Source organism: Saccharibacillus sacchari (assembly GCF_037722395.1).
Classification (GTDB): domain Bacteria; phylum Bacillota; class Bacilli; order Paenibacillales; family Paenibacillaceae; genus Saccharibacillus; species Saccharibacillus sacchari_A.
Genome location: NZ_JBBKAR010000033.1, coordinates 1 through 57671, shown reverse-complemented (window position 1 = coordinate 57671; position 57671 = coordinate 1). Strand labels below are relative to the sequence as shown.

Annotated in this window: 43 protein-coding genes, 6 tRNA genes and 1 rRNA gene (1 of these 50 running past the window's edge); 4 read left to right on the top strand and 46 right to left on the bottom strand. The window is 53.7% G+C overall.

Annotated features, from left to right (window positions below):
- On the bottom strand, positions 1 to 572 hold the 5' portion of the coding sequence (locus WKI47_RS09210; protein ID WP_425355448.1) for a replication-associated recombination protein A. The gene continues 745 nt to the left of window position 1, outside the view; the window shows 572 of its 1317 coding nt (coding positions 1–572); the start codon lies at positions 570 to 572; its stop codon lies beyond the left edge, outside the window.
- A 149-nt stretch (positions 573 to 721) separates the two neighbouring features.
- Positions 722 to 2449: a ubiquinone-dependent pyruvate dehydrogenase gene (gene poxB, locus WKI47_RS09205; protein ID WP_340226851.1), complete on the bottom strand. Its 1728-nt coding sequence runs from the start codon at positions 2447 to 2449 to the stop codon at positions 722 to 724.
- A 314-nt stretch (positions 2450 to 2763) separates the two neighbouring features.
- Between poxB and WKI47_RS09200 the strand changes: the two genes are divergently transcribed.
- A complete protein-coding gene (locus tag WKI47_RS09200; protein ID WP_340226850.1) occupies positions 2764 to 4575 on the top strand; it encodes a diguanylate cyclase in 1812 nt (603 codons plus the stop codon).
- Between the two features lie 167 nt (positions 4576 to 4742).
- On the opposite strand, the gene WKI47_RS09195 is transcribed toward WKI47_RS09200, so the two are convergent.
- The 8 genes from WKI47_RS09195 to WKI47_RS09160 form a co-directional block, all read right to left on the bottom strand.
- On the bottom strand, positions 4743 to 6923 hold the full coding sequence (locus tag WKI47_RS09195) for a HelD family protein (RefSeq protein ID WP_340226849.1): 2181 nt from the start codon (positions 6921 to 6923) through the stop codon (positions 4743 to 4745).
- A gap of 298 nt (positions 6924 to 7221) precedes the next feature.
- A complete protein-coding gene (locus WKI47_RS09190; RefSeq protein WP_340226848.1) occupies positions 7222 to 7992 on the bottom strand; it encodes a tRNA threonylcarbamoyladenosine dehydratase in 771 nt (256 codons plus the stop codon).
- Between the two features lie 95 nt (positions 7993 to 8087).
- Positions 8088 to 9893 carry an aspartate--tRNA ligase gene (gene aspS, locus WKI47_RS09185; RefSeq protein WP_340227495.1) on the bottom strand — a complete coding sequence of 602 codons (1806 nt, stop codon included), beginning with the start codon at positions 9891 to 9893 and terminating at the stop codon, positions 8088 to 8090.
- A 58-nt stretch (positions 9894 to 9951) separates the two neighbouring features.
- The gene (gene hisS / locus WKI47_RS09180) at positions 9952 to 11199 is read right to left on the bottom strand and encodes a histidine--tRNA ligase (protein ID WP_340226847.1); all 1248 of its coding nucleotides are present in this window, start codon (positions 11197 to 11199) and stop codon (positions 9952 to 9954) included.
- A gap of 724 nt (positions 11200 to 11923) precedes the next feature.
- The gene (locus tag WKI47_RS09175) at positions 11924 to 12376 is read right to left on the bottom strand and encodes a hypothetical protein (RefSeq protein ID WP_340226846.1); all 453 of its coding nucleotides are present in this window, start codon (positions 12374 to 12376) and stop codon (positions 11924 to 11926) included.
- Positions 12377 to 12486: 110 nt separating this feature from the next.
- On the bottom strand, positions 12487 to 12993 hold the full coding sequence (locus WKI47_RS09170) for a type 1 glutamine amidotransferase domain-containing protein (protein WP_340226845.1): 507 nt from the start codon (positions 12991 to 12993) through the stop codon (positions 12487 to 12489).
- A gap of 151 nt (positions 12994 to 13144) precedes the next feature.
- On the bottom strand, positions 13145 to 13588 hold the full coding sequence (gene dtd / locus WKI47_RS09165; protein WP_340226844.1) for a D-aminoacyl-tRNA deacylase: 444 nt from the start codon (positions 13586 to 13588) through the stop codon (positions 13145 to 13147).
- 51 nt (positions 13589 to 13639) lie between these two features.
- Entirely contained in the window at positions 13640 to 15829 is a 2190-nt protein-coding gene (locus WKI47_RS09160) for a RelA/SpoT family protein (protein WP_037290307.1), read from the bottom strand.
- A 477-nt stretch (positions 15830 to 16306) separates the two neighbouring features.
- Here WKI47_RS09160 and uraA point away from each other — a divergent pair, with 477 nt between their 5' ends.
- The gene (gene uraA, locus WKI47_RS09155) at positions 16307 to 17629 is read left to right on the top strand and encodes a uracil permease (protein ID WP_340226843.1); all 1323 of its coding nucleotides are present in this window, start codon (positions 16307 to 16309) and stop codon (positions 17627 to 17629) included.
- Positions 17630 to 18005: 376 nt separating this feature from the next.
- On the opposite strand, the gene WKI47_RS09150 is transcribed toward uraA, so the two are convergent.
- The 16 genes from WKI47_RS09150 to ruvC all read right to left on the bottom strand — a co-directional run bounded on the left by WKI47_RS09150 (position 18006) and on the right by ruvC (position 35754).
- A complete protein-coding gene (locus WKI47_RS09150; protein ID WP_340226842.1) occupies positions 18006 to 19232 on the bottom strand; it encodes a cation:proton antiporter in 1227 nt (408 codons plus the stop codon).
- Entirely contained in the window at positions 19232 to 19729 is a 498-nt protein-coding gene (locus WKI47_RS09145; protein WP_340226841.1) for a cation:proton antiporter regulatory subunit, read from the bottom strand. The genes WKI47_RS09150 and WKI47_RS09145 overlap by 1 nt, the downstream gene beginning before the upstream one ends.
- 263 nt (positions 19730 to 19992) lie before the next feature.
- The gene (locus tag WKI47_RS09140) at positions 19993 to 20505 is read right to left on the bottom strand and encodes an adenine phosphoribosyltransferase (protein WP_037290317.1); all 513 of its coding nucleotides are present in this window, start codon (positions 20503 to 20505) and stop codon (positions 19993 to 19995) included.
- Positions 20506 to 20597: 92 nt separating this feature from the next.
- A complete protein-coding gene (gene recJ, locus WKI47_RS09135) occupies positions 20598 to 23051 on the bottom strand; it encodes a single-stranded-DNA-specific exonuclease RecJ (RefSeq protein ID WP_340226840.1) in 2454 nt (817 codons plus the stop codon).
- Between the two features lie 28 nt (positions 23052 to 23079).
- Positions 23080 to 23994, bottom strand: a complete 915-nt coding sequence (locus tag WKI47_RS09130; RefSeq protein WP_340226839.1) for a cation diffusion facilitator family transporter — start codon at positions 23992 to 23994, stop codon at positions 23080 to 23082.
- A gap of 140 nt (positions 23995 to 24134) precedes the next feature.
- Positions 24135 to 25076: a protein translocase subunit SecF gene (gene secF, locus WKI47_RS09125; protein ID WP_425355447.1), complete on the bottom strand. Its 942-nt coding sequence runs from the start codon at positions 25074 to 25076 to the stop codon at positions 24135 to 24137.
- A complete protein-coding gene (gene secD, locus WKI47_RS09120) occupies positions 25057 to 26538 on the bottom strand; it encodes a protein translocase subunit SecD (RefSeq protein ID WP_340226837.1) in 1482 nt (493 codons plus the stop codon). Before secD ends, secF begins: the two co-directional genes overlap by 20 nt.
- 89 nt (positions 26539 to 26627) lie before the next feature.
- Positions 26628 to 26918, bottom strand: coding sequence for a post-transcriptional regulator (locus WKI47_RS09115; protein WP_340226836.1), 291 nt, complete (start codon positions 26916 to 26918; stop codon positions 26628 to 26630).
- 125 nt (positions 26919 to 27043) lie between these two features.
- The gene (locus tag WKI47_RS09110; protein WP_340226835.1) at positions 27044 to 28360 is read right to left on the bottom strand and encodes an SLC13 family permease; all 1317 of its coding nucleotides are present in this window, start codon (positions 28358 to 28360) and stop codon (positions 27044 to 27046) included.
- Positions 28361 to 28570: 210 nt separating this feature from the next.
- Positions 28571 to 28903: a preprotein translocase subunit YajC gene (gene yajC, locus WKI47_RS09105; RefSeq protein WP_340226834.1), complete on the bottom strand. Its 333-nt coding sequence runs from the start codon at positions 28901 to 28903 to the stop codon at positions 28571 to 28573.
- Between the two features lie 64 nt (positions 28904 to 28967).
- The gene (tgt, locus tag WKI47_RS09100; RefSeq protein WP_340226833.1) at positions 28968 to 30107 is read right to left on the bottom strand and encodes a tRNA guanosine(34) transglycosylase Tgt; all 1140 of its coding nucleotides are present in this window, start codon (positions 30105 to 30107) and stop codon (positions 28968 to 28970) included.
- 287 nt (positions 30108 to 30394) lie between these two features.
- Positions 30395 to 31429, bottom strand: coding sequence for a tRNA preQ1(34) S-adenosylmethionine ribosyltransferase-isomerase QueA (gene queA / locus WKI47_RS09095; protein ID WP_340226832.1), 1035 nt, complete (start codon positions 31427 to 31429; stop codon positions 30395 to 30397).
- A gap of 7 nt (positions 31430 to 31436) precedes the next feature.
- Positions 31437 to 33554, bottom strand: coding sequence for a SpoIID/LytB domain-containing protein (locus tag WKI47_RS09090; protein ID WP_340226831.1), 2118 nt, complete (start codon positions 33552 to 33554; stop codon positions 31437 to 31439).
- A gap of 24 nt (positions 33555 to 33578) precedes the next feature.
- A complete protein-coding gene (gene ruvB / locus WKI47_RS09085) occupies positions 33579 to 34589 on the bottom strand; it encodes a Holliday junction branch migration DNA helicase RuvB (protein ID WP_340226830.1) in 1011 nt (336 codons plus the stop codon).
- Positions 34590 to 34630: 41 nt separating this feature from the next.
- Positions 34631 to 35254 carry a Holliday junction branch migration protein RuvA gene (gene ruvA / locus WKI47_RS09080; protein WP_340226829.1) on the bottom strand — a complete coding sequence of 208 codons (624 nt, stop codon included), beginning with the start codon at positions 35252 to 35254 and terminating at the stop codon, positions 34631 to 34633.
- Positions 35251 to 35754, bottom strand: a complete 504-nt coding sequence (gene ruvC / locus WKI47_RS09075) for a crossover junction endodeoxyribonuclease RuvC (RefSeq protein WP_037293509.1) — start codon at positions 35752 to 35754, stop codon at positions 35251 to 35253. The genes ruvA and ruvC overlap by 4 nt, the downstream gene beginning before the upstream one ends.
- A gap of 282 nt (positions 35755 to 36036) precedes the next feature.
- Between ruvC and fabV the strand changes: the two genes are divergently transcribed.
- Positions 36037 to 37224 carry an enoyl-ACP reductase FabV gene (fabV, locus tag WKI47_RS09070; RefSeq protein ID WP_340226828.1) on the top strand — a complete coding sequence of 396 codons (1188 nt, stop codon included), beginning with the start codon at positions 36037 to 36039 and terminating at the stop codon, positions 37222 to 37224.
- A gap of 126 nt (positions 37225 to 37350) precedes the next feature.
- Here the strand turns inward: fabV and WKI47_RS09065 are convergent, their stop codons facing one another.
- The 19 genes from WKI47_RS09065 to WKI47_RS08975 form a co-directional block, all read right to left on the bottom strand.
- Positions 37351 to 37983, bottom strand: coding sequence for an AAA family ATPase (locus WKI47_RS09065; protein WP_340226827.1), 633 nt, complete (start codon positions 37981 to 37983; stop codon positions 37351 to 37353).
- Positions 37984 to 37985: 2 nt separating this feature from the next.
- A complete protein-coding gene (locus WKI47_RS09060; RefSeq protein ID WP_340226826.1) occupies positions 37986 to 38852 on the bottom strand; it encodes a class II fructose-bisphosphate aldolase in 867 nt (288 codons plus the stop codon).
- A 48-nt stretch (positions 38853 to 38900) separates the two neighbouring features.
- Positions 38901 to 39308: a tetratricopeptide repeat protein gene (locus WKI47_RS09055; RefSeq protein WP_340226825.1), complete on the bottom strand. Its 408-nt coding sequence runs from the start codon at positions 39306 to 39308 to the stop codon at positions 38901 to 38903.
- Between the two features lie 23 nt (positions 39309 to 39331).
- Positions 39332 to 40621 (bottom strand): PTS sugar transporter subunit IIC, encoded by a 1290-nt coding sequence (locus tag WKI47_RS09050; RefSeq protein ID WP_340226824.1) that lies wholly within the window; start codon positions 40619 to 40621, stop codon positions 39332 to 39334.
- A gap of 25 nt (positions 40622 to 40646) precedes the next feature.
- Entirely contained in the window at positions 40647 to 40958 is a 312-nt protein-coding gene (locus WKI47_RS09045) for a PTS sugar transporter subunit IIB (RefSeq protein ID WP_340226823.1), read from the bottom strand.
- Between the two features lie 57 nt (positions 40959 to 41015).
- A complete protein-coding gene (locus WKI47_RS09040; RefSeq protein ID WP_340226822.1) occupies positions 41016 to 43118 on the bottom strand; it encodes a BglG family transcription antiterminator in 2103 nt (700 codons plus the stop codon).
- 243 nt (positions 43119 to 43361) lie between these two features.
- Positions 43362 to 43438, bottom strand: a tRNA-Arg gene (locus WKI47_RS09035).
- A gap of 7 nt (positions 43439 to 43445) precedes the next feature.
- A tRNA-Gly gene (locus tag WKI47_RS09030) sits at positions 43446 to 43520 on the bottom strand.
- A 21-nt stretch (positions 43521 to 43541) separates the two neighbouring features.
- Positions 43542 to 43617 (bottom strand) — tRNA-Asp (locus WKI47_RS09025).
- Positions 43618 to 43636: 19 nt separating this feature from the next.
- A tRNA-Met gene (locus WKI47_RS09020) sits at positions 43637 to 43710 on the bottom strand.
- A 55-nt stretch (positions 43711 to 43765) separates the two neighbouring features.
- Positions 43766 to 43841: transfer RNA gene (locus WKI47_RS09015), tRNA-Val, on the bottom strand.
- A gap of 7 nt (positions 43842 to 43848) precedes the next feature.
- Positions 43849 to 43920 (bottom strand) — tRNA-Glu (locus WKI47_RS09010).
- 593 nt (positions 43921 to 44513) lie between these two features.
- Entirely contained in the window at positions 44514 to 45395 is an 882-nt protein-coding gene (locus WKI47_RS09005; protein WP_340226821.1) for an NAD(P)-dependent oxidoreductase, read from the bottom strand.
- 83 nt (positions 45396 to 45478) lie between these two features.
- Positions 45479 to 47803, bottom strand: a complete 2325-nt coding sequence (locus tag WKI47_RS09000) for a helix-turn-helix domain-containing protein (RefSeq protein ID WP_340226820.1) — start codon at positions 47801 to 47803, stop codon at positions 45479 to 45481.
- A gap of 84 nt (positions 47804 to 47887) precedes the next feature.
- Positions 47888 to 49954 carry an alpha-amylase family protein gene (locus WKI47_RS08995; protein WP_340226819.1) on the bottom strand — a complete coding sequence of 689 codons (2067 nt, stop codon included), beginning with the start codon at positions 49952 to 49954 and terminating at the stop codon, positions 47888 to 47890.
- 32 nt (positions 49955 to 49986) lie between these two features.
- A complete protein-coding gene (locus tag WKI47_RS08990) occupies positions 49987 to 51501 on the bottom strand; it encodes an extracellular solute-binding protein (RefSeq protein ID WP_340226818.1) in 1515 nt (504 codons plus the stop codon).
- A 40-nt stretch (positions 51502 to 51541) separates the two neighbouring features.
- Positions 51542 to 52420 carry a carbohydrate ABC transporter permease gene (locus WKI47_RS08985; protein ID WP_340226817.1) on the bottom strand — a complete coding sequence of 293 codons (879 nt, stop codon included), beginning with the start codon at positions 52418 to 52420 and terminating at the stop codon, positions 51542 to 51544.
- Between the two features lie 45 nt (positions 52421 to 52465).
- The gene (locus tag WKI47_RS08980; RefSeq protein WP_340226816.1) at positions 52466 to 53416 is read right to left on the bottom strand and encodes a sugar ABC transporter permease; all 951 of its coding nucleotides are present in this window, start codon (positions 53414 to 53416) and stop codon (positions 52466 to 52468) included.
- Between the two features lie 121 nt (positions 53417 to 53537).
- Positions 53538 to 55580, bottom strand: a complete 2043-nt coding sequence (locus WKI47_RS08975) for a hypothetical protein (RefSeq protein WP_340226815.1) — start codon at positions 55578 to 55580, stop codon at positions 53538 to 53540.
- A 344-nt stretch (positions 55581 to 55924) separates the two neighbouring features.
- Between WKI47_RS08975 and WKI47_RS08970 the strand changes: the two genes are divergently transcribed.
- Positions 55925 to 56905 carry a ketoacyl-ACP synthase III gene (locus WKI47_RS08970; protein WP_340226814.1) on the top strand — a complete coding sequence of 327 codons (981 nt, stop codon included), beginning with the start codon at positions 55925 to 55927 and terminating at the stop codon, positions 56903 to 56905.
- Positions 56906 to 57398: 493 nt separating this feature from the next.
- Here the strand turns inward: WKI47_RS08970 and rrf are convergent.
- Positions 57399 to 57515: ribosomal RNA gene (gene rrf / locus WKI47_RS08965) — 5S ribosomal RNA — on the bottom strand.
- Positions 57516 to 57671: the final 156 nt, after the last annotated feature.

Below are 57671 nucleotides of genomic sequence, written 5' to 3'. Positions count from 1 at the left end.
AAGCCAAGGCCGCGATTGTCATCGGACAGTGCGCGGCGCATCGCAATCAGAGCGTGTTCTGCCGTAAGCGGATGAAGCTGGAATAAGGTTGATCGGCTCATAAGCGCTCCATTCACGTAGTGAAACGGATTCTCGGTCGTCGCGCCGATAAAAACGATCGTGCCCTTCTCCACGGCCGGAAGCAGCGCATCCTGACGAGAACTGTTAAACCGATGCACTTCATCGAGGAAAAGAATCGTTTTGGTTCCGTATAAGGCTTTATCGTCCCCTGCCTGCTGAATAACCTCGCGCACATCCTTAACCGTAGCGTCTACGGCATTCAAGCGGACAAACTTTCCTTGCGTATGATTGGAAATAATATGGGCCAATGTCGTCTTGCCGCAGCCCGGAGGCCCGTATAAAATAACCGACCCTACTTTATCGGCTTCGATCGCCCGGCGCAATAGTCGACCCGGCCCGACGATATCGTCCTGTCCGATATATTCGTCCAGCGTTAGCGGCCGCATTCGGTCAGCCAATAAGCCGCCAGTCTCCTGCCTGCCCGGTTCTCCGCCGTAATTGAACAAATCCAAACTTGTCACGTCCTTTCATGCCTTTATTCAATATAGTTTGCATCGGTCCGGAACGCAAATCCAAAGCACAGGAAAAACCTGTCATACAGCACTTTTAGCCAAAAAATAAAAGACCGCGAACACGCCGCGGCCTACATTTATTGAAAAGCTCAACGAAGCAAATTGCTTTTAGCCAGGTCGATCAACTCATCGCCATGCCCGCTCAACACGGCTTTGACTGCCCAAAGCGAGAATCCTCCCGCCTGCTGCGCACTGATCTTCGGCGGCATCGACAGCTCCTGTCGATTGACGACGACGTCGATCAGAGCCGGGCCGTCATGGTTCAGCGCATTCTGCACCGCTTCTTCCAGCTTATCCGGGTCCTCCACGCGAACGCCGTAAATCCCCATCGCGTTAGCTACGGCCGCGAAGTCCGTACGGCTCAGGTCGGTCCCGGTTTCCAGATAGCCCGTGGCTTTCATCTCCAATTCCACGAAACCAAGCGCCTCGTTATTGAACACGACGACTTTGACCGGCAAATTATGCTGTTTAAGCGTGAGCAGGTCGCCGAGCAGCATCGACAAACCGCCGTCGCCGGACAACGCGATCGTTTGCCGCCCTGGCTCGGTCGCTTGGGCGCCGATAGCTTGCGGCAGCGCATTGGCCATCGTGCCGTGATTGAATGAACCGATCAAACGGCGCTTGCCGTTCATTTGCAGATAGCGCGCAGCCCATACAGTTGGCGTTCCGACGTCAGCCGAGAAGACTGCGTTTTCCGACGCGAGGTCGCTGACGGTCTTCGCCAACTGCTGCGGATGGATCGGACGGCGGCCCGATTCTCCGGAAGCCAGCTCATCCAGCTCTTTGCGCACTTTGACATAACGATCGACCGATTTGCGCAGATGGCCGGAGTCGCGATCTTCTTTTAACAAAGGCAGCAGCGCTTGGATCGTATCCCGAACGTCGCCGCAGACACCGAGTTCAAGGTTCGTCCGGCGCCCCAGACGGGCAGGCTCGATATCGACTTGAAGGATCTTGGCATGCTCCGGGTAAAATTGACGGTAAGGAAAGTCGGTACCGAGCATCAGCAGCACGTCGCAATCCATCATGGCATGATACCCGGAAGCGTAGCCGATCAAGCCGGTCAAACCGACGAAATACGGGTTGTCGTACTCCAGATGCTCCTTGCCCCGCAGCGCGACGACCATCGGCGACTGAAGGCGTTCCGCCAATGCCAGCACCTCGGCGTGTGCGCTTTTGCAGCCCGCCCCCGCAAGCAGCGTCACCTTTTTGCCTTCGTTCAAGTATCCTGCAAGCTGCTCCAGTTCGTCGGGCGAAGGATGCACAACCGGCTTCGAGACATGGATGACCCGCTCGGGCACTTTATGCTTACCGGCGTCTTTTGCAGCGACATCGCCGGGCAGAACCACTACAGACACGCTTGAATGAGCCAAAGCCGCCTGAAGCGCCATCGTGATCGTTCTCGGCACCTGTCCTTCGGACATGATCGTTTCGCAAAACACGCTGCATTCCTGAAAGATCTGTTCCGGATGCGTAGCTTGAAAATAACCGCTGCCGATCTCGTCGCTCGGGATATGTGCCGCGATCGCAAGTACCGGAACCCGGCTGCGATAGCATTCATACAAGCCGTTGATCAGATGCAAGTTGCCCGGTCCGCTGCTTCCCGCGCAAACGGCGATCGAATCGCTCAAGTCCGCATCGGCTCCGGCTGCAAATGCCGCAACTTCTTCGTGCCGAACATGAATCCACTCGATCTGACCTGAACGGCGAACCGCATCGATCACCGCATTCAGCGAATCTCCCGTAATTCCGTAGATTCGTTTCACGCCAGCGTGAATAAGTACCTCCACCAGCGAATCCGCAATCGTTTTGCTCATCTGATCCATCTCCCGTTTCTTTTTTATACCGGATACATCAGTTTCAATACACGCTTTAAGCAACGTACCGGCCTCCTTCTCTATTTACCCGACTTCCTCCTCTCCTAACGCCGGTCGCACCCGACAATTCTTATAACCGGCTCTGTAATCCCTTACAACTCAGCCCCCATTTGCCGATATAAACCCTGCCTGTACAAATACGCCTACTTACGGATATCGACGCACGATTACGTTGTCTCGCTCGGCAAACCAAGCAAAGCTTTGTTTGAGATAACGCGCCAACCGTCCGCTCCGACAACAAGGGAGTGATGAAGATGAGTTTTCGCAGCCTATTCCGCAATAACAACGAAACGAAGTTGGGCTCGCTGCTGATCCGATTCAGCCTGGCTTTTTTGGTGACGTTTGCTTTGCTGCTCAGCGGCGGTTACCTATTCCAAAACCATTTTATCAAAAGCAGCTACATACACGTCCGCGATCTTGCCCTCCTGACCGAAAACCTGGATATGCTTGAAAAGTCGCTGGTCGAGCAGGAAAGCGGACAACGCGGCTTCGGCATAACCAGCGAATATTCTTTTCTTAGCTATTACGATCGCGGACTTGCCGACTATCGCAGATTATCCAAAACCTTGCTCAATCGCAGCACGCTGACTCCTGACTTTTCCGGCGAAATCAATGCTCTGGTCGCGAATACGGAAGCGTGGCAAAATCAACACAGCCGCTCCATGATGGAACGTTCGCTGCTTGGCAAAACCATTGACCGTCAAACCCTGCAAAAAGGCGAAGCGGCATTTCGTGCATTGAACGCGGAATTCGACGGTCTACTGGCTCGAATAACGGTCAAGCGCGACTTGGAACGGTCCCGTCTGCTTGATCGGATCAGCATGACGCTTGCCCTGACCGGGGCAGCTGCACTGCTGACCATCGGACTGTATGTCTTTTTTATCATCAAACATATCCGGCGCCTTATCCAACCGCTTACCGAACTGGATCAAGCCATATCCGCGTACGAAGGCAGTTTGGACGACTCGATGAAGACCAGCTATACGACCTCGGGCGAACTCGGCAGACTGGTCCAAGCGTTCCACCGAATGGGGGAAGACTTGCGCCGGGAAAGCGGACAGCTTGAAGATACCTACAAAATGATCAATGCACTCAACCAGGCCGGCTCGGTGCAAGATGTCTACCGGGAAACGCTGCTTCATATGCGAAATCTCGTGCAGTGCGACAAAGTCAGCATCGTGATGCAAAACGCGGATCGCCGATTTTTCTCCAAAGCGGTTTCTCAAGGAGAACGGCTCAGTTTGAAAGAAACTCTGCTCGACAGCGAACGGGAAGAACTGAGGGCGATGATTCAAGGCGGCCAATCTTTGCTGTACGCGAATTGGGAAATCGAGCATCCAGCAAGCAGTCTAAGCGAACGGGTGTATCGGGACGGAATGCGTTCTTCCGTGCATCTTTTGTTGAAAAAGGACAACCGGGTTATCGGCATTCTGAATCTCTATTCCTCGCGGCCTTATTTCTTCACCACGCTTAAAAAGCAACGGCTTGAAAAATTGGTTCCGCTTATTGCGACGGCTATCGATAACGCGCTGCAAACCAGCCGGATTCAGTCGCTGGCGATGCGTGACGGATTGACCGGACTTTGGAACCGTCGGCATTTCGATGAAGCTTTCGCTCGCTTGACCGAGGAAGCTTGCGTCAACGAAGGCATAGTGAGTCCTCTCAGCCTGATCCTGCTCGACGTAGACCGCTTCAAGCGGTTCAACGATACGCGCGGCCATCAGGAAGGAGACGCCGTGCTGCGCCATATTGCACTGCTGCTTCAGGCGTACTGCCGGTTCGGCGATCTTCCGGTACGTTTTGGCGGAGAGGAATTCGCGGTCTTGCTGCCAAATACGCCGTTGGAGGAAGCTGCCGAAGTCGCCAACCGCTTGCGCAAACTGATCGAATTTGATTCGCCGTCTTCGGATTACCGAGTCACAGCCAGCTTCGGCGTCGCTCAATTGCACGAAGGACAAGACAGACAAGAGTTGATCCGGGTAGCCGATTCTGCGCTGTATCGAGCTAAAGCCGCCGGGCGCAACCGGGTATGTACCGAAGAAGAAGGGCTTAATGATTCGGCTTGACAGAGATTCATAAAATGAATGCAACAAAAAGAGGACAAAGCGGTAAGGCTTGTCCTCTTTTTTGCATATCCGTATATGAATCGCGATAAATCGACTTCCAATACCTTGACCGCATCAAATCCAAGGTTTCCGATGAACGTAACCTAACATCTTAAGCGGTCATGGTACTAGGTTTCCGGCCAGCCGGCGTCGCTCCAGTCCGTAACGTTTTGCAGGAAGCTTGGTGTCTCGCCGCCATGCAGCACCCATAGCTCGTGCAGCGCACGCGTGCAGCCTACGTACAGCATTTTGGCATCCCACTCCGAATCCCCGTAATTCCGACGCCCCGCATCCGCGATGATGACGGCATCGAACTCCAATCCTTTTGACAGATGCAAAGGAAGCACGGACAGCCCGCCTTCGTACTGCGTCATGCTGCCGTCGATCAGATTCAGCTCCGGGAATTCCGGTTGCAAGGCCGCATGCAGCGCAGAGGCTTGCTCTTGCGTGCGCGTGAGCAACGATACCGTCTTATGCTCGCGTCCCCATAACGCTGTAATCGCCTTGGCCGCTGCTTGCACATCGGCCGCTTCCCGTTCGGCGTCCGTGCCGAAATCGATCATGCGAACCCGGTTTCCGCTCCGGAACACCGGCACTGCTTCGATCGCATTCGATACGCCCCCCGACAAGATCACGTTGGCAAAACCGATGATTTCCATCGTCGAACGATAGCTTCGGGTAAGGGCATGGTACGACGTCTCTTCGGCATCGAACAGATCGCTCATTTCTTCCCAGGCATGTACGCCCTTATAAGCATGAATGCCCTGGGACAGATCGCCGAGGATGGTAAACGAATGTCCGCGGACAAATCGATCCAACACGGAGACTTGCAACGGCGAGAAATCCTGGGCTTCGTCGATGACGATATGGTCGAACCGTTCGATGCCTTCAATACCGTTCAGCAGCTGATGCAGATACAGCAGCGCAGGCAGATCTTCTTCCCGAATCCGGCCTTCTTTGAGATCTTTGCGGGTAGATTTCAGTACGGAGGCGGGAATAGCTGCAAATTCGTTTTGAGGCAAAATTCCCCGCGCATCTTTGACTGCACCGAAGATTTGCTTGTATAGCGTCAGCGGACTGAAGTCCGGCCATTTTTTCGCATACGCTTTTTCGCGCAACGTCGCTTTTTTCTTGTACTCTTTGCGTAATGACTCCGGCTTGACCGGCTTCAATTCCATCTCGATCCAACGGTGAATCCGCGCCAATACGCGTTCTTTCCGTCCGCCTGCCGAATAATGCTTATACTCTTCGGCATACCAGTGCAGGATCGTCTCGTAAGGCATCACTTTTCCGTCCCAAGGCGAAAATTCCAGCTCCGGCGCGCCGGATACTTCCAGTGCGGAGGCTGCGGCATCAAGCATCGAACGGAACAGATCGGAGCCTTTGAATCGACCCGGCGCATCGTCTCCGGGTGCCGCTCCTCCGGCTTCTCCAAACCAAAAGTCCAAGGTCTCCGCCGGATTGGCCAACATCGACTCCACATCAAGCAGCTTGGCTGCCCAATCGGTGAAGGTCCGCTGTTGAATGTCTCCGACGCCCAGTTCGGGCAGAACGCCCGAGATATAATCGAGGAACATGCCGTTGGGCGCGAAAATGATCATTTTCTCTGCCGACACCTGCTCTTGATACTGATACAGCAGGAAAGCCAGACGGTGCAGGGCGACGGTTGTTTTTCCGCTGCCCGCAACGCCTTGAATGATCAACGCTTTATTTTTCTCGGCCCGGATAATCTTATCCTGCTCGGCCTGAATCGTGGAGACGATATCCCGCAGCCGGTTGTCTTTGTTTTCGCCCAAACGGTAAAGCAGGAACTCATCCGATACCGCCGGTTCTTCAGCGCCGCGCGTATACGTATCGACTACGCGTTCCAGCTCGGATTTACGCACCATGATATTGCGTTTGAGATGTACCTCGCCGCCGATGATGCCTTCGGGCGCTTCGTATTCGACCCTGTCTTCGCCACCGGTAAACGAATAAAACAGGCTCGCCACGGGAGCGCGCCAATCGATCACGATCGGCAGGCTGCCGGGATCGCGTCCGTCCAGGCCGGTCTTGCCGATATAGAGCGGGGCGATAGACGATTTTCCTTCCTCTTCGAAGTCCATGCGTCCGAAATAAGGCTCCGGTTCCGACTTCGCTAATCGTTGACGGCGCTCTTCGCGTCCGGCTTCCAGCACTTGCTCGGTAAAATCGTGTCCGGTATAGACCGGAATCGCCCGCAGGCGACCAAGCTGCGTTCCGATCTCTTCCAGAACGGACGACAGTTTGTTTTGCTCTTCCCGATAGGCACTTTGAACATTTTCACTCATTGTCAGTTACCTCCTAAGATGAGCATTTTGCACACATGTTCTTGCGAACTGGCAGCTTCTGACTAACCGACGATGCCTTGGCGTATTCAAAACACGCCATGTTGCACAAAATGCCGAAAAAATAATTGCATATCGCCAACCAAAAAACGGAAGCGAACATGCAAAAGGACTATTAGCATAGCATACTTCTATGCAAACGGCTTTAATTATTTAACGAGCGATCGCAATAAAAAGAGACACGAAGCTTTCTGCATCGAAAGTTCCGTGTCCTTTTCGGGATCAAAAGATGAAATTATTTTTATTGTTCCTGATCCGGCATCGGGTGTCCGCCGCGGATCATCAGATCCTTCACCACTTCGCTGACCATAATCAAACCGGCGACCGGCGGTACGTAGGCATTGCTGGCCGGCGGCTGCTTGGCTTTGCGAATCTTGGCGCCTGCGGGCGCGATCTGTTCGGTTACGTCGGCGCGCGGTTTGATCGGTTTTTCGGTCGAAAACACGACTTTGACGCCTTTTTTGATGCCCTCTTCTTTGCGCAGCTTATTGCGGATAATACGGGCGATCGGGTCCATTTTCGTTTTGGAAATGTCCGCGATCTGGAAGCGCGAAGGGTCCAGCTTGTTGGCGGCGCCCATGCTGGAGATGATCGGAATGCCGCGGTTCAGGCATTCTTTGATGATATGGATTTTGTAGATGATCGTATCCGACGCGTCTACGACGTAATCGATTTTGTGCTCGAACAGTTTTTCGTACGTTTCTTCGGTATAAAACATGTTCAGCACGATCGTGTTGATGTCCGGATTGATCAGTTTGACGCGCTCGGCCATCAGTTCTGTTTTTTGCTGGCCCACGGTGGTGGTCAACGCGTGGATCTGACGGTTGATGTTCGTGATGTCCACGACGTCTTTGTCGATCAGGATCAGGGTTCCGACGCCGGAGCGAGCCAAAGCTTCGACAGCCATCGCCCCTACGCCCCCGATGCCGAGAACGGCTACGGTACTGTTTTTAAGCTCTTGAATGCCTTCAGGTCCAAGTGCAAGCTCAGTGCGGGAAAAAGCATGCAGCATAATCGGTGAACCTCCTTGAATTTTGGATACGTTTTAAACAAACGGAAAAGGCATACCGGCCTGAGCCGGCTGCCTTTCTATCGTCGTGCGCGTGCTTAGGCTTGCTCGGTTTCGCCTTCGGAAGCCGCCGGTTTTTTGGCTGGCTTCGGTGCGAGTTTGATGTGCAGCTGATCAAGCTGACCTTTGTCGACAGTCGACGGTGCATTCATCAGCAAGTCGGTCGCGCTCGCCGTTTTCGGGAATGCAATCGTCTCGCGCAGGTTGGTGCGCTGCGTGAGCAGCATCACCAGGCGGTCGAAGCCGAAAGCAAATCCGCCGTGCGGAGGCGTACCGTATTGGAATGCGTCCAGCAGGAAGCCGAATTGCTCTTGCGCCGTTTCTTCCGAAATGCCAAGCAGCTTGAACATCTGCTGTTGCAGCTCGTGTTCGAAGATCCGCAGCGAGCCTCCGCCCACTTCGTAGCCGTTCAACACCAAGTCATACGCTTGTGCGCGAACCGCGCCCGGGTCCGTCTCGAACAATGCCAAATCTTCGTCCAGCGGACGCGTGAACGGATGGTGCTCCGCTACATAGCGCTTGGATTCTTCGTCGTAGCTGAGCAGCGGGAATTCAAGCACCCATGCGAATTTGTAGATGCTGTCGTCGATCAGGCCCAGTTGGCGTCCGATCTTCAGACGCAGCGCGCCGAGCACGTCGGCTACGACTTGTTTTTTGTCCGCCGAGAAGAGCAGCAAGTCGCCCACTTCGGCATCGGTACGCTCACGCAAGGCTTCGATAACTTCCTCGCTCATGAACTTCACGATCGGTCCCTTAAAGCCGTCTTCTTTCACTTGAATCCAGGCCAGGCCTTTTGCTCCGTAACGTGCCGCGTAAGGACCGAGATCGTCGATCTCTTTGCGCGTCCAAGTGCCGCAACCTTTCGCGTTCAGCACTTTAACCTGACCGCCGCCCGCGATGACCGAAGCGAACACTTTCACTTCGCTCGTTTCCACGATGTCGCCAACGTCAACCAATTCCATGCCAAAACGCAGATCCGGCTTGTCGGAACCGTATTTGCTCATGGCTTCTGCGTGCGTCAGGCGTTGGAACGGAAGTTGAACTTCCACGCCGATCGTTTCGCGGAACAACTTCGCCATCAGCTCTTCGATCATGCCGAGGATTTCGTCACGCGACACGAACGACATCTCAAGGTCGACTTGCGTGAATTCCGGTTGACGGTCGGCACGAAGGTCTTCGTCACGGAAACAGCGGGCGATCTGATAATAACGTTCCAGACCGCTGACCATCAGAAGTTGCTTGAAGATTTGCGGCGATTGCGGCAAAGCGAAAAATTCGCCTTCGTGCACGCGGCTCGGCACCAGGTAATCGCGCGCGCCTTCCGGCGTGCTTTTCGTCAGGATGGGCGTTTCCACTTCGACGAAGTTTTGCGAGTCCAGGAAGTTGCGGAAGATTTTCGCCGACTGCGAACGCAGCATCAGCGTTTTTTGCATTTCCGGACGGCGCAGGTCAAGGTAACGATACTTCAGACGCAGCGCTTCATCCACTTCGATGCCGTCTTCGATAAAGAACGGAGGCGTTTTCGCCGCGTTCAACACTTCGATTTCCGTTACGCGAACTTCAAGCTCGCCAGTCGGCAGGTTTTTGTTGACCGTTTCTTCTTCGCGTTTAACAACCGTTCCTTTGACAGCCAGCACGTATTCCGTACGCACGCGCTCTGCCGTTTGCAAGGCTTCGCCCGAGTAAGCGGGGTTGAACACGACTTGCACAATGCCGCTGCGGTCGCGCAGATCGATAAACAGTACGCCCCCGAGGTCGCGGCGGGTTTGTACCCAGCCGTTCAGTGTAACCGTCTCTCCGATTTGTGCCGACGTGATTTGTCCGCAGTGATGAGTCCTGAGCATCATAAGGTTAATCTCCTTTGGTTGTAAAAGTGGAATTGATTTCGTTAAGTCCGACAGCTTATTTCAAAACGGAAGCCAGATCATTCAGCGCGACCGTCACCTGTTCGCGTGTTTCCATCGACTTGACCGCGATCTCGCCGCGTTCCAGTTCGTCGTCGCCGAGAATAGCCGTATAGCGTGCCTGCAAGCGATCCGCTGACTTCATCTGTGCTTTCATTTTACGATCCAGATAATCGCGTTCCGCCGAGAAGCCCAGGCGGCGCAGCTTGTGCAATTGCTTGGTGATCTCCGCATTCGCTTGCTCGCCCAATCCAATCAGATAAATATCCAATGGCGGCTCCGTTTCGATCTCCGTTTGCTGATCGGCCAGCAGCAGTTGCAGACGCTCCATGCCGATCGCCATGCCGATACCCGGTTGATCCGGTCCGCCGACTTCGGCAACCAGCTTATTGTAACGCCCCCCGCCGCCAATCGTATCGATCGCGCCGATGCCGCTTTTGGTTTTGAATTCGAAAGCAGTCAGCGTGTAATAATCGAGACCGCGTACCAAACGCGGATTGATCGTATATTCAACGCCCATTGCCGTCAGATTGCTTTGCACCGCCTCGAAGTGCGTGCGGCTCTCCTCGTCCAGACTGTCCAGAATGGAAGGCGCATCGGTGAATTTGTCCTGATCGACTTTGCAATCCAGCACACGCAGCGGATTGCGGTCGATCCGGCTCTGACAATCTTTGCACAGGCTGTCCCGCATCGGATTCAGGAACGCCAGCAATTTGTCGTTGTAATCGGCGCGGGTCGCCGCATTGCCGACCGAGTTGATCTCGACGCTCGTTCCTTTCAAACCGATGTCTTCGAAAAATTGCAAGCCGAACGCGATGACTTCCGCATCCATTGCCGGTTCGACCGAACCGATCGCTTCGATCCCGAATTGATGGAATTGACGATAACGCCCCGCTTGCGGACGCTCCTGGCGGAACATCGGTCCGATGTAATACAGTTTGGACACGTCCGGCTCGCCGTAGACCTTATTCTCCACATAAGCACGAACGACGCCCGCCGTACCCTCCGGTCTCAGCGTCATGCCTCTCCCGCCCATATCCTGGAACGAGAACATTTCCTTCTGCACGATATCCGTCGTTTCGCCTACTCCGCGCTGAAACAGCTGGGTGTATTCGAAGATCGGAGTCCGAATTTCGCGGTAGTTAAACCGTCTGCATAAATCGCGTGCCTTGCTTTCTACGTACTGCCATTTTTCTACCGTTCCCGGTAAAAAATCAAGGGTGCCTTTCGGCTTTTGAAAATCCATCTTTTTCTCTTTCCTTCCTTTCCGGCTTGCGCGGCCGGGTGCTTATATGGAAAAACCAAAAAGCCCCCCGTCCGCCGTCTATGCCGTTATTACGCATAGTACAGGGACGAGGGACCGTAATTACGAATCTCCCGTGGTGCCACCCACATTTCGGGAACGCCTCTCGAACACGGAACAGCCTGAACGGCAAGATCGAGAGAAGCGAAAGCCCGCTTCATTGAACGACGGTTAACGCCCGTCTACTTCGCGCAGCGGCTACTTGAACTCCAAAAAGGATCGCCCAAGCGGTAAGCCTGGCTCTTTTTCCGTCGTTCGCCGTGCGTTCTCGGGGAGGTCTTTGGTTCGGTCGCCACGCGGAATTCTTCCAGCCACGGAATTCCTCTCTTGTGCGCTTTGATATCCGAATTACTTTTTCCCGTCATCGAATCGTCATATTCGCTGTTCGTCCATCCGCCGAATCCGGCGCGAAAAGGCTCACTGCGTTTGTTATATTTTATGATTGTAATCAAGTACATGACTAAAGTCAACCGTTTGCGCAAACGTAACATGAAGTCTTTTTCACGAAAAGCAAAAAAAAGACCCGCAGGCTGCTGCCGCGAGTCGTTCCAAATATATCTAAGGGGGTCATGCCTTTACTATAACGATTGCTTGTTAAAGGAATGTATAATTCAGATTACAATTGCGTTACAAATGCGGTATGGCAGATCCGAAAAATCGGATTTCTTTACTCGTAAACGTGCACGTAACCGTTGCTATTACGCAGTTTGCGCACAACCGCTTCGTAATCTTCGTCTTTCACTTTAGCGGAAAGCGTATACGTCAAATCGCGCAGATCCGCATCGGAAGCGTTCTCATTCACATCGTGAACATCGTCTTTGTCGATCGGACGTCCGCCTACGTCGCTGCTGTCGCTTGAACGGGGAACGGGTACGGCCTGATCGCCGATCATGCTACCCGCGCCTCCCGCTGCCGCTGTTCCTCCGGTATAAGTAGTCGTATTCGCGCCTGTCAGCGGAACCAACGGTACAACGACGCGACCTCCACGATCGCCGCCGAATCCGACGTTTCCTTGAAGTTCTCCAACCTCAAGCTGCTCCGTGGTAAAGGTCATCAAGCTCATTCTGGCGCCTTCCGCTTCGCTTTCCGTTTTGAAATACGCTTGGATATGTTTCGACATTGTAATTCCCTCCTTTGTATTGGACGTTCTGTTAATCTCCATTATGCCTGATCTTCGAAGTTTATAGGGAAGCCGGACCGGCTGTCGAAGCCGCTCCGGCGGACCTTCGTTTACAAAACTTTCAGGAGTTCGCGTACAAACGCAGGCTCGTCTTCCGGCGTGCGCGACGTGATGAAGTTGCCGTCCACGACCACTTCTTCGTCTTTGAAACGTGCGCCCGCGTTCACCATATCGTCCTGCAAAGGCGGATACGAAGTAATAGTGCGTCCTTTAAGCAGATCGGCGCTCGCCAGGATTTGCGGTCCGTGACAGATGGACGCGATCGGTTTCTTCGAAGCGTTTACGTCTTTGACGAATTGCAGCACATGCTCGTCCAAGCGCAGATTCTCCGGCGAAGAACCTCCCGGGATAACAACGGCATCGTAGTCCGACGCTTTAGCTTCGGAGATCGCTTTTTCCGTCGTATATTCGGCTTTGCCAAGCTTTCCTTTTACCGTTTGCCCGGCTTTCAATCCAATGATTTCCGCCGTATGTCCGGCGTTTTTCACCTCGTCGTAAGGCACCTGCATTTCGGAATCTTCAAATTCGTCGGCTAGCAAAAACGCGATTTTACTCATATCGTTTCAGAACTCCTCTCTGCTGTGTCCGTGATGTGATCTGTTCTCGCTTTCTTATTACCCTGCCTTCTTACACTTCTAACACCAAGCCGCCGCAAAAAGAAAACCGCTCCGGTATTGCCCGTAGGCAGCCGAAGCGGTTGTTCTTGGTTTAATCCTTGCTATCGATAATCAGCGTGACGGGTCCCCAGTTCACGAGGGATACGTCCATCATGGCGCCGAACACCCCGGTTTCAACGGTCAAGCCACGCGCACGTAACGTTTCGTTGAACACTTCGTACAATGCCGATGCAGGCTCGGGACGGGCGGCCGCCATAAAGTTGGGACGCCGTCCCTTGCGGCAATCCCCGTACAACGTAAACTGCGATACGGACAAAACGGAACCCCTCACGTCCTCGACGCTATGGTTCATTTTACCGGCTTCGTCTTCGAAAATACGCAACCCAGCCGCTTTATCAGCCAGATAAGCCGCGTCTTTCTCCGTATCGCCTTCCGTCACTCCAACGAGAACGGCAAGGCCGTGGCCGATGCTGCCGACCGTACGTCCCTCCACATCCACGGAAGCCGACTTGCAGCGTTGAATCACAATCCGCATAGCAAACAAAACTCCTTCTCTGACCGGGCAAAGCGATCGGCGCAGCGCCCTTTATTGCATGATCCGGTGTACGGTATACACATCGCGTACCCGTTTGATCCGCTCGACCACCGATTGCAAATGCTCGGTGTTGCGAATCAGGATCGTAATATGCACCAACGCCATTTTGTTTTTGTCCGCGCGTCCGGAGACGGCAGTCATATTGGTCTTGCTCTCCGATATGGCTTGCAGCACCTCGTTCAGGAAATCCCGACGATCAAGACCCGTAATCTCGATATCGACGCTGAAGCTGGATTCTACCGCGTCTTCCCACTCCACTTCGATTACGCGTCCGGCTTCTTCGCCGTCGCCCGCCGTCGGGATGTTGGTACAGTCCGCGCGGTGTACGGAAACGCCGCGACCGCGGGTGATATAGCCTACGATGTCGTCGCCCGGCACCGGGTTGCAGCAACGGGCAAAACGTACCAGCAGATTGCTCGCTCCCTTAACTTTGACACCGTTGGTCGGACGCTTTTTATCCTTGTCGGCCGGAGCGGCTTTCACTTCGCGGACTTCGTTCGTCAGCTCCAGATGGTTGCTGGTTTCTTCCTGCTCGCGGCGCCATTTTTCCGTCAAACGGGTGATCACCTGAGAAGCGGTAATGCCGTTGAACCCGATCGCGGACAGCATATCTTCGGTGTCGTTAAAAGCAAACTTGTTCGCGACTTCGAGCAGCTTGTCGTCGGTCAGCCATTCGGAGACTTCAAGCCCAAGCTTCTTGATCTCACGCTCCAGTCCTTCCCGGCCTTTCTCGACATTCTCTTCGCGGCGTTCTTTTTTGAACCACTGCTTGATCTTGCTGCGCGCATGCGAAGATTGGGCAATTTTCACCCAGTCCTGGCTTGGCCCGTACGAATGCTTGGAGGTCAGGATTTCCACGATATCGCCTGTTTTGAGCTTATGGTCCAGAGGCACGATCCGGCCGTTCACTTTGGAGCCGATCGTCCGGTTGCCGATCTCCGTATGGATACGGTAGGCGAAGTCGAGCGGTCCCGATCCGGCAGGCAGCTCGATCACCTGTCCTTTTGGCGTAAACACAAACACGAGATCGGAGAAAAAATCCATCTTGAGCGATTCGACGAATTCGGACGCGTCTTTCGCTTCGTTTTGCAATTCGATGATCTCTTTGAAAAACGGCATCTTGTTCTCGATTCCGCTGCCTGTCGCCGTCGTGCCTTCTTTGTACGCCCAGTGCGCCGCGATACCGAACTCGGCCGTACGGTGCATGTCCCAGGTCCGAATCTGTACTTCGGTCGGCTCGCCGTTCGGACCCACGACGGTCGTGTGCAGCGATTGATACATGTTGGCCTTCGGCATCGCGATATAGTCTTTGAAACGGCCCGGCATCGGCTTCCACAAGGTGTGGATAATGCCCAGCGTCGCGTAACAATCTTTGACGTTATCGACCAGCACGCGAATCGCCAGCAGGTCGTAAATTTCGTTGAACTGTTTGTTTTTGCTCGTCATCTTTTTATAAACGCTGTAAATATGCTTCGGACGTCCCGACAGATCGGCTTCAATGCCCATCTCGTCAAGCTTTTCGCGAATACGGCCGATAACATCGGAAATAAACTGCTCGCGCTCGGCGCGCTTTTTGTGCATCAGGTTGGCGATTCGGTAGTATTGCTGAGGATTCAGATAACGCAAAGCGATATCTTCCATCTCCCACTTGATCGCGGAGATACCCAAACGATCGGCAACCGGACAGAAAATCTCCAGCGTCTCGTACGCGATCCGCCGCTGGCCTTCTTCCGATTGGTGCTTGAGCGTGCGCATATTGTGCAAACGGTCTGCCAGCTTGATCACGATGACGCGGATATCTTGAGCCATCGCGATAAACATTTTGCGATAGTTCTCGTTTTGTTGTTCTTCCTTGGAACGGAATTTGATGCGCTCAAGCTTAGTTAGCCCGTCGACGAGCATTGCGCAGGTCTCGCCGAAGTGCTCGCGGATCTCCTCCAGCGAGACGGTCGTGTCCTCGACTACGTCGTGAAGCAAAGCCGCTTCGATGGACGTGGTGTCCATCTGCATGCCCACGACAATATCTGCAACCGCCAGCGGATGCAGGATATACGGCTCGCCGGACTTTCGGACCTGGCCAAAATGAGCCTTATCCGCGAATTCGTAGGCTTCCCGGATGCGCGGAAGATCCGATTCTCGGATGTAAACGGACGCCTTTTCAAGTAATCGTTCAATGCCCATTGAGTCCTTTCCGATTCCTTTCTATAAGAAAATGAAGCCTGTCCGCGAAACTCGCATTCAGGCGTGTAGATGAAGTTCGTTTTATCTTCAACCCTTTCGGGAAAAAAGATAAAAGAGTCTCGCGTTAAGCGATCGTATTCAGGGTTTTCCTTTCATTATGCCTTTTAGGCTAATCCCCGTCAATGCGTGCAAGGAAATTGTTGCTTTCTTCATGAAAAGCTCACGGTTTGCATTCAATCTTCCCTTTCAGACATGCAATCGCCCAAATCCGAAAGTTATTCCGAATTTCCTCGAAAATGTTATTGAAAAAAAACAAAATTGTCTGTAATCTAGCTAAGATGATCAAGCGCGTACGGATTTGGCCTATTCGGCCTCGGTTCAATACCGCCTTCCACCCGTTTTTCTCATCCGATCCAGAGCCGCTTCCTCCACCCTAACGGAGCGGCTCCAACCTATGCCCTTAAGGAGTGAGAATCTTTGCAGCGTGAAATTCAAGTGAATGAAAAACCGGCGTTCGCCCCTGGCCTGCTTCTCAGCTTGCAGCATTTGTTCGCCATGTTCGGCAGTACCGTGCTCGTCCCGAATTTGTTCGGTGTGGACCCAAGCGTGATCTTGCTGATGAACGGGATCGGCACATTGCTCTACATCCTGATTTGCAAAGGGAAAATCCCGGCTTATCTGGGGTCGAGCTTCGCGTTTCTCGGTCCGGTCGGCGTCGTTCTCGCGTGGCCCGGCGACCATATGGGCAATTACTCCAAAGCGCTCGGTGCCTTTATCGTTATCGGCGTCGTGTTTATCCTCGTCGCGTTATTGGTCAAAGTCGCCGGAACCCGCTGGATCGACTTCCTGTTCCCGCCGGTCGTGATGGGCTGCGTCGTGGCGCTGATCGGTCTTGAACTGCTGCCGGTTGCGGCTGATTTGGCAGGTCTGCTCGGAACCGTGGACGAGACTACCGGAGCCGCCGTCTACAGTCACCATGCCATCATTATTTCGATCGTAACGTTGGCTGTCACCGTGCTTGGCGCCGTGCTGTTCCGCGGTTTCCCGAAAATCATTCATATCCTGATCGGTATCGCCGTCGGCTATATCGTGGCTTACTTCATGGGCGAAGTGAATACGGCAGCCGTAGCGGACGCCAGCTTCTTGTCCACGCCGGACTTCAGAACCCCGACTTGGGATGTCGCGGCCATTCTGACTATTTTGCCGGCCGCGCTTGTCGTAATCGTCGAACATATCGGCCATCTGCTCGTCACCAGCAATATCGTCGGCAAAGACCTGTCGAAAGATCCGGGCCTCCACCGTTCGCTGCTCGGCAATGGCGTATCCACCGTATTGTCCGGCTTCGTGGGTTCTACGCCGAACACGACCTACGGCGAAAACATCGGCGTTATGGCGCTGACCCGGGTCTACTCCGTATTCGTTGTCGGCGGAGCGGCCGTGATCGCGATTTTGCTGTCGTTCTCCGGCACGTTCTCCGCGGCGGTCGCCAATATTCCGGGACCGGTTATGGGCGGCGTTTCGCTGCTGTTATTCGGGGTTATCGCGGTTTCCGGTCTGCGTATCTTCGTTGAACAAAAAGTCGATTTCTCCAAATCGGTCAATATGCTGCTTGCCGCGGTCATTCTGGGTACAGGGCTTAGCGGTATCACGCTGACGATCGGCGAAGTGTCGCTGAAAGGCATGGCGCTTGCGACGATCGTGGGTATTGTGGTCAATATCATTTTCCGATTGATCCAAATGTTCGGACTCTCCAATGAAAAAGAAGAAGTTGAAACCGAAGTCAAAACGCCGGACATCTGATCTTGCCCGGACCTTACCAAAAAGGCCGTGCCTCTCTTCCGAAGAAGAGCGCACGGCCTTTTCTTTGTTGATCGCCCTACAGATTGTCTAAGGCGTGTCTTCAAACCTACCAACGTGCATCTTTTACCGCCTTTTCGCCCTGCCCTACGTCATTTTCCCTTGACGTGCCCCTGCACGCCTTCAGAAAAGTTCCTTGGTCAGCACGAAAATTCGGCAAACTCTGCTTCCGTCGAGGTTTGAAGACATGCCCTAGGGCGATATTCTTGCTGCACGAGTTATTTTCCCATGATACGGAGAACCGGAGAACAGGCACTGCCGCTCCATGTTATAGGAAAATAATTCCTGTGTTACCGAATCGTTGATTCATTCAAAATAGTTATTGCGGTTTGTCGCCTCCGGTTTTGGGACTCATCCATTTCGCCGGAACGATTTTGGTTACAAATTTATGCACCATAGCCGATTCCTTGGTCAAGAAAGGTCCAAGCACGGCGAGAATCAAAACATAAATGGCGGCAAAAGGTTGAAGAATCGCCATCAATCCGCCTGCTGCGCCGAGGTTCGCCATAATAATGGAAAATTCACCGCGCGAGACAATGGTCAAGCCGACGTTCGAGGAAGCCTTCGGAGACAGTTTTCCGCTGCGTCCGGCCAACATGCCTGCCGTATAGTTGCCGACAATCGTCAGAATAACCGCACCGATTGCGAGCCATACCGCGTTTCCTTGAAGACTAAGCGGATCAATCGTCAAGCCGAAGCTGAAAAAGAACAAAGCTCCGAAGAAATCCCGGAAAGGCAGGATTGCTTTTTCGATACGGTGCATATGCTTGGTCTCGGCCAATACCAGACCGACCAACAATGCGCCGATCGCTTCCGCGACGTGAATCGTCTCCGAGAAACCTGCTACGATAAACAGCATCGCGAACACGGTTGTCAAAAAGATTTCGTTCGAGGAAACGCCCAAAATCTTATTCAGGACCGGAATAAGCAGTCGACCGACGATAAGGACAAGCAACATGTACCCGAGCGCGATTCCTGCGGAAAGCAGCACGCCACCAAGCGTAGTCGCTCCACTGAGCAGCAGACCGGACAAGATGGAGAGATAGACAGCCAGGAAGACGTCTTCGAACATGATAATACCCAAAATCATTTCGGTTTCCGGGTTGGCCGTACGTCTCAGGTCAACGAGCACTTTCGCGACAATCGCGCTGGACGAGATCGTGGTTACGCCGGCAATGACGAGTGTTTCCAGAATCGGGAATCCGCATACGAGACCGAAAAGCAGCCCCAGCGTAAAGTTGATTCCGATATAGATCGAGCCGCCGATCGCGATCGACTTGCCGGCTTTTGCCAGACGTCCGACCGAGAACTCGAGACCCAGATAGAACAGCAGGAAGATAACGCCCAGACGGCCCATGAAGTTAATCAGTTCCGCACTTTCGATAAATCGAAGGTCAATCAGACCGAAATGCGGGGCATGCGGTCCGACAGCCATACCTGCGAGGATATAAAAAGGAACTACGGAAAAGCGAAGTTTAGCGGAGAGGAACCCGGCAAGCGCAATAAGAAGTACTGCGATTCCGACTTCGAAGACCATATGATCCATCAAGCCTCACCTACTTCCAAAATCCTTTTCAAATTCTGAATGTTTTGCCGTTCTCCAGCCAGTACCAAAGTCATGCCTTCGGCCAAAACGTATTCCGGCCCCGGACTTACGGTTTGCTTATGCATCGTATCGATCGAAGCAATCACGACAGTTCCCGTGTTTTCGCGGATTTTCAGTTCGCCGATAGAACGACCGATCGCTTTGATGCCTTTTTTGAGCTTATACCACTCGATCGACAACTGATCCAGCGTATGCTCGACTTTCTCAAGCGCTGTCGGCTGGTAGTTCATGCCGCCCACGATGCCGCCGAGCTGACGAGCTTCGGTATCGGTCATCGTCATCACGCGCATCAACTCTTCCGGCTCCTCTGGCGATGGGCAAAAAAGTTCGCGCTGACCGTCTTCATGCAAAATCACGATGACGCGGTCGCCTTCTTCCGTGTCGATCAGGAACTTGCGCCCAATCCCCGGAAGGTCGGTTTCTCTTATTACGGACATTTTATTCCCCTCCTTAACTCTAAAAATTCGGACCTTTAAACAACATGAAGCCAATACGAAAAGAGGCTCCTCTGCTGAGTCTCACCAGATAATACGTCCCCGTTCGCAAAGGGTTTCAAAAAAAATGCTTTTTTTCGTTCTTTTTTCTCTTTTTTGACGAAAAAGGCTTTGAAACCGCGAAAAACCCGTCATTTGCTCCCGCTTGCTTCTCGGGATGTCAAATAACGGGTTTTTAGTCGGGTATCTTGTCGACGTTCTTTCGATTAACCTTTGATGAGATTGAACACTTCAACGTTATCCAGGCGGCTGCGGCCATTCAATTCTTCCAGCTCGATCAGGAAAGCGGCTCCGACCACGTTGCCTCCAAGTTGGCGCACCAGCTCGACGGAAGTCGCGATCGTGCCTCCTGTCGCCAGCAAATCGTCCGCGATCAGAACGTTTTGTCCTTCTTTTACCGCATCGATATGCATCGCCAGCTTATCCGTGCCGTATTCGAGTTCGTATTCCACTTCGATCGTTTTGTACGGCAGTTTGCCTGTTTTGCGAATCGGAATAAAACCGACGCCCAGTGCGTAAGCCAAAGGCGCGCCGACAACGAAACCACGGGCTTCCGGTCCCGCGATCAGATCGATTTTCAAATGCTCGACTTGCTTTTTCAGTGCGTCGATCGCTTCGCGGTAAGCTGGCCCGTTGCCGAGCAGCGTGGTGATATCCTTGAAGCTGATCCCCGGTTTCGGAAAATCGGGAATGACACGAATATGCTGATTAAAATCCAAATAAATCTCCTCCTAAGTCTTGTTTCCCGGACGGTTCGACAGAAGAAACAGCGTTGCCTCGCCAAGCGGCGAAGACAACGCACCCTATTCCACTACGATAACGAAAAAGATAAAGCCGCGTCCGCGTTTCCGGATCGAACAGCCTGTAGACGCTGCGCAAGCCAAGTTCCGAGATCTTCTCCCGGCCCCAGCATCATACGCTCCACGGCTTCCGCTTCCTGCAATTTGCGATAAGCGGAAGCTGAATCCAAAGCCGCCTTCGGCGGAGTCGGATTCGCGGCAAGCATTACTCCGTTTCGAACGACAAATTGCAACTCCTCGAATACTTCAAGGGTCATGCGAATCATCCGAATGGAGCAACCGGAAGCGCGGGCCAAATGTCGAACCAATTGTTCCTCGCTCACCTGGTCTGCCGCAGCACGGCGAAGCTCTACATAGATCGTCTTGATCCGTTCGCGGCTTGGCTCGCTCAAGCGCTGCGCCGAAGGCCCGCTCGCCGGATACAAAAGCACAATGTTCTCCAACGCAGGGCATTCGGCCAACAGCTTGTCCAATTGCGCAGCGGTATCCGGGATATCCAAAACGAACAATGTGCGCGTCTCGGCCGGCTCCGCATGCCGCTGCCTGCTTTCCGCTCCTTGAATCCCGGAATATTCATCATACAGCCAAAGCGGCAGTTGCGCCAGAGTCTTCTGTGAAACTTTTAGTGTCGTTTGGTTTAAAGCAACCGCAATCTGGCTGGGCTCACATGCCAGCACATTCTCGGACTTTTTGCGGAAACGTTCAACGTCTTCTGCCGACGCTTCCGGTGCGCGCCGATCGAACACCTGAAAAGCCGGAAGCGCCAGATCGCGTATCATTAATTGCGGTTTCCGACTGCCTCTCCACTCATTGATGCTCGATTCCGCAAGTACATCCAACCGATCGCCTTCATTGAGATATTCGGCCAACGCGCCTTTTCCAAAAGCGACCGCTTCAACCACGCAACCGTCCTGCTCGACGACCAATTTCAAATGCGTGTTCGTTTTGCCCATCGTAATTACGCGTTGAAGCTTCACATTTCGGAATACGAATTGCGGAGTCGGATTGCTCATGCCAAACGGAGCCATGCGATCCAGGCCTTCGATGACAGGAATCGGAATATCCGCAAGCGAGCATTCAGTCTCGGCTTCGATAACAGGAATCAAGTGCTCGGGTAAAAGCTTTTCGGCAGCGTATTCGTTCAATCCCTGTTCGAAATCTTCGAGACGTTCGCGCAGTAAACTCATGCCAGCCGCAGAAGGGTGACCTCCGAAATGCTGCATGGTGTTTTCGACCGACAACAGAGCTTCATAGATATCGAAATCGGGGATCGAACGGGCCGAGCCTTTGCAGGTGCCCTTTTCCGCGTCGATGCCTAATATGATAGTCGGACGGTAGTAGCGCTCGAGGATTTTGGAAGCCACAATCCCGACGACACCAACATTCCAGCCTTCTCCGGCCAAAACGATCACGTCGGGAACCGCACCGTCAGACGCCGCAATCTTGGTTTCCAGCTTCATGATCGCTTCGCTTACGATATCTTCCACGTTTTTTTGCCGGTCTTTGTTCAGCAGATCCAACACCGAAGCCAGATGCTCGGCACGGTCCTGTTCATCGGTAATGAGTAGATCAACGGCACGGTTAGCGTGATCCAGCCGGCCGCTGGCATTGATACGCGGCGCGATAGCGAAAGCGATCCCGATCGAGTTCAATTGTTCCGGCTGGCTGCCCGCTATGGCCAATAATTCTTTGATGCCGGGTGACGGATGCACGCGCATACGCTCGACGCCTTTCGCGACCAGCAAACGATTCTCGCCTGTAAGTGGCATCAAATCCGCGACTGTTCCGATTGCGGCAAGATCCAACCATTCTTCCGGCGGCCGGCCCAACAGAGCGTGGGACAGTTTGAAAGCAACGCCGACACCCGCCAGTCCTTTAAATGGATAGTTGCACATCGGAAGCTTCGGATTGACTAGAGCTACCGCTTGCGGCAGAACAGCCGGAGGCTCATGGTGATCCGTTACGACCGTATCTATTCCAAGCGATGCAGCATAGGCAATCTGGTCCACGGCACTGATGCCTGTATCGACAGTAACAATCAGCTTGACTCCTTCGGCTGCCGCCAGGTCTATCGCGTGCCGATGCAGACCGTACCCTTCTTTGGAGCGATGCGGGATATAGGTGCCGAAGTCCGCTTCAAGCGTGGTCAGCAAACGGATCATGAGCGCCGTGCTGGATACGCCATCCGCGTCATAGTCCCCGTACACCCAAATCCGCTCTTTCTGCTCAAGCGCTGTACGGATTCGCTGCACCGCAGCTTCCATACCGTGCAGCAGAAACGGATCATGCAGTCCGTCCAAGTTCTTGTCTCCATCCAAAAAATCGGAGGCCGCTTCAGGTGTAACGTATCCACGGTTCACCAGCAACGAGGCCAGTAACGGCGACACGCCTATTTCGCTGCTCAACTGCTCCACAGTGTCTTGCTTCGGATTTGCAATTTTCCATTGATATCGGGAATGAAGCACAAACTCACCTGCCTTTTAAAAACATAGTTTATTGAACGATTGTCGGTTGCTCGCCGCTATCGGGAAGTTCTTCGTTCGACTTGTATGGATATCCTGTATGGTAAGGCTCAACCCGAACATGAACGTCAACCACCTGAACAAAACGATGCAGCAACAGATCCCGGGCACGTTGGGCGATTTCCTCGGCTTCTTTGACCGTCATTCGGGGATTGACGCTGAGCACCAGCTCGACCGTGACCGTTTCGAGTGACTCCTGTGCTTTTAACTCCCGAACTTCGATCACGCCTTGAATACGCTGGACGGTCTCGATAAAAGGCGTCGGATCAATAATTTTGGTTCTAGCGACTAGCTGTGAAGAATTTTCAAAAAACGATAGCATTAGGCGAAGAGCCTTAACCATGACAAGAATCGCCACCAGCAAGGAGGCTGCCGGGTCCGCATAGACAAACAGGGGAATATCAAAACCGCTTCCGGCTACCGACAAGGCCATACCTGCCGCTACCAGCATAGAAGCATACAAAGAGATACGATGCTCCGCCGCATACCGAATTGCCGTTTCGCGATCCTGCTGGAGTCGCCGGCGGTAATTCAGGATAAACAAGCCTTCTCCGATCACAACCGCTACAAAAAAGGCAGCAACTGCCCAGCCATTCAGTGTTTGGCTCGGTCCATTCACCAACTGCCCGATTCCGGAAATCGAAGCTTCGATTGCACCCACCAGCACCAACGCCGCCAGCATCATTTTAATCCATAAAGACGACGGGTGGACGGATCGCGTACCTTTTACCCTTACTGCGTCCGCTACAGCATTCAACGCATCGGTAAGCAGAGCCTGACTTCCTCCGGCCCAGCCGCCAACTCCTTTGACCAGCGCCGTAAAACCAAGCAGGCAGGCATCGGTCCAACCTGTAGAATTCCCGCTATCTTGTTGACGGACCGCCATAATGATTCCCCTCTCGTATTCAATCCCGAAATAATAAAAGCCGCGCCTCGAATTCGGGACGCGGCTCTACGGCTGCTTGTGCATGTCTCACACCAAGTCTTGCTATGTAGCGTTAAGACAAGCACTTAGCCGTAATGGTGTTAATTCGTCGCTTTGGACGGTTTGGCCGCGGACGGCTTCTTTTTGTTTCTCAGCGCCAGCCACAACGGACTTGCGATAAAGATCGAAGAGTAAGCACCGAACAATAGACCGATAACCATCGCCAGCGAGAACATGCGAATCGATTCGCTGCCCAGGATCAGAAGAGCGAATGCCGCGATGAATACGGTGAAAACCGTACCCAGCGAGCGTGTCATCGTTTGAGAGATACTCTTGTTCACGACATCTTCAAGATCGTCGTGCGTTTGCTTTTTGGCGAAACGCAGATTCTCCCGAATCCGGTCGAAAATAACGATTGTATCGTTGATCGAGAAACCGATGATAGTCAGAATCGCGACGATAAAGGTGAGATTGACCTCTAGTCTTAAAATCGAGAACACGCTGATAACCAGGAACGCATCATGCAGAAGCGCAACGACGGCCGACACGGCAAAGCGCCATTCGAAACGAATCGTCACGTAAATCACGATCCCGATACTTGCAACGATGATCGCCAGCAGCGCATTGCGCTCCAGTTCCTTCGCCATTTCTGTATCAACAGTGTTGATCTCATACGACGCATTCGCATCAATTTGGCTGTTAAACGTCGATTGAAGAGACTGCGATTGCACATCAGTCAATACTTCCGGAAAACGAATGTTGACCCGATCACTGCCTGCGGTAATACTGGCTTCCTGATCAAGTTGTGCATCGCCGAGTACCTTCTCGACTTCCGCTTGTGTCACGACTTTGGATAAGGAAATATCCACGTTCGATCCGGAACGGAAATCAACGCCGTAGTTCAATCCGAAAATCGAAAGGCTGATAATGCCCGCCAGCGTGATGAGTAACGAAAATCCGTAGAAATATTTGCTTGCTTTAATAAAGTTGAAATCCCACTTCTTCGAATCTGGAAGCTGGTTCTTAGAGCTCACGAATTTCACTCCCCTTCACTCCGAAATACGCCGGCTTCGTCAAAGATTTCGCTTTGACCAGCAGGGAGAGCAGGTAACGCGACAGGAAGACGTTCGTGATGATACTCGTCACGATATCGATCATCAGAACAAGCGCGAATCCGCGAACCGATCCCGTACCCAGCCAGAACATAACAGCCCCGGCGATCAGGGTTGTGATCTGGGCGTCCATAACGGTACGGAACGAACTTTTGCTGCCGGCACGGAAAGCCGACATGATGCTTTTACCGCTTCGTATCTCTTCCTTGATCCGTTCGGAGGTAATGATATTGGCGTCGACCGCCATACCTATGCCCAGTATGAACGCCGCTATACCCGGTAAGGTTAGCGTAATATCCGCCCATATGAACACCAGGATCGTCCCCCACGTATGGATGATCAGGCAGAACGCGGCAATCAGCCCCGGTACGCGATACATAAATACCATGAAGATCAAGATGATGATCGAGCCGATAATACCGGCGCGAAGCGTCTGGTCAAGCGACTGTTGTCCCAGGGTCGCGCCGACGCTTTGCGAGTATTTCTCGGTCAGCTTGAGCGGCAACGCGCCGAGGTTGATGGTGTCGCGCAGGTTTTGCGCTTCTTCACGACTGAATTGGCCCGTGATTTGAGCCGTTCCGCCCGTGATGCGTTGTTGTACGGTAGGCGCCGACAACATCTCGTCATCCAGGAAGATCGCCATCGGTTGGCCGATCAATCGGCCGGTTACGTCGGCGAATTTATCCGCGTCGTTCAATTCGATCGAAATCATCGGATTGTTGAGCGAATCGTACTGCACGGAAGCGCCGTTCGGCTTGAAATCTTCGCCGGTCAATTCGATCTTGTCGAATCCCTGGTAAGGATCGGCGGCCGTCGCGGCTTCGGTATCGGTACCCGTCGCTTCGTCGGTTCCGGTCGCTTCCGTATCCGTGCCTGCCGCTTGGTCGGTTGCCGCCGTGCCGTCGGACGTATCCTCGACCGCCGATTCGTCCGTGCCCGCAGCCGCGCCGTCAGTCCCGTTTGTCGCGTCGGGACTTTCGACAGCCGATTCGTCCTCGGTTGCAGCGCCGGCGTCGTCCGTCGTACTTTCGTCCGAAGAGTTACCCATGCTGCGGAACGTCAGGTTAGCGGGTTCTTTGATACGTTCCCTTACGGCCGCTTCGTCGGTGACGCCCGCAATTCTAAGACGAATCCGGTTGGTGCCTTCGGTGGTGATCTCCGGTTCGCTTCCCCCAAGGGCGTCTACGCGTTTTTCGAGACTCTTGGCCGTCTCGGTCAGGGATTCTCTGGTGACTTCTGCTCCGCCCGTCATTGGTGACGCCTCATACAGGATCTCGAAGCCTCCCTTTAAATCCAGTCCCAATCTCACTGAATTCAATAGGTTGGGCGTGCTCCAAATCATAACCCCGATTGAGACGAGCACAATAACAATGAAACTGACAATTCTCTTCATGCCGTTTCTGGTTCCCCCTTTTTTCTCAATATTCCCATTATAGCGACGCCGGAAAATGGAGTCAATGAAGCAAAAAGAAAGGCCCTCCTTTAGGAAAAGGGAGCCTCCTTCAGCGCCGCAAGAGTGAGGTAGTTCATCATCCCGTCCGCACGGAGCGTCAGGATGTCATTGACGATGCGATGTAAAGGCGGATCTTGCCTTCCGGCATACTTGCTGTTCACGCATTTCCATACGTCTTCCCAAGTCGTATATTCGTAACCCAGAAAATGAAATTCGTCGGCTTTTCTCCGGCAAAGTTCGATGACCGCTTCCGTCAACTCTTCTCCAACAAGCTCTTTTTCCGTGCTTTTCTGCCTTTCCGGTGTCTGATCCGTTGCCATGGCTTTCCCCTTTCTCCGCGATCGCATAATGCCTCCTTACTCCTCAGAGTACTCGTACATTTTCATTCGACGCTGTATTTCGTACTCCTGCCAAAGACGAATGAAGTCGGACAAAAGTTTCGAAATTATAAAATATTCGTGTACAAATACCATCCTCCCGCCGCCAATGCCAACAAAGTCAACGGAAAAGCCACTACCAAATAAGATAGATACGAAAAACGGTAGCCTTCTTTTTGCGCCAGTCCGGCAGCTAATCCCCCCGCGACTGAACCCGCCAGCGTTCCGCTTGAACCGATTCCGCTCCCCAATGCCAATGCCCACCAAAGTCCTTGCAAATCTGCTGGGCGAACGACTTCCATCTGCAAACCGATCGTCTGAATCAACGGAATAGAAGCGGCAATCAACGGAACGGGGTCCAACACGGCAGAAAATAATCCCGAAACAGCAAAAAGAACAAGTGCCGTCAACGTCTTATTTTCATTGGTAAGCTCCAAAAGCCTCATCGCGATTTCTCCGATAATTCCGGTCTCGACAAGACCGCCTGCCAGCACATAGAATCCGACCAGCACGCCAAGCGTTTTGAAATCCATCCGATCCCGAATTTGCCGAAGCTCATCTCCGGAATGTACATGGATGCCAAGCATCAATAATGCCGCCGCTATAGCCACAATTCCGCTGCTCATATTCAACGCGTCATGCCAGACCAACCCTGCAATCAGCAGGACCAGAACGCCGAGCGACAACCTTGCCCGAGTTCGGCTTGTCACATAGCTTGAAGGATCAAGCGAGGCAAGCTCCGTTTTCCGATCGCCGCCCTGCTTCATCTCGCGGCGGAAAATCAACATAAGCAGCGCAACATGGACAACAAGCAAAATCAATGCCGGCTGTAGGAGATGAGCCGCAAAATTACGCGTATCCATGTCGGCAGCCGTACCGATCATCATATTCGGTACACTTCCCGCCAAGGTCGTCATCCCTCCCAGATTACAAGCGATAACGCTCATAATCAGAAAAGGAACCGGGCCGATCCGCAAAGTTCGGCCAATCCTTAAAATCAAGGGTGCCAACAGCAATAAAGCCGGCCCGCTCCCCAATACGGCCGATGTCAATGCCGCAATCAGCGTAACGACAACAAGTACGGCAGGCAAACTGCCGGAGACCATTTGTACGATGCGCAGCGCCGTAAAATGGACGATTCCGCTGCGATCGACCGCTGCTGCGGTTATCATCATTCCAACCAATAGCAACAACGTATTGAGTGCAATATGATGCGACAAGGCCGCGTTCCAGTCGACAATTCCCAGCACCAACAACGCTAGCGCTCCAATGATCGCTGCCAACCCTCCGTTTATTTTTTCCGTTACGACCAGCACATAGACGATCGCAAATACGGCTGCTGCCGTATAGACCGGCCAAAATGCGGTATCGATTTCGGAAATCATGCCGTCACTTCCTTTCAGCACTTCCCTTCAAACCTGCGGACGTGTTCGCTTCCTAATTATGTAGAGTCCCTTTAATCGGAAATGTTTCGGTAAACCTTTGAATCAGGCCGGAAAAAAGCTGCCGGAGAACGGAAATGATCCGTTCGGCGGCAGCTTGCTTGCAAGGCCGCGGAAATCCACCTCCGTCGGCACTTCCTTCATCGATTCAACTTACTTCTTGTCGAGGCTGACATCGGAACCGCCTGCCGTCGTGACATGGCTGATCGCGCTGCGGTCAAACGTCATTTTTGTAACGTCGTTCACGCGAAGAACCGCTACGTCGTTCGTGATCTCCAGGATCGTGCCGTGCAGACCGCCGATCGTAACGACTTTGTCGCCTTTTTTGAGCTGTCCGAGCATAGCGTTACGTTGCTTTTGTTTCTTCTGTTGCGGACGAATCAGCAGGAAGTAAAAAATGGCGATCATGAACACGAAAGGAATGATCGTCATAATAATTCCGCCGCCTCCGGCAGCGTTGGTCGTAAGCGTTGCAGCTTGAAACATTGTGAATCCCCCTTAATATGCGAATGGCCGTACGAAAATCCTCGTACCGGACCCGTGGGGCAGCTTAGAACCCGTTGCTGTTAGCGTGCATGCCATACTGCTCAAAAAATTCGTCGCGGAAATCAAGCAAGCGATCCTCGCGGATAGCTTGGCGGACGCCGCTCATCAAGTTGAGCAGGAAGTGGAGATTGTGATAAGTGGTCAGCCGGAGGCCGAACGTCTCGTCAGCCTTGATCAGGTGACGCAGATACGCCCGGGAATAGTTCCGGCAGGTATAGCAATCGCAGTTCGGATCGAGAGGACCGAAGTCTCTCGCGTACTGGGCATTGCGTACAACCACCCGGCCCTGGCTTGTCATCGTCGTTCCGTTACGCGCTATGCGCGTTGGCAGCACGCAGTCGAACATATCGACTCCGCGAATGGCGCCTTCGAGCAGAGCATCCGGAGAACCTACGCCCATCAAATAGCGGGGCTTGTTCGCCGGGAGTAGCGGTACCGTATACTCCAGCACTTCATACATCAGATGCTTCGGTTCTCCCACACTCAGTCCACCAATAGCATACCCCGGGAAATCCATCGAAGTCAAATCAGCCGCGCTCTGACGGCGCAGGTCTTCGTGCATGCCGCCTTGCACGATCGCGAACAGCCCTTGGTCTTCCGGACGCGCATGGGCTTTCAGGCAGCGCTCCGCCCATCTGGACGTGCGTTCGAGCGAGCGTTTGAGATAGGCGTGTTCGGCCGGGTACGGCGGACATTCGTCGAACGCCATCATGATGTCCGAACCCAGCGCATTTTGGATCTCCATCGCCACTTCCGGCGACAGGAACAGCTTGTCTCCGTTGAGGTGGGAGCGGAAGTTTACGCCTTCCTCGGTGATCTTGCGCATCTCGGCCAGACTGAAGACTTGGAAACCGCCGCTGTCGGTCAAGATCGGGCGGTCCCAGTTCATGAATTTGTGCAAACCGCCAGCTTCGCGAATGATTTCGTGTCCCGGGCGAAGGAATAGGTGGTAGGTATTGCTAAGAATGATCTGGGCGTTCATTTGTTTGAGCTCTTCCGGGCTCATCGTTTTGACGGTAGCAAGCGTGCCGACGGGCATGAAGGTCGGGGTCTCGATCACGCCGTGCGGCGTATGGACCAGGCCGAGGCGTGCGCCGGACTGTTTGCAGGTTTTGATATGTTCGTAGCGAATAGCGGGTGTCATTGGATCGTTCCTTTACAAGAAAATGTGAGAAAATCCTGTTCGTCTTGGTGACTGAAGGGCAGTGCTGCAGAAGAAATTCGTTCAAGACGCTGTCTCACTCGGAAAACTGGATTTGATTTAATTAAGGGTGTTTTCCAAGTTCAAAGGCGTCTTTCACTGAATTTCTTCCTCCGCACTTTCGCTTCGCTCAGCAAGAAAGGATTTTCTCAGAAGCTTTTATAAAGCTAACGCTTTTGAAATAAAAAAGTAAAAATCAATAGATAACTAATCGATCAACTTTCCAACTCTCAATAAATAAACATCGCGTCACCGAAGCTGAAGAAGCGGTATTCGCGTTCTACGGCTTCGCTGTAGGCGGCCAAGACGTTGTCGCGGCCGGCCAGGGCGCTGACGAGCATGACGAGGGTCGATTTCGGCAGGTGGAAATTGGTGATCAGGGCGTCGACGAGTTTGAGGTCTTCGCCGGGATACAGGAAGATCTGCGTCCAGCCGCTGTCCGCGCCCAAGCGACCGTTTTCGTCCATCGTGCGTCTGGCGGCGGATTCGAGCGTGCGCGTCGAGGTGGTGCCGACGGACACGATCCGGCCTCCGCGTTCGCGGGTACGGTTGATCAGCTCCGCGGTTTCGGCGGGAAGTTCGTAGTATTCTTCGTGCATGACGTGTTCTTCGACGTTTTCCACCGAGACCGGACGGAAAGTGCCCAGTCCGACGTGCAACGTAACGAAGCCGATGTCTACGCCTTTGGCGCGCAGCTTTTGCAGCAGTTCATCGGTAAAATGCAGGCCCGCCGTCGGAGCCGCGGCGGAGCCTTCGTGTTTGGCGTAGACGGTCTGGTAGCGTTCGCGATCATCCAGACGCTCTTTGATATAAGGCGGGAGCGGCATTTCGCCGAGACGGTCGAGAATTTCCTGAAAAATGCCTTCGTAACGGAACTCGATGATCCGGGCCCCCATATCGCCTTCTTCCAACACGATCGCTTCAAGCTCGTCGCCGAAACGCAGAACCGCGCCGGTTTTTACTTTTTTGCCGGGCTTCGCCAACGTCTCCCAGCGATCGCCTTCGATATTTTTGAGCAACAGCAGCTCTACGCGGGCGCCGGTCTCCGGCTTGACGCCGTGCAGCCGTGCCGGCATGACGCGGGTATCGTTGAGAATCAACGCGTCGCCGGCGTTTAGCTTATCCAAAATGTCGTAAAAATGCAAATGCTCGGTCGCTCCCGTCTGCTTGTTCAGCGTGAGCAAACGGGACGACGCGCGCTCCGCAAGCGGAGTCTGGGCAATCAGTCGTTCGGGCAATTCGAAATCATAATCTTCTACATTCATGGAGTCTTCAGTCCTTAATCAGTTCTACGTTATTGTAATAATGCAGCAAAATATCTTCGTACGTCTCGCCTTCGTCGGCAAGTCCTTTGGCTCCCCATTGGGACAAGCCCAGACCGTGACCGTTCCCGCGTCCGACGAAGAAAAAGCCGGTGCCGGAAGAAACGGCGGACGTGTTCGTGCCGACGGCTGCCAGACTGCGGCTCAAAGCAAGCGTCTGCGCGGAAGCCCCGATACTGAGCTTGGACGCGGGCAAGCCGCTTCCCGCCGATGCCGTGGCGTTCGTAATCACGGTATAGGCATCCGCCGATACCACGTCGAACAACGTGCTCGGCAAGCCGTTCAGCGCGGTACGGAACATATCCGGGTATTTCACGTCGATCTTGGAACCGTTGATTTTCAACTCGGTCGCCCGGCCCGAAGGGCCGCGCTGGCTGATTTGGATACTTTGGATGGTTGTCGGCAGCTTGGTCGTCGTGCGGCCTTTGAGCGAAGTCAACAACTGGGACGACGTATACGGTCCGCGAATCCATTCATACGTGCTCGACTCGCTTACGACTTCCAGCACGAGCGCTTCGTCGCCGGGATTCATTTTCGACAGCTCGGACACATTGCTTTGGATCAACGGCAGCGGGCGCACTTTGGTGCTTTGCGCCGTGACGGTCATTTTGCGGAAGCCTGTCGCGTCCGTGCCTTTGTCTTTCACGTTGTCTTCGCGCACGTAGCCGATCGTTCCGTTGGAAAGCACGACGTGGTACCATTTTTTCAAATTGGCCGCCGCCGCGCTGTCGGACTCGGACGGCACGCTGGAAAACAGATTGCTTCCGCCGCTGTTCCATACTTCGGTCGGATCGGACGTGACGCCGCCCGCATTGGAAGAGAACAGCGCTTCGACCGCTTTGCCGCCCTGTTCCAAAATCTCGCCGGAAGTCGCGTCCACCGCGGCGTTGACCGATTTGCTTTCGGAACCGACGCCGTTATACGCCTGGCTCAGCGTCGAGTCGACGACATCGGCGACTTTGAACTTGGTTGCCGTCTGCGTTTGCACGGTCGCGTAACTGCGCGCGGCGACCGCTTGGGCTTTCAACGACTCTTCCGGCCAGGAAGCCGGAACTTCGGAGCCGACGACCGAATACAGATATTGCTCCATCGGCAGTTCGTTCACCAGATAAAGTTGTCCGCCGTACACGCCGATTTCCAGATCCCCCCGGTACGAACGCTTCGAACGTTCTTCGACCCGAATCCCTTTGTCCGCCGTGCCGTCGATCCAGATCCGATCCTGCTCGCCGAGCGTCAATGCGTAAGCCGGAGTTGTCGTTCCGTTCGTCAGGTCGGCCGTCGCCTCGTTGCGAACGGCCGCCGAAGCGGAAGCGTTGTCGGCAGCGGACAACGCAATGCCCGGCAGCTTACCGGCCAGCGAAGTTTTTAACGCGTCCAGCGCGGAAGCGTTAAGCGCTTCTCCGACCTGCACGCCGTAGGCCGCTTTGCCGTTAACGGAAAAGACGCGCACGACTCCGTCGATCCCGGTATCCAGCACCTTTTGCAGAGCGGCTGTCGCGGCGGCCTGCGTCCCGTAATTGCCCGCGTTCAGCGAAAACGTTCCGACCGCGGCGGGAGCCAAACCGCTCATCTCTTTCACGGAAGCGTTCGCGCCGAGCCGCGCCGCCGCATCGGTCGCCGCTTTGTCGCTGGCGTAAGGCCCGGCGTACAACTGATACGCGTCCTGACCGTTGCGGACGACCTTGTATACCGACAATTTGTCGGAACCGGATTTCAGCTTGGACGCCAAAGCCGAAACGGCTTTGAGGTCGCTGCTTTCCCCAAGCTTGACGCGCGGGCCGTTCAAAGCGAACGAAGAAGCCGCTCCGGAAGAAACCGAAAACCACTTTACGTAGCCGGCGTCCGTTTTTTGCCCGATCGCGACCGCTTGTTCCGGGGTCAGCGTGATTTTATCCGTCGTTTGCTTATACGTGCTCCCCAGGTTCAAAAACAATCCTACGCGTACCGCATTGTCGGTTTCCGCGGCGTGAGCCGGCGTTTGCAGCGGCAAAAAAGACAAAGCGACGGCTGCCGCGAGCAGCGGCTTTCCCCATTTGGCGGACTTTCCGTTCGAGTGTTGCTTGATCATGCTTGCGTTCCTCCTTGAGGCGAATTATTTTCCGTTTTCCGGCATCGGCAGCCCCAGGTGCGAATAAGCCTGGGCAGTGACAACGCGGCCTCTCGGCGTGCGCTGGATAAACCCGCTTTGCAGCAGGTAAGGTTCGTACACGTCTTCGATCGTCTGGCTTTCTTCGCCGATCGTCGCCGCGATCGTATCGAGCCCCACCGGACCGCCGCGGAAATTCTGTATCATCGCCTTCAACATCTTATGGTCGATGCTGTCGAGCCCCCTTGGATCGACTTGAAGGCGGGTTAAAGCTTCAGAAGCAATCTCAGGCGTGATAATGCCGTCTCCGCGTACCTGCGCGAAGTCCCGCACCCGTTTAAGCAACCGGTTGGCAATACGCGGAGTTCCCCGGGCCCGAAGCGCGATCTCTTCGGCGGCGTCTCCGAAAATCTCTACATTGAGCGTGTCCGCGTTGCGCGCAACGATAAAAGCCAACTCTTCTACCCCGTAAAATTCCAACCGGCTGACTACGCCAAAGCGGTCTCGCAGCGGAGCCGACAACAATCCCGCCCGCGTCGTGGCGCCGATCAGCGTAAACGGCGGCAGATCCAGACGTACCGAACGGGCGCTTGGCCCCTTGCCGATCATAATATCGAGCGCGGAATCTTCCATCGCCGGATACATGACTTCTTCGACCGTTCGATGCAGGCGGTGAATTTCGTCGATAAACAAAACGTCGCCTTCTTGCAAATTGGTCAGCAGCGCGGCGAGATCGCCCGGACGCTCAATAGCCGGGCCGGACGTCGTACGCAGATTAACGCCGAGTTCGTTGGCGATGATATTCGCCAACGTCGTTTTTCCCAGTCCCGGAGGACCGTACAGCAATACGTGATCCAGTGCTTCGTTCCGCATTTTCGCGGCTTCGATATACACCTTCAGGTTTTCCTTGACCTGGTTCTGACCGATGTATTCCGACAAATAGCGGGGACGCAGACTCAATTCCACCGCCTGGTCTTCCATCATCAGATTGGCCGATATAATCCGGTCGTCTTCCATAGATCCACCGTTCCTCCCCGTTCATCCTTACTTTACCTCATTTAGCCCCGATAAAGAACCTTTAATGCCCGCTTCATCAGCGCATCGACGGGTTCACCTGGTTTCAAGTCTTCTTTCAGCTCCATCCAGACTTTGTCCAGCTCGGCATCGGTATAGCCCAATACTTCCAGACCTTCCCGGGCTTCTTTCCAGCCTCCGCCGTCCATTTCCGCTTCCGCGGCAACGGTATTGTCGAACAATCCGCCGAGCGAAGGCGCAACGAATCCGTCCAGACGATCTTTAAGATCCAGGATCATGCGTTGGGCCGTCTTTTTCCCGATTCCCGGCAGCTTGGTCAGGAAGGTCACGTTCTCCTGCTGGATCGCCGATACCACCTTCTCGGGCGAGCCTCCGGCCAGAATGCCTAATGCCACTCTCGGCCCGATACCCGTCACGTCGATCAACCGACGGAACAGCTTTTGCTCTTCCCGCGTCGAAAATCCGTACAGCGAGATCGCATCTTCGCGAACGCTGTGGTGCGTGTATACCGTCACCGGCTCCGAAGCTCCTTTTGCGGCAAACGCATACGGATTCGGACAAAACACCCGATAACCGACACCCTGCACATCTACAACGATATATTCATTTTCCATATGGGCAACCAGCCCGCGTACAAAATCGATCATTTTCGCAGTACCCCATTTAACTTGGAATTCAAACTGACCGAGTGAGCATGGCAAATCGCAACTGCCAAAGCATCTGCCACGTCATCGGGTTTCGGTACCGCAGACAGTTTAAGCAGCAGCTTCACCATCTCCTGAACCTGTTTTTTTTCGGCTTTGCCGTAACCAACTACCGCCTGCTTCACCATCATCGGCGTGTATTCGGCGATCGGAATCCCTTTTTGCACGGCCGCGAGCAGCAGCACCCCGCGCGCCTGGGCAACCGGAAGCGCCGTGGTGACGTTTCGGCTGAAGTACAGCTTTTCCACGCCTACCTGATCCGGCTTGTATTTATCGATCAGCTGCACCATGCTCTCATAGACGTCACGAAGCCGTTCTTCCTCGGGTGTATGCGCCTTCGTCTGAATGCTTCCGTACTGCACCGGCGTCAGTTTATTGCCTTCTTTATCCACAAATCCGAAGCCGACGATCGCCAGGCCCGGGTCAATGCCCAAAATGCGCAAATCCATCTCTCCTCTATCTTTAACGGCGAAATTCTGCATGGAATGTAGTCCGTAGCCTTCGGAATCCTCAGCCGAAAGCGAACATATGTATTCCTTCTGTCCATTATAGCAAAAATAGCCCCTGCCGGGAAAAAACTTTGCCCTCTTCCGCACCTTCGGCGCCTGTTCCCCTTAACTGCGCGTTTCGTGTATAATTTGACTAGCGCGCTTCAAATTCATTAACGTAACCCTTATGCGTAAACGAAGCTTTTTTACATAACGAGAGACAAAGGAGACAATCGTATGATCATCAAACCGAAAACAAGAGGCTTTATTTGTACGACTGCCCATCCGGAAGGATGCGCCAAGCAAGTCGAGAAGCAAGTGGAATACGTGAAAGCCCAAAAGAAAATCGACGGGCCTTCCAACGTGCTCGTGATCGGTTCGTCGACCGGATACGGCCTCGCTTCGCGGATTACGGCCGCTGTGGGCGCAGGCGCGAACACGATCGGCGTCTTTTTCGACAAACCGGCGGAAGGCGCGCGCACGGCGTCCGCCGGTTGGTACAACACGGCAGGCTTTGAAGCGGAAGCGGCAAAACTCGGCGTAAAATCGTTCAACATCGTAGGCGACGCGTTCTCAAGCGAGATCAAGACGCAAACGATCGACCTGATCAAAAAAGAACTGGGTCAAGTCGACCTCGTCGTCTACAGCGTCGCTTCCCCGCGCCGCACGCATCCGGTTACGGGCGAGACATTCACTTCCGTGATCAAACCGATCGGCCCTTCCTACAGCAACAAAACGATGAACTTCCATACGGGCGAAGTGTCTATGACGACTATCGAACCGGCGACGGACGAAGAAGTTCAGCAAACGATCGCGGTCATGGGCGGCGAAGATTGGAAAATGTGGATCGACGCGCTGCAAGAAGCCGGAGCGCTGGCGCAAGGCGCGACGACCGTCGCTTACTCCTACATCGGACCGGAAGTGACTCATGCCATCTACCGCGAAGGCACGATCGGCAAAGCGAAAAACGACCTGGAGCAAACCGCGAACGTGCTGAAAGAAAGCCTGAGCAGCCTCGGCGGACGCGCGTTCGTTTCCGTCAACAAAGCGCTCGTTACCCAGTCCAGCTCGGCGATTCCCGTGGTGCCTCTGTATATCTCGGCGCTGTACCGCGTGATGAAAGAAAAAGACCTGCACGAAAACTGCATCGAGCAAATGTACCGCTTGTTCGCGGACCGTTTGTACAGCGAAGAAACGGCCGTCGATGAAAAAGGACTGATCCGCGTCGACGATTGGGAGATGCGCGAAGATATTCAAACCGAAGTGACGCGCCGCTGGAACGAACTGGGCACCGAAAACGTGGAAGAACTGTCCGACCTGGCCGGCTACCGCCGCGAATTTTTCCAACTGTTCGGTTTTGAAAGCGACGGCGTGGATTACGAAGCCGATACCGATCCGAACGTGCCAATGCCGAACCTGCGTTAACCGCTCACGTATCACCGCTTCGAAATCGACGAAAACCGTCTTTCTTGCCCGTAGGCAGAAAAGACGGTTTTTTCGTTTCGCTTATCTTTTCGATACGCTTCTCGATGTTCAGCTATAGGCGCCGACTCAATACCGGGAAGGTTCCGCCGTCCATTGCTTGATGCCTTCCATCAGGCCGGAGTAGTCCACTTTGGCGTAATCGGTAACGTCCAGCTCGTACAACTGCCCCAACGCGAACTCTTCGTAGCCTCGCGTCGTGCATCGTTTAACGAACTCTTCGCGGCTGAGCAATAGATCCGCCCGGCTTCGATCCGCCAACTCTTGACCTGGCACATATACGGATACCAAGTGTCCCAGATGTCTGGAATGATCCAGATCCCGTACGCGCTGCCGTTCGAATAACACGTCCAGATCGCCGATCAACCTGACTGTCAGCACCCGGTACCCGTACTGCTGCGCCAAACTCGCCAGACGGGGTTTTTGCTTGTCGCTGAACGGATAATCCGACAGGATATTGCGGCCCGCGCGCATATGTTTGTCCATCAGCTCGTAATACCGCGTCCACGACTGTTGTTCGAGCGCCCGTTTTTCCTGCATGTTCGCGAAGCCGCATCGGTCGAACTCCGCTTCTTTCAACGCGTCGAGCGAGACTTGTTCGAAAAAGCCGAACCGTTCCCGAAGCCGCTCCCCCAAAAAAGTTTTCCCCGTGCCCGGCAGTCCCGCCAGCAAAATCAGCACTTTTTCCATTTTGGCTCCCATGCTTATTTCACCTTGTTCAAACGGCCTTCCTTGTTCATGAAAATGCCGATCTTGTGCTTCACCACTTCTTTGACCGCTTCGTTGCAAGGGATGATGTTGTGGCGAAGCGATTTGTTGACTTTGGTATCGGAAAAGGTGCCTTTGGCCGTCTCCGTCCAGGTCACGAGCAGTTCCGTGCCGACGTTGAATTTGCGGATGCCGCTATCGATCAGCTCGGGAATATCGGCTTCGTTGACTCCGGTGCCGCCGTGGATCACGAGCGGAACGTCGACGGCCGCATCGATTTGTTTCAACAAAGGAATATTCACTTCGGTTTTGGATTTGTATTGGCCATGGTTGGTGCCGATCGCGATCGCCAGCGCATCCACGCCTGTCGCTTTGACGAATTCGACCGCGTCTTGCGGATCGGTGTATACTTTCTGGTCTTCCTCGACATGGATGCCTTCTTCCGTGCCGCCGATCGTGCCGAGTTCGCCTTCGACGGACACGTTATGCCGATGCGCGTAATCGACGACCGCACGCGTTTTCATAATGTTTTCTTTGAAAGGCAAATGCGAACCGTCGTACATGACCGACGTGTAGCCTTTGTCGATCGCTTCCTTGATATCGTCGAAATCCCGCGCGTGGTCCAGATGCAGCACCACGTCGACCATTTCTTTTTCCGCCATCGACCTGCATACCGCGACGAAGTTTTCGTGGCCGACGTAACGGGCCGTGTCGATGCTCGTTTGAATGATGATCGGCGCTCCTTGTTCTTTGGCCGCGCGGATCATATCCGGCAGCATCTCCAGATTGTGCGCGTTGAACGCGCCTACCGTGTAGTTCAATTCTTCCGCTTTGCGGGTCGCTTCTTTTAACGTGATGTACATGAATGTTTGCCTCCCGATAAGTTCTGTATAAGGCCCTGTCCGTAGTGCTTATTTCACGCCGCGCGTGACGTCTTTGGAGATCTGCATCAAGCCGTCCATCTTCTGCATGTATAGTTGGAGCGAAGCTTCGTCGTTATGTTTGGCGGCTTCCGCACGCTTTTGGTTATACAGTTTCAACAGCGTTTTGTAGCCCGGCCCGATCGACTTTTTGGCTTGAAGGCTGGCTTCCAAAGCCGTAATAGCGTCTTCTTTTTGTCCCAACTCGTAAAAAGCCAACCCCAATTCTTCCTGAACAGACGCTTGCGCCTCGCCTGTCCGGTCCGCGGCTTCCGCTTGTTTGACGGAAACCGCGTGCAACAACTCGGCTCGGCGTTCTTCGGTCAGCACCGTTTCCGCGGTCGCGCTTTCGGCCGAGGACTGCGGTTTCTTTTCTTTCTTTTTTCCAAAACCGAACATGGTCCCACCTCCTGCTTTTTATCCTAGAATGCTTTCATGAGCGGTCCGATAATCCACGCGTACAGCAAAGCCGCCGCTACCGTATCCACGTCCGTCGCCGTCGCGTTCACGAAGCCCATATTGTTAAAGATCGTAACGAGCAGAGCCGGCAGCAGCGTAATGAAGAAGCCGTGGAAAATGCCGCCGATGATCGCGCCGCGCCGTCCGCCGACCGCGTTGCCGAAAATCCCGGCCGTGCCGCCCGCGAAAAAGTTAGTCAGTACGCCCGGCAAAATCATCGCCCAGCCGAATACCGGCAAGAAAAACATCGCGATGATCGAACCGATCGTGGTCGTGATAAAGCCGACGATGACCGCGTTGGGGCTGTAAGGAAACAATACCGGGCAGTCAAGCGCCGGAATCGCGTTCGGAACCAGACGCATCGCGATGCCCCGGAACGCCGGCACGATCTCGCCCAGCAGCAAGCGAACGCCCGCCAGCAGCACGTACACGCCGACGACGAATTGGATCGATTGCAGGAAAGCGAACATCAGATAGTTTGTGCCGCCGGACAGCGTAGCGCCGAACTCCGGTCCCGCGAACGCCGCCGTCACGATAAACAAAGGCACCATCACGACCATCAGCGACAAATACGTATCTTGCAAAAATTCGAATTGGGGCGGAAGCTTCAGGTCTTCGACCGATTTTTTCTTTTCGCCTTTTTCGCCGAAGATCTTCGCTACGCCCGCTTCGAATACGTAGCCGATCGTGCAAAAGTGGCCCAGCGCGATCTCGTTCATGCCGGTGATTTTACGGACGAACGGTTGCGCGATCGCGGGCATGGCGACCGCGAACACGCCGCCGATAAAGCCTCCGACCACGATCAGCGCGAAGCCTCTCAATCCGGCAAAGTACCCGAACACCGTCGTCATCGTCGCCATCCACAAAATCGCTTGCCCCGTCAGGAAAATGTATTTCCAGCGCGTAAAGCGGGCGATCAGAATATTGAAAACGAAGATCGCCAGGAAGGTCAGCGCGATATCCCGTCCCAGTCCCAATTCGTTCATCGCTTGTCCGTTAATGGCTTCGATCGAAGGAATGATGCCTTGCATATTGAAGCCTTCGGTGAAGATCTGCCCGAAGTAGACCAAGCTGCCGACGATGATCGCGGAACCGGCGGATAACACCATAAAGCCGAGCAGCGTTTTAAGCGAGCCGGAGATCGTTTGACCTACGGATTTTTTTTGCAGAATCAAACCGAGCATGGCGATCAACGCCACCGTTACCGAAGCTTGGGTCAAAATGTTATCGATGATGAAATTGATTACTCCCATGTTCCGTCACCTGTTCTTTCGTCGATTATTGGGCCAGAACGCCTTTTTCCTGCAATACCGGCGTGATCTTTTCTTCGATCTCCTGCTTGGACACGATGTTTTTCAAATAAATGATCGTGGTTTGCGCGGGATCGACGTCGAATTTCTCGAATTGCGTCCGGAAGTTTTGCGCGGTCATGATGATATCCGGCCGAACCGATACGGCGGAGGAGATATCGCTGTGATCCAGATTCGCTTGCACCCCGAGCTTGCCGAGCACGTCTTCCGCCGCCATCTGACAAGCAAAACTGCTTCCGAGCCCCGCGCCGCATACGAACAAAATTTTCACTTTTTTCATCGTCATTCTCCCCTTTTCGCTTTGTTGCGATCGTTAGTTTGGTTGATAGATCGGGTACTAATTATCCTGAAATGGAGCTTCTCCATGTAAAACCTCGTTGAAAGTCACGACGTCCTGCGCGGCGAACAACTTTTCCAACTTTTCGTTATCGTCAATCAATTCCACCAGATTTTTCATGATTTTGATATGGGAATGGGAATTGATCGCGGCCAGGCAAAATACGATCTTCACGGGATCATTGTCGGGATGTCCGAAACTGACGGGGTCTTTGAGCGTCATGACGCTGATCCCGAGTTCGTTGACTCCATCTTCCGGCCTTGCGTGCGCCAGCGCCAGATGTTTGCCGACCACGATATAAGCTCCGAATTCTTCGACGGATTTGATCATGGCGCTCACGTATCTTTGCTCGATCACCCCGCTGTCCAGCAAGGGTTCCGCAACTTTCGTAATCACCTCCCTCCAGTCGGCTCCTTCCTGATTCAGCAAAATATGCGTATCCGTTAAAACATCCTGTAGCATCGGCTGTAGCTCCCTTGTATTAATTTTCAGTTGATGCCGCTTGAATGTATTTTCTACCTGTTGATAGCTGCTCGGCGTGACGTTGCCTCCGCTATCGACGATCAAGCTCAACACATCCTGCATCAACTTCGTCGCATCCAGCTTGTTGGAGATCTTTCTTCGATGATTGTTATGTTCAGTCAGGAAAGCGCTTACCTCTTTCTTGTCGCTTTCCATCAGGATCGGGTTAAGCAGCAGTATCGGTTTTTTCGGATACTCGATCGGAATCGTGGCAAAGATCAAATCCACGTCCAACTTGTCGATAAAAGACAGTTCGTACGTGCTTAGCACGGCTACGATGTCGATATTGAATTGTCTTTTCAGATTGGCCGCCAGCAGCTTCCCGGTAGAAATGCCGTGATTGCAAACGACTACCGCTTGGTACACTTCTTGCTCTTCCTCGTGCATACGGCTGGCCGAAGTCGAAAAGTATACGGTCAAAAACCCGATCTCGTCTTCCGACAAACACGTTTTGGTATAGGCTTCGATCTGCTGACCGAAACAAGCTACGGCTTGATACATCGCTCCGTAAGATTCTTTGATCGTGTCTTTTAACGGATTGAACGCTTGCAGATTGTTTTGGGATCGGCTGAGCAGCCCGGTGATATGCCGGTACAGTCCTTCGTGCAAGTCTTCTTCTTCCTGCGAAAAAGGGATACCCGTCACTTTCTCCATATGCTCGATCAACTGAATGGTCAATAACTGCGCGGCCACCCAATCGAACGAACTGTTCATGTCTTTGGGCTTGAACGATTCGATGCTGAAAGTCATGTATTTGATTTCGTGCAAGGACGGGAATAACGAAAGCTCGGCGCAGATCTCGTCCGCAAAACGTCTGACCGGCCCTTCTTTGATCTCGGCTCTCGTTTTGGTCGATTCGCTCACGGTATTTCCTTCCCGCACGCGCCTCGCCCACACGGCCGCGAACAAAATGATCTGGTTCCGGTACACATGGTTGGTTTCCGCGTCGGCTTTTTCCAAGCGTTCGTCGTAAAGCTTGCCGAGCACCCGAAGCACGTCGCGGTCCAGATAACGCAAAGCGAATTCCGTGATTACGTCGCTGCTTTTTCCTTGCGTAAGCTGCTCGATGTCTACCTGGTTGTGGATGGCTTCGAACAGCATGGACCGGATCGAACGCTCGTCGCCTTGCAGCACGATCCCTTGCTTGGTCAGGCTCACGACGGCGATGCCGTACGGGTTCAAATACTGGCGCAGCTTCCGCATATCTTCGTCCAGCGTGCTTTTCGACACTTGCAGTTGCTCCTCCATCTCGTACAGCAGCGTGACCCGGCTCGTATCGGCGATCTCCAACAATAAAGAAAGAAAACGTTCGTCCGGGCGATAGTAGTCTTTGGCGCGGGTTTCTTCGATCCGTTCCAACAGCACCCTTGTTTCCTGTTCCGGCAAAAGCAGCGTCATGCCCGTACCTCTGGCTGTCGTGATCGCCGGGTATTGATGCTGTATCAAATACTCGTTGATCCGTACCACTTCGTTGCGCAGCGTACGTTCGCTGACTCGAAATTCTTTGCTCAAATCCTCCACGGTCAACGGTGCGCTCACTCTTAAAAATCTGGCGAATATGCGTTGTGTGCGTTCCTTCATGAAGTTGTGGCCCCTTTCTTGTCTCGATTATAGGGTCTTCCGGAATGAAAGTTTAGTGTATCTTGTTGCCAGTTCAATCTGCAAAAATGTAAGCGCTATATTTTGGGGCAATAAAAAAACGCCTGCTCCGCCGGGATCTTGTCGTGAAACAAGATTCCGCGGCGTGAAGGCATCGGAAAAACAAAAAACACCGGCATCGGCGTAAACTTCCTACGTCCGATCCGGTGTTGAACTTTTAAAAAATGGCGCGCCCTGAGAGATTCGAACTCCCGGCCTTTTGATTCGTAGTCAAACGCTCTATCCAGCTGAGCTAAGGGCGCAAAATAATGGAGCGGACGACGGGAATCGAACCCGCGACCCTCGCCTTGGCAAGGCGATGCTCTACCGCTGAGCCACGTCCGCAAAACATTATTGAAGTAAAAATGGCGGAACCGACGGGATTTGAACCCGCGATCTCCTGCGTGACAGGCAGGCATGTTAACCCCTACACCACGGTTCCAGGCCATAAAGTAAAGCAATTGCGGGGGCAGGATTTGAACCTGCGACCTTCGGGTTATGAGCCCGACGAGCTACCGAGCTGCTCCACCCCGCGTTAGAGTGTCATTCTTAGTTCCATGATTGTTGCGACTTCGTCACTAAAGTCTTCATGGTGGAGGCTGAGGGGTTCGAACCCCCGACCCTCTGCTTGTAAGGCAGATGCTCTCCCAGCTGAGCTAAGCCTCCGTATGTATGACCCGTAGGGGATTCGAACCCCTGTTACCTCCGTGAAAGGGAGGTGTCTTAACCCCTTGACCAACGGGCCTTGCTATCAATGTCGGCCGTTTCGCGTCTCGCTTGTTTCAGCGTGTTGCCCGCGGCGACAAGAAATAATATACCATGCGAGCATTCCAAAGGTCAACCCTTTTTTGCAAAAAACTTTGGGAAAGTTGAAAACGAGATAACCGCGACCCGATAAACGGCTCGGCATAGCGCAATAAAAACGTTAGAATGCACAGAAATTACGCAAGCAAAAGCGTTAAATGAAGCAAAGTAAAGCTCCTCTATTCGTATCATTAACCGTTTGGCAGAAGCATTCAAACAAAATATGGAAACCAGAAAATAAGTACCGAAGTGCAGTTATTTCGGAGAAAAAGCACGATTCAGCGTCCTCGACGAAGAATGAAGTGCACTTCGGCATCTATTTTCCCAAAAAGCGGCCCGGTCGAAATTATAATTGCAGATCGGCACTTATTCGAGTTCCTTCTGTCCGACAGGCAGCCTTCGCAAGCTTTGGCGTGCCCAACGTCAAAAATCGTACGACCGAAAGTTCGGTCGTACGATTCCGGCGCACCGTCCTCTTCCGAATAGCCGAAGCCAAACGGATACCGGCTCGTATGCGATTCAACCTTTTTGTCGTTACTTTTGCTCGTTCCACAGCTTATACAGCGCTTGAGTCCCTTTGTCTTCGTATCCGGCGTCGGCAAGTTTGCGGTACAAGGATTCGGCCAGCTTCAGACCCGGCAGATCAAGCTTCATCTCGGCGGCGGATTCGAGGGCGATGCCCATGTCTTTGATAAAATGCTTGATATAAAAGCCCGGTTCGAAATCGCCGTCAAGCATGCGCGGGACCAGGTTGCTCAGGGAAAAGCTTCCGGCCGCGCCGGTTTCGATGCTTTTCAGCACGTTGCGAGGGTCTAGGCCCGCTTTTTCGGCATACACGATTGCTTCGGTTACGCCCATCATATTGGAGGCGATCGCGATCTGGTTGCACATTTTCGTATTTTGTCCGGCTCCCGCCGTACCTTGATAAACGATATTGCTGCCCATGATCTCCAGTACCGGCAATACCGCTTCGTAATCTTCTTTTTCGCCGCCGACCATGATCGACAGCTTGGCGTTTTTGGCACCGACGTCGCCGCCGGATACCGGAGCGTCCAGCACGCCGATTCCTTTTTCTTTGCCCTGCTCGGCCAGACGGCGCGCGAGCAGCGGGCTGGAGGTGGTCATATCGATCAGGTACGCGCCGGACTTGGCATGGGGAATCAGACCGTCTTCGCCCGTATAGACCTGCTCTACGTCTTGCGGATAGCCGAGCATCGTGATCACGATATCGCAAGCTTGCGCCAGCGTCGACGGCGAATCGTGCCAGACCGCGCCGCGATCGACCAACTCCTGCGCTTTGGACGGGGTGCGGTTATAGACGTGTACCTCGTATCCTTTGTCCAAAATATGCCCCGCCATGCTTTTGCCCATGACACCTATTCCTGCGAAACCTACGATTTGTTTTGCGGATTCCAAATGTATTCACCCTTTCTGCGGACTTGGCGTCTGCCTTGCTGCATTCGGCGAAACGGTACTTGCGTCAGAAAACCTGGTCGGCTTTAACGATGCAGCGTACGGTATTGGCCGGGCGACATGTCCAGACAACGCTGGAAAGCCCGGTTCAAGTTGCGTTCGGAATATCCGACCATGCCGGCGATATCCGTCACGTTGCAGTCCGTTTCTTTCAGCAACCGCTTCGCCTTGTTCACTTTAAACTCTATCATATATTCCACGAAAGAGATTCCCATTTCTTTCTTGAATAACCGGCTGAGCGTGGAGGCGCTGATGCTTTCGTTTTCCGCGCACTCCGATAGCGTAAGGCTGCCGTCTTCGTCGCTTTCGATTCTCGCGCACACGCGCCGCAACAATTGCCTGGAAGAGTTTCCGGCATTTTCGCTGCGTATCCGCATCCAGACCGGAAACACCATGCCCACAAACCAATCGTGCATCTCGCGCGACGTTTGGTTTTCTTTTAACTGCTCAAACAGATTTTCCCCGAACAACTTGCCCGGAACCGCTCCGTTGGCTTCCAACGCTTGAATCAACGCCGACAGCAGAACATGGTAACACTGCGAAATCACATTGTAAGATCCTGCCGTGCGCACCCGATCCGTAAACTCTTCCAGTGCCGCTTCGGCGCCCGCCGAGTCTTCTTCGCTCAACGCTTCGATCAAGCCGCGCTCCACCTCTTTGGGATACAAAAACAACGGACTTCCCGCATCCAACCGGATCGGTTCTTCATACCAGAGCACCCGATCCGCGTCGCGGAACAATCGGTATTTCAGCGCCGTACGGGCTTCCGAAACGCTTTCCGGGAGTTTGGCAAAAGAAACCGGACGACCGATGCCTACCGCGGCCGAAAAAGAAAGATACCGCTCCAGCGATTCCACGATCTGCTGCGCGTAACGACCGACGCTTTCCCGGATTTCTTTCGGCGAAGTTCCCGGCGGGAAACAAAGCACGGCCGCGCTCTCTTTTTCCCCATCCTCCGCCGTCCAACCGATTAGTCCGTCCCCCTGAAGCAATTCGTTCATGACGTTGCGGACCGCGAAACGAATAACCGCGCCTTCCTGAGGCAAAAAACGCTTCTCTCGCAGCAAATCTTCTACCTTCACCATCACGACCGCCGCTTCGCCGTTCGAGTCGATTCCATACCTGGCGCATTGACGCTGCAATTCTCCGGTATCGACTGTATAATCGCCACGCAGCAGTTTTTGGAAAAAGCGATCGCGCAAATCCGGCTGCATGCTGCGGACGTAACGATCCAGCGATCCGGCCTGTTCGTTCAGATAATCCAGACAGGAACGGATATATTCGATCTCGTTGCCGTCGCGATCCGAACCGCCTGTCTGTCCGCTTCGTAGCCTTGCTCCGTGTTGAAGCAGCCGCTGCACCGGATTATAGGCCAGCTTCGACGTGACGACACTCAGAATCAGGCCAAACAACAGACAAGCTGCCGCCGTAAAAAGGATCAGGCCGCGTATCCAGCCCAGCTGCTTCATCATCGAAGATTCCGGCAACCAAGAAACGTACGTTCGTCCGAATGAAGTGCGTTGGAAAGCGAGCAAAGCTCTCCCTTCTTCGCCTTGCACCAATTCGCTGCCCGATGTCTCTTCTCCCGCCGAAGCCGCACGAAGATCGCCCGCTCGCGGAAGCGCGCCTTCCGGTTCCCCGCCGTAAGCTTGCAGAAGCGGAACGCCGTTCGGATCCAACACAAGCAGCGCCTGATCTTCCAACGAGGTCCGATAACTTTTGAGCATTCGATCCAGCCCTGCTTCATCGACTTGCATGACAAGCAGCCCTTGCGGCGCGCCAGTATACATCACGGGCAGTGGGCGGACATACGACAGATAGCCTTCTTTCGCGGCCTCGGCCAGTCTCACCCAACCGCTCTCACCACGCTCAAGTGCTTCACCGAGGTCTTTCCGATAACGAAAATCCGATTCGGCGACATGACCGTACGTATTCGATAGCGTCGTTCCGGACTCCGTACGGTAAAACACGATATCCCCGATCAGCCCTTCCGTTCCTCTTCGCGTTTGAAAAAGATTCAGCAGTTCCATCTGCGCCAAATAATCCTCGTTATAGCCGGGATCGGCCAATGCTCTTCGAATCAAAGGCTCCATCGAAAGCTGCAACGATACGTTCTCGATGCTGCCCAGCGTTTGCTCCATGCGGTCTTTGAGCAGCAGCAGCGATTCTTCGCTATCTGCTTGAAATTGAGCGGTCAGCCGATTCGTCGAAATATAATAGTAAGCGCTTCCTATTAATAAAATGGGAATCAGCACGGATAAGCAGCCCAACCAGATCAGCCGGTTGAGATAGGTGTCCGCCGGCAAAATACGACGTGCGCCGCGTTTCACGGATTGCGTAAATTCGCTCATGAATGCTTCCTCCCGTCCGTTTTTGCATGCTGTTCCCATTATACCTAAAATCGAATCAGGCTTACTCGGGATTCGCTTTTTTATTCATCTTTTTAGCGGAAAAATGCGGACGCATTCCCACGAAGACAGTTTGGCGATCCGTACGACCAGTTTGCCGCCGCGAACCGATGTTTCGGGACGTTCACCGGAGATCAGGCATTCTGCCGCATACGAACCGGGTTCCCCCTCTGTGGTTACACGCAATTCGACTTCATGCAAAGGCAGGATCGAAGTCAACGGCCGTCGCCCCGCCCCATTCACCAGATGCACGAGCCGCTCTTCGTTTTTACGGAAAACGGTCAATTGAAGTCCCGGCAGTTCGTTAGTCTCGATCGCCGGAGGCTCGCCGAGCAACCAACGTACCGAATTGGTAGCCAGGCGATAATGATCGGCCAGCTTATAGTCGGCGATCAATGCGCTTAACGAAAAAGGCAAATACAGCGTACGCCCCTGCCTTGACTGCTTCGCAATCATCAGCGGCAGATCCGTCCGCGGAACCGGCAGCGACGCGCGTTCCGGCGGAGCGCCTACGGCTTCGGGCGGAGAAAAAGGCGGCACAAGCGTCGCCAGCACCTTCACAGGCGACGACTGTTCATCGGTCTGGCAGTACGATACGCGGCCGCGCAGCGGCAACAGCTCGACGGACTCGAATCCCGCGTGCAGCGGATGATCTTTGCCTTCCGGTTCGAAACGAATATATGCGGCTTGCAATTCTTCGCTGCGCACGCTGTTTTCGGCGACGCCTATCAGCTTCGCCGGATTCGCGGCCTTGTCGCTTCCGCCGGAAAGCTCGCCTTCGGTCAACAACCCTCCGCCTTGCCGCACGAATTTCTCCGCCGCTTCCCGCAACGCAGCCGTCCAGCCGAAGTTTTCGGGAACGATCACCGCCCGGTACAGGTTCATCGCGCCTTGTTCCGCCGCCTCGGCCGGCAGCACCGCGAACGGAAGCCGAGCCTGGATCAGCGCTTCCGCCCAGCCTTCGGCGGAAGAAGCGGAGTTCCATAGCAGCGCGATCTCGTGCTCCGGCTCCGCGCCGTGCATCAACGCTTCGACTTTTGCGACGTCGCGGTTCAGCCCGGCTACCTGTTCCAGTATCCGTTTGTCGCCGATCGTATCGGGAATGCCCGTCAGCGAATGCCAGATTTGTCCGCCGTTCGCCGGTACCTGCGCCATCCAGAAGCGGTATTCCGCCGGCGGAAGCCCGGTATGCCGCCAATCCATGCCCGGACAGGAATGCACAATGCCGAGCGGAGCGGGCAGACCTTGGCCGTGCGCCGACCGTCCGAAACGCATCGACAGCGCAGGCTTCCAAAATTCCGGGATATGCCGCCAGCCCAGCGACAATATATCTTGCGGTTCGGCGCAGATCAGATCGGCGATCTCCGCACGTTCTTCCAACCTGTCGCGGTACAGATCGTAATACAGGATCGTCGGCACGTCCGGCTTGACCGATTTGATCGTTGCGTTCAACCGCCGCATATTGTCCGTCATGCAGCGCAGCGGAAAATCTTTTTCGAGTAACTTTCGCTCTTGCGGAAGTTCGGCTCCGCCGTACAATTCCGCATATTTGTTGCGGCACGTCCCGCACCGGCAAAACTCGTAGCCCGGCGCGTTGAAAAAAACACCGTCAATCTTATAGCGCTGAAGCGACTCGACCAGTATTTTTTCTGCCGCGCCTTCATTTCGATACCCGCTGTTGATACATGTTTTCATCAGCAAAGGCCACGGTCCGGGGCGCATGGCCCCGATCGTTTCCGGACGTCCTTCCGTATCGCGCACGAACCATTGCGGACGGCGCAGCCAGACGGAATCGTCCGCTTTGCTGAAATCGTAACGGGCGATAAAACGGATGCCCCGGCTATGCAGCTCAGAGATCACTTCTTCAAGCAAATCCCGACCTTTTTCCAAAAACGGATTCCGCGTATGGTAAGGCACTTCGGTATCGTACCAAGCGTAGATCCCTCCCACGTTGAATACCACGGCATTCGCGCCCAACTCTTCCAACTGTGCCGCCAACCGTTCGGGTTGAATGGTGTCGGTATCCGCTACCTGAAGATTCGGTTGGATAATGCGCAGCGGTTGCCGCCACCAGATTTTTCCGTTGCTTTGCATCGGTCTCCTCCTTTTCGCAGCCTGCCATTCAATTACGATTCCTGGAACTGCTTATACGCCGCGGCCATATCCAGAAATGCCTGCTTCAACGCCGGTTGTTCCCGAAGACCCGCCACGTAAGCATCGAAGTCTTCCAACGAAATCTGCCCCACGATCGCTTTGGTCATCATGGACTTGTATTCCGTATCGTACTGCGGCCACGCGTTGATCCACGATTCCACCGTCACTACGCGGTACGGGTCGATCTTGCCGATCTCGTCGAACGCTTCCACTTCCGCGATTTTGGCATCGTTGAATGTTTTGCTCGCCGAAGCGCTGATCACTTTGCCCCACTTGGCATAAGCCAGCACGCCCGCGCCTTTGCTCGTCGTATTGACTTCTTTCACGCCTTGCTCCGTCAGTACCTTTTGCCCGTCTTCGACGGTATGGTGTACGCCTTGTTTGCCGTAATACGCATAATCCGTCAGTTCTTGCGAAGCCGTTTGCTCAAAATACGCCAGCAGTTGCTTCACTTTTTCCTCCGGTACTTTTTTCGAAATATAGAAGCCGCCCGACACGCCTGTTTCCAATGCCACCGCGTCGTCCCCGTTCGGTCCTTTCAGATGCAGATTCAGGATTTTCGCGTCTTCTTCGCCGGATTTGCGCATCGCTTTTTCCCATTCGTCGTCCCACCAGATCGGCCGTCCGTAAGACGCTGCGCGGTTCGTTTTGAACAGTTCTTCGGCTTGCGTTTCTTTCATGACCGCGTACTCTTTGGACATTAAGCCTTCGGCATACAATTCTCGGAAAAAGCCGACCATCTCCACGTACTGCGGCGTCAGACGGGGATTGACCAAGCCGCCCGCGTCGTCGTAAGTCGGATTGTACACGCCGAAACCGGCTTGCATCGCGGCTGTCGGATTATCGACAAACAAATGCCCGACCGTGCCCGGTTTGGCTTTGAAGATCGCCGCCAACGCGTCTTTATACTCCTCCATCGTGGCCGGCACGTCGATATTCAATTCTTTGAGCCAGTCTTCGCGTATTTTGAGGCCCCCGTCCACCCGCGATCTCGATCTCGGCAGCGCATAGATTTTACCGTCGACCGACAAGTATTTCAGCGCGTCTTCCGCCAGATTTTCTTTGAGATTCGGATATTCGCTCAGATCGCCCAGGAACGGAGTCAGATCCCAGAACGCTCCGTTTTTGATCGCGCTGATCAACGTCGGACGGGTAAAGTCGGTCGTGGACACCACTTCCGGCAATTGACCCGACGCAAGCAGCAGATCCAGCTTCGTATTCAGATCGCCCGACGGCACCCATTCGATATCCAGCTTGGAATTGGTCATCTCCTGCCAACCGCTCCAATACTCGTCGTTCATATCCGGAAGCTCGCTGAACAGTCCGGCAAACATCTGGATATTAACCGGCCCTTCCGCTTCTTGTCCGCTTTGTGCGGCTTGCGATCCTCCACCCTGCGGACCGCACGCGGTCAATACGGATAATGTCATGGCGGCCCCGCACAAAGCGGCGACCCATTTACGGCGCGAAATCTTCATTTTACCCATATTCGTATTCCTCCTCGGATGATCGTTCGCGAATTCCCTTTTAACCTTTAACCGAACCCAACATCACGCCTTTGGCGAAATGCTTTTGCAAAAACGGATACACGACCAGAATCGGCAGCATCGACAGCACGATCGACGCCATGCGTATCGTTTCCTGCGGCATGACGGCTTCGTCGCTCGCGCCTGCTGCCGCCGCTGCCGATGAATTCGAATCAATGACGAGTGTCTTCACCAGCACTTGCAGCGTCCATTTGTTCGAATCGGTCAAGTAGATCAAAGCGTTAAAGTACGTATTCCAATGCGCCACCGCGAAAAAAAGCGTGAACGTGGCAATCGCAGGCATGGACAGCGGAATCACGATGCGCCAAAACACGCCGAGATCCGAACAGCCGTCGATCTGCGCCGCATCCTCCAATTCCGAAGGGAGCGATTCCAAAAAACTTTTGATAATGATCAGGCTCCACGCGTTCGTCAAGCTGGACAGGATCAACGACCAGTACGAATTAATCAGTCCCAGCTCGCGGATCAGCAGATAATTCGGCACGATCCCGGCACTGAACACCAATGTAAAGATAACAAATCCCATAATCAGTTTGTAACCCGGCAGCGTGCGTTTGGTCAGTCCGTAAGCGAACGTGAACGACACGATCAGATTCAGCGCCGTGCCGACGACCGTGATGAACACCGTGCTTTTAAAAGCGTTCAGAAAACTATTCGTGGATAAAATGTACTGATACGCGTCGAGCGACCATTTTTCCGGGAATAAATAAAACTTGAGCGGCACATACACCTCGGGATCGGTAAACGACACGCTGAACACGTACAAAAAAGGAAAGATACAGACCAACGAAATCAGTAAAATCAGACTGTAATTGACCCAATCGAACGCGGTCGGCTTTTTGCTTTTCACGAAACTCATAAGGTAACTCCTTTCCGGAGGAAGATGTTGTCGGCACGCCCGCAGTCAATAAATGCCTTCCTGCCCCATTTTTTTGACGATACGGTTGGCGGTGACGATCAGCAGCAATCCGATAATGCCTTTGAACATCCCGACGGCGACGCCGACACTGACGTTTCCTTGCAAAATGCCCCGCGTGTACGCATACGTATCGAACACTTCGGCGACCGACATGACGAGCGGGTTCATCATCAGCAGCACCTGCTCGAAGCCGACGTCGAACATGTTGCCCAGACGCAGCACCAGCAAAATGACAATGGTCGGACGGATCGCAGGAAGCGTGATATGCCAGATTTGCTTCCAGCGGTTCGCCCCGTCGACGACGGCCGCTTCGTAGCGCTGCGGATCGACGCCGGCCATCGCCGCCAGGAAAATGATCGTGCCCCAACCGGCTTCTTTCCAGACGCTTTGCGCCGTGATCATCGCCCAGAAGTAATTCACCTGCGACAGGAACGAAACGGATTCGCCGCCCCATGATACGATGATTTTGTTAATGATGCCGACATCGGCGGACAGGATAAAATACGTCATGCTCGCCACTACGACCCAAGACAGAAAATGCGGCATATACACAATCGACTGGTTGATGCGTTTGAACGTCTCGTGCCGGATCTCGTTCAGCATCAGCGCCAGCACGATCGGAACCGGGAAGTTGAAGACCAGTCCCAGCAGATTGATCGCCAGCGTGTTACGGAGCATGACATAAAAGTTAGGGTCCGCGAACAGCGCCGTAAAATGATCGAAGCCCGCCCATTCGCTGGCCGCGAAGCCAAGATACGGATTATAGTCTTTGAATGCCAGCAGCAGACCCCACAGCGGACCGAATTTGAATACGATAAAAAACAGCAGCCCGGGCAGCATCAGCAGGTAAATGGTGCGGTGCTTGACGATGCGCGACCAGAGCGAAACGGAATGCGCTTGACCGCCCGGCGAAGAAACGGTTACGGGTTGTTCCATGGTCAGTCTCCTTTCTTAAAAAAACAGCAGCAAACGTAAGACACGCCGAGGTTTTTGAATTCGTCAGTATGAGCGCTCCAAATGTGAATCTCATATCGTACGCGGTCAAAATACTGGACGATCACGTTTCCGAAGGGATACGGCTTATCCGTACGGCTTCGTATCGTTCCAAGCATGGGATGGTCAAAGAAAGCCTTTGCTTGGTTTGCTCCACCCGGATATCTTTGTTATTGAGCAACGATGTTGCTTCGTAGGTGTCGCTCGACGCATGAGCCGTACCAGACGAACGTCCTGTATGAAGCTCCGATCCGATCGTGAACGTCAACGGCCCGATCGGCAGCGATTCATGGTAGGTCATGCCGTTAAAGCCCGACAGATTGATACATTGCAGCAGCAGATCGCCTTCAATCGTGCGATGCAGGAACGCTTCCACCGCAGACGGCGCATTGGACTTTAACGTCCAGCCGCCTTGCAATTCCTGTTCCAGCACGGCGGCGAACGCCTCTTTATGGTCTTGCCAGCCGTAGCGGCTATACCATTCCCCCGGCTGCCAGCCGTAATACAACCCGCTGCCCGCTCCGCTCCGGCGGATCGTCACCGCGTCAAAATCCTCGCTGCGCGTATGCCCGTACGCTCGTTCCGGCGGCCCGAACGCCGCGGCCTCGATGCCGCGCATCCTGCCGGCTACGCCCGGCTCTACCTCCGCCGCCCAGCACGGCCCGGGCGCCACGATCCACCGCCGGCCTTCCGGTATGCCGGCCACCCCTTCCCCGTCCGCCTCGAAATAGGCGGACTCCGCATCCGGCAGTCGCTTCAGCTCCCGGATGCCGAACAACGCGCGCAGCGATTCGGCATCTTCCGCCAGCGCCCCGCCCGTGGCGGCGATCCGCAGCCCGTCCCGCTGCTTCCGCTCCAACAGTTCGCGTTCCTTTTCCGTCAGCCGGTCGACACCCGGCAGCAACAACACGCGCGCTCCGTTTTCTTTTTCAAGCCGCCAGACCAATCTTTCCTTTGCCACGACTTCAAACGGAATCTGCTTCTCCTTCAATAGCTTGAACAATCCCAAGTATTCTTCGCGAGCTGTGCCCGATTGCGGTTTGACCAGCAAAACATCGGTAATCGGCTTCAAAATTTTGAATACGCTCTCATTTTCTTGTTGAAAACGGAAGATGCGCTGCACCGCAGACAGATTGGACGTATCCGGATAATCCGGAAACGTGCCGATGATGCAGAAGTCCAACACAGACCCTTGCGCCAGCGCTTCATACAGTCGAATCTCCGTTTCATGCACCGACACGCCCGTGAACCGATACGGCAAATCGACTGCGTTGATGCTGCAACAACTGGAACGTTTATCGTCCCAGCCGCCTTCGACCGACGCCACGTTTTCAGACGCCGCATACAGCCATTTGGGTAAAGCCCGCTTCAATGACGTATTCGACTCGCTGCGCACCAGATCCACGCCTTCTGTATGATAGGTGGAGATCGCGACATGCGGATGATCTTTTTTCACGAACTCGCGTATACGCCGAAGCATCTCACGCGTCGTCCGCTCGCAAAACTCCGCATACTCCTGCCGTAACGCTCCGCCTTTCCCATCGTACTGATCCAAGTTTTTACCGTACATTTCCCAAAACCGCTGACGGCAATTCTCGCAACAACACGGCCCATAATGGTTGCCGCTGTAATCCCAGTGCTGATAGCCGAACATATTGAAAAAAATTCCGTCGACCGGATAACGCTCAAGCACTTCGCCGATCATATCGAGCGAAACTTTTTGCTGGTAATACCCGTTTACGCAAGTATGAACGATACCGTGGTAATTGACCTCTTGACCTGTCCGGGTTCGGTAAAACCATTCGGGATGGCGTTCGAACAGAGACTCATGGGCTTTGCTGAAATCGAATCGCACAATGATCCGTTTCCCTCTTCGATGCGCCAAGTCCGTCAACGTGCCGACCAGATCATTTTTCAAAAACGGCGTCACATACTGTTCTTCCAGCTCCGACGGATAAAAAGCGAAAATGCCTCCCGCGTTCACCATCAGTACATTGGCCGACAAATCATCCAGATCATCCATCAGCCTTACTGGGTCCATCGCCGCATCCGTTTCGCGCAGATTGGTTTGGATCATCCGGATCGACTCTTCCATCCACCAACTCATTCGCTTCATCACCTCCGCTTTGGGCTAACTCCAGTGTGCAAAAACCCGGTGCGGCAGGATACAGACAAGTTTTGCGGTCAAATTGTCCGGAAAATTTTGTCCGTTTCGTGTCACTTTTTCCGGTAGAATAGAGAAGAATGCGATACGTTCAAGCGGCTCAAAGTCTGATCGCTGCAAAAAAAGTCTGGTACCATGACCCACATGAACAGATTCACTTTTCTCTGAAATTAATAACTATGCCGGGATTAAAACGTACTTTTTCAAGTAAAACTTGCAAAAATCATAATAAGCTTTTATATTAGTACCAGGTACTAGTATTAAGTGCTAAAGGAGCTGATTTGCAGATGAACCCTATCCTCTCGAACTCGCGCATCGCCGCTCTAGGCACTTATGTCCCCGAGCGAAGACTAACCAACGACGATCTGGAAGCTATGGTCGATACCAATGACGAATGGATTGTCCAACGTACGGGTATCCGTGAAAGACGCATTGCAGCCGATGATGAATTCACTTCACATCTCTGCATCAAAGCCGTTGAAGACCTTCTTCGCCGTTATCCAAATGCGCTGGACGGAGTCGATCTGGTGCTGGCTGCTACAACTACGCCCGACTATCCTTTCCCTACCGTCTCTTGTATTGTGCAAGACGCTTTTAAACTGCAAAATGCCGGAACGCTCGATTTAAGCGCCGCATGTGCCGGTTTCACCTACGCGCTTCATCTCGCAAACGGAATGGTGACAGCAGGCTTGCACCGTAAAGTGTTGATCGTAGCCGGTGAATGTATGAGCAAAACAATCGATTACACCGATCGGAGCACCTGTATTTTGTTCGGCGACGGAGCCGGTGCAGCTGTCATTGAATATGCGGAGCAAGGTGCTTTTCTCGGCTCTCATATGGGCAGTGACGGCAGCGGAGGCCAGCATGTGTATCGAAGCGGTATGGCGGATACTTTAAAAGGACAAAAACTGGACGGTAACGGCAAAGTCGTCCAAAACGGCCGCGAGGTCTACAAATGGGCAGTCCGCACCGTACCCGAAGGCGTACAACGACTCAGCGAATCGCTTCCGAGCGGGATCGAAGATATCAATTGGTTTATTCCCCATAGCGCCAACTTAAAAATGATCGACTCCATTGCGGAAAAGACCGGGATCGGTAGCGAACGCACGTTAACCAGCGCCGAATTTTACGGAAATACGTCTGCGGCTTCGATTCCTTTGGCTTTGCAACTTGCGATCGATGAAGGAAAAGTAAAGCGCGGCGATTTGCTGCTTATGTACGGATTCGGTGCGGGATTGACGCACTCCGGAGTTTTAGTTCGCTGGTGAGAGGCCGCGAGCCTGCTTCCAACCTTCGCTTCGTTGTCTTTTCCCCTTTATATTGAATAAAGAATTAGAGGTAAGGGGAAAAGACAAAGGCGCTCCGGTTTGGAAGCAGGCTCGCTCTGTGTGTAGGTAGGTAAAAGGCGAAGCTCGAAGTTCACGCAGCTTGAGCTAGCTGCGGAAATAGATAACGGCTTCGCTGCTACGAATGATTTAGAGGTTAAAAGCTTTGAGGTATTGAAGAAGAAAAAAATAAAAGCGGAGAGTTGTATAGAGATAAAGAAAGCATTATGAGAATACGCTAGCACTATCTCCAACCTACTCCCTGAAAGACGGGTAGCACGCCGAGCGTAGGAAGAAGCCTTGGCGCGACTTTGGGCTTGCCGCCAGGCAAACCAGGGAAGCAACAAGGCTTCTCCCGAAGCGACCTCCCCGTGCGTCCCCGTCTTTCTCCCCACACAAAAAAAGCCTTCTCCGTTAAGAGAAGACTTCTTGATCGGCTTGGCAGCTTCCTACTCTCCCGGGACCCTGCGGTCCAAGTACCATCGGCGTTAGAGGGCTTAACGGTCGTGTTCGAGATGGGAACGTGTGGAACCCCTCTGCCATCACCACCAAACCATGGGCGCTCCATCTTTGCCTCTTCGCTCCGCTTGGTTCCAGCTCTCGGATGGAAGATCCTCGGTTAGGGCATCCAAAAGTCGCTCGAATGCAACTATTTCGCTGTGTAGTTAAGAGACTTAACTACGAGACAAGGCTTGCACCTTGAAAACCG

Excerpts from the sequence above, each read along its gene's own strand:
- aspS (WP_340227495.1), bottom strand. The coding sequence starts at position 9,893 with ATGCTCAGGACTCATCACTGCGGACAAATCACGTCGGCACAAATCGGA.
- dtd (WP_340226844.1), bottom strand. The coding sequence starts at position 13,588 with ATGCGGATTGTGATTCAACGCTGCAAGTCGGCTTCCGTGGATGTGGAG.
- WKI47_RS08970 (WP_340226814.1), top strand. The coding sequence starts at position 55,925 with ATGAACCCTATCCTCTCGAACTCGCGCATCGCCGCTCTAGGCACTTAT.
- WKI47_RS09150 (WP_340226842.1), bottom strand. The coding sequence starts at position 19,232 with ATGGATCATATGGTCTTCGAAGTCGGAATCGCAGTACTTCTTATTGCG.
- WKI47_RS09160 (WP_037290307.1), bottom strand. The coding sequence starts at position 15,829 with ATGGGCATTGAACGATTACTTGAAAAGGCGTCCGTTTACATCCGAGAA.
- WKI47_RS09060 (WP_340226826.1), bottom strand. The coding sequence starts at position 38,852 with ATGTACATCACGTTAAAAGAAGCGACCCGCAAAGCGGAAGAATTGAAC.
- poxB (WP_340226851.1), bottom strand. The coding sequence starts at position 2,449 with ATGAGCAAAACGATTGCGGATTCGCTGGTGGAGGTACTTATTCACGCT.
- WKI47_RS09050 (WP_340226824.1), bottom strand. The coding sequence starts at position 40,621 with ATGGGAGTAATCAATTTCATCATCGATAACATTTTGACCCAAGCTTCG.
- WKI47_RS09145 (WP_340226841.1), bottom strand. The coding sequence starts at position 19,729 with ATGTCCGTAATAAGAGAAACCGACCTTCCGGGGATTGGGCGCAAGTTC.
- WKI47_RS09175 (WP_340226846.1), bottom strand. The coding sequence starts at position 12,376 with ATGTCGAAACATATCCAAGCGTATTTCAAAACGGAAAGCGAAGCGGAA.
- WKI47_RS09110 (WP_340226835.1), bottom strand. The coding sequence starts at position 28,360 with ATGATTTCCGAAATCGATACCGCATTTTGGCCGGTCTATACGGCAGCA.
- WKI47_RS09090 (WP_340226831.1), bottom strand. The coding sequence starts at position 33,554 with ATGATCAAGCAACACTCGAACGGAAAGTCCGCCAAATGGGGAAAGCCG.
- WKI47_RS09200 (WP_340226850.1), top strand. The coding sequence starts at position 2,764 with ATGAGTTTTCGCAGCCTATTCCGCAATAACAACGAAACGAAGTTGGGC.
- tgt (WP_340226833.1), bottom strand. The coding sequence starts at position 30,107 with ATGACACCCGCTATTCGCTACGAACATATCAAAACCTGCAAACAGTCC.
- yajC (WP_340226834.1), bottom strand. The coding sequence starts at position 28,903 with ATGTTTCAAGCTGCAACGCTTACGACCAACGCTGCCGGAGGCGGCGGA.
- WKI47_RS09045 (WP_340226823.1), bottom strand. The coding sequence starts at position 40,958 with ATGAAAAAAGTGAAAATTTTGTTCGTATGCGGCGCGGGGCTCGGAAGC.
- secD (WP_340226837.1), bottom strand. The coding sequence starts at position 26,538 with ATGAAGAGAATTGTCAGTTTCATTGTTATTGTGCTCGTCTCAATCGGG.
- WKI47_RS09065 (WP_340226827.1), bottom strand. The coding sequence starts at position 37,983 with ATGGGAGCCAAAATGGAAAAAGTGCTGATTTTGCTGGCGGGACTGCCG.
- WKI47_RS09195 (WP_340226849.1), bottom strand. The coding sequence starts at position 6,923 with ATGAGTGAAAATGTTCAAAGTGCCTATCGGGAAGAGCAAAACAAACTG.
- WKI47_RS08995 (WP_340226819.1), bottom strand. The coding sequence starts at position 49,954 with ATGCAAAGCAACGGAAAAATCTGGTGGCGGCAACCGCTGCGCATTATC.
- hisS (WP_340226847.1), bottom strand. The coding sequence starts at position 11,199 with ATGGATTTTCAAAAGCCGAAAGGCACCCTTGATTTTTTACCGGGAACG.
- ruvA (WP_340226829.1), bottom strand. The coding sequence starts at position 35,254 with ATGATCGATTTTGTACGCGGGCTGGTTGCCCATATGGAAAATGAATAT.
- WKI47_RS08985 (WP_340226817.1), bottom strand. The coding sequence starts at position 52,420 with ATGAGTTTCGTGAAAAGCAAAAAGCCGACCGCGTTCGATTGGGTCAAT.
- WKI47_RS09170 (WP_340226845.1), bottom strand. The coding sequence starts at position 12,993 with ATGAGTAAAATCGCGTTTTTGCTAGCCGACGAATTTGAAGATTCCGAA.
- ruvB (WP_340226830.1), bottom strand. The coding sequence starts at position 34,589 with ATGGAAGACGACCGGATTATATCGGCCAATCTGATGATGGAAGACCAG.
- fabV (WP_340226828.1), top strand. The coding sequence starts at position 36,037 with ATGATCATCAAACCGAAAACAAGAGGCTTTATTTGTACGACTGCCCAT.
- queA (WP_340226832.1), bottom strand. The coding sequence starts at position 31,429 with ATGAATGTAGAAGATTATGATTTCGAATTGCCCGAACGACTGATTGCC.
- WKI47_RS09115 (WP_340226836.1), bottom strand. The coding sequence starts at position 26,918 with ATGGCAACGGATCAGACACCGGAAAGGCAGAAAAGCACGGAAAAAGAG.
- WKI47_RS09040 (WP_340226822.1), bottom strand. The coding sequence starts at position 43,118 with ATGAAGGAACGCACACAACGCATATTCGCCAGATTTTTAAGAGTGAGC.
- WKI47_RS08990 (WP_340226818.1), bottom strand. The coding sequence starts at position 51,501 with ATGGGTAAAATGAAGATTTCGCGCCGTAAATGGGTCGCCGCTTTGTGC.
- WKI47_RS09055 (WP_340226825.1), bottom strand. The coding sequence starts at position 39,308 with ATGTTCGGTTTTGGAAAAAAGAAAGAAAAGAAACCGCAGTCCTCGGCC.
- WKI47_RS09000 (WP_340226820.1), bottom strand. The coding sequence starts at position 47,803 with ATGAGCGAATTTACGCAATCCGTGAAACGCGGCGCACGTCGTATTTTG.
- WKI47_RS09130 (WP_340226839.1), bottom strand. The coding sequence starts at position 23,994 with ATGGCGGTCCGTCAACAAGATAGCGGGAATTCTACAGGTTGGACCGAT.
- WKI47_RS08975 (WP_340226815.1), bottom strand. The coding sequence starts at position 55,580 with ATGAGTTGGTGGATGGAAGAGTCGATCCGGATGATCCAAACCAATCTG.
- WKI47_RS08980 (WP_340226816.1), bottom strand. The coding sequence starts at position 53,416 with ATGGAACAACCCGTAACCGTTTCTTCGCCGGGCGGTCAAGCGCATTCC.
- WKI47_RS09190 (WP_340226848.1), bottom strand. The coding sequence starts at position 7,992 with ATGCTGCATGCTTTTTCCCGCACTGAGCTTGCACTTGGACCTGAAGGC.